The sequence below is a fragment of the Hymenobacter metallicola genome, assembly GCF_004745645.1.
Taxonomy (GTDB): Bacteria; Bacteroidota; Bacteroidia; order Cytophagales; family Hymenobacteraceae; genus Hymenobacter; species Hymenobacter metallicola.
On the sequence record NZ_SRMB01000003.1, the window covers coordinates 686,505 to 740,949 of the forward strand.

At 59.3% G+C, this 54,445-nt stretch carries 58 protein-coding genes (2 of these 58 only partly in view); 36 read left to right on the forward strand and 22 right to left on the reverse strand.

What is annotated here, in order from left to right; translation table 11 throughout:
• The 3 genes from E5K02_RS18125 to E5K02_RS18135 form a co-directional block, all read left to right on the forward strand.
• Window positions 1-413, forward strand: partial view of a hypothetical protein gene (locus E5K02_RS18125; protein WP_135396607.1) — the 3' portion only. Its footprint begins 136 nt before the window's first position; only the last 413 of its 549 coding nucleotides appear in the window; its start codon lies off the left edge, out of view; the stop codon is at window positions 411-413.
• Window positions 414-620: 207 nt separating this feature from the next.
• A complete protein-coding gene (locus E5K02_RS18130; protein WP_135396608.1) occupies window positions 621-1,238 on the forward strand; it encodes an RNA polymerase sigma factor in 618 nt (205 codons plus the stop codon).
• 19 nt (window positions 1,239-1,257) lie between these two features.
• Window positions 1,258-2,334 (forward strand): TonB family protein, encoded by a 1,077-nt coding sequence (locus E5K02_RS18135; RefSeq protein ID WP_167856481.1) that lies wholly within the window; start codon window positions 1,258-1,260, stop codon window positions 2,332-2,334.
• Between the two features lie 83 nt (window positions 2,335-2,417).
• Here E5K02_RS18135 and E5K02_RS18140 read toward each other — a convergent pair whose 3' ends face one another.
• Window positions 2,418-2,801, reverse strand: a complete 384-nt coding sequence (locus tag E5K02_RS18140) for a dodecin family protein (protein WP_135396610.1) — start codon at window positions 2,799-2,801, stop codon at window positions 2,418-2,420.
• A 350-nt stretch (window positions 2,802-3,151) separates the two neighbouring features.
• On the opposite strand from E5K02_RS18140, the gene E5K02_RS18145 reads away from it, so the two are divergent.
• The 8 genes from E5K02_RS18145 to E5K02_RS18175 all read left to right on the forward strand — a co-directional run bounded on the left by E5K02_RS18145 (window position 3,152) and on the right by E5K02_RS18175 (window position 9,088).
• Window positions 3,152-3,916: a porin family protein gene (locus tag E5K02_RS18145; RefSeq protein ID WP_135396611.1), complete on the forward strand. Its 765-nt coding sequence runs from the start codon at window positions 3,152-3,154 to the stop codon at window positions 3,914-3,916.
• A 243-nt stretch (window positions 3,917-4,159) separates the two neighbouring features.
• Window positions 4,160-5,563, forward strand: coding sequence for a class II fumarate hydratase (gene fumC, locus E5K02_RS18150; RefSeq protein ID WP_135396612.1), 1,404 nt, complete (start codon window positions 4,160-4,162; stop codon window positions 5,561-5,563).
• A gap of 152 nt (window positions 5,564-5,715) precedes the next feature.
• Complete coding sequence (locus tag E5K02_RS18155; protein WP_135396613.1) at window positions 5,716-6,312, forward strand: GNAT family N-acetyltransferase; 597 nt, start codon at window positions 5,716-5,718, stop codon at window positions 6,310-6,312.
• Window positions 6,290-6,685 carry a diacylglycerol kinase family protein gene (locus tag E5K02_RS18160; protein WP_240737351.1) on the forward strand — a complete coding sequence of 132 codons (396 nt, stop codon included), beginning with the start codon at window positions 6,290-6,292 and terminating at the stop codon, window positions 6,683-6,685. Before E5K02_RS18155 ends, E5K02_RS18160 begins: the two co-directional genes overlap by 23 nt.
• A 246-nt stretch (window positions 6,686-6,931) precedes the next feature.
• A complete protein-coding gene (locus E5K02_RS25620; RefSeq protein WP_167856482.1) occupies window positions 6,932-7,072 on the forward strand; it encodes a hypothetical protein in 141 nt (46 codons plus the stop codon).
• A 293-nt stretch (window positions 7,073-7,365) separates the two neighbouring features.
• Entirely contained in the window at window positions 7,366-7,833 is a 468-nt protein-coding gene (locus E5K02_RS18165) for a DUF6970 domain-containing protein (protein ID WP_240737352.1), read from the forward strand.
• A gap of 59 nt (window positions 7,834-7,892) precedes the next feature.
• Window positions 7,893-8,390 (forward strand): DinB family protein, encoded by a 498-nt coding sequence (locus tag E5K02_RS18170; RefSeq protein ID WP_135396614.1) that lies wholly within the window; start codon window positions 7,893-7,895, stop codon window positions 8,388-8,390.
• Between the two features lie 89 nt (window positions 8,391-8,479).
• Window positions 8,480-9,088: a thioredoxin family protein gene (locus E5K02_RS18175; protein ID WP_135396615.1), complete on the forward strand. Its 609-nt coding sequence runs from the start codon at window positions 8,480-8,482 to the stop codon at window positions 9,086-9,088.
• 108 nt (window positions 9,089-9,196) lie between these two features.
• On the opposite strand, the gene E5K02_RS18180 is transcribed toward E5K02_RS18175, so the two are convergent.
• The 3 genes from E5K02_RS18180 to E5K02_RS18190 form a co-directional block, all read right to left on the reverse strand.
• Window positions 9,197-9,799: a DUF4382 domain-containing protein gene (locus tag E5K02_RS18180; RefSeq protein WP_135396616.1), complete on the reverse strand. Its 603-nt coding sequence runs from the start codon at window positions 9,797-9,799 to the stop codon at window positions 9,197-9,199.
• A 288-nt stretch (window positions 9,800-10,087) separates the two neighbouring features.
• Window positions 10,088-10,930, reverse strand: a complete 843-nt coding sequence (locus tag E5K02_RS18185) for a DUF4382 domain-containing protein (RefSeq protein WP_135396617.1) — start codon at window positions 10,928-10,930, stop codon at window positions 10,088-10,090.
• A gap of 116 nt (window positions 10,931-11,046) precedes the next feature.
• Window positions 11,047-14,124 carry an AsmA family protein gene (locus tag E5K02_RS18190; RefSeq protein ID WP_135396618.1) on the reverse strand — a complete coding sequence of 1,026 codons (3,078 nt, stop codon included), beginning with the start codon at window positions 14,122-14,124 and terminating at the stop codon, window positions 11,047-11,049.
• A gap of 254 nt (window positions 14,125-14,378) precedes the next feature.
• Here E5K02_RS18190 and E5K02_RS18195 point away from each other — a divergent pair, with 254 nt between their 5' ends.
• Together E5K02_RS18195 and E5K02_RS18200 are read left to right on the forward strand one after the other, a co-directional pair.
• Window positions 14,379-15,452, forward strand: coding sequence for a PorP/SprF family type IX secretion system membrane protein (locus E5K02_RS18195; RefSeq protein ID WP_262709863.1), 1,074 nt, complete (start codon window positions 14,379-14,381; stop codon window positions 15,450-15,452).
• Between the two features lie 68 nt (window positions 15,453-15,520).
• Entirely contained in the window at window positions 15,521-16,786 is a 1,266-nt protein-coding gene (locus E5K02_RS18200; protein WP_206025982.1) for an SUMF1/EgtB/PvdO family nonheme iron enzyme, read from the forward strand.
• A gap of 86 nt (window positions 16,787-16,872) precedes the next feature.
• Here E5K02_RS18200 and E5K02_RS18205 read toward each other — a convergent pair whose 3' ends face one another.
• Window positions 16,873-17,574, reverse strand: coding sequence for a ComF family protein (locus E5K02_RS18205; RefSeq protein ID WP_135396620.1), 702 nt, complete (start codon window positions 17,572-17,574; stop codon window positions 16,873-16,875).
• Window positions 17,575-17,758: 184 nt separating this feature from the next.
• On the opposite strand from E5K02_RS18205, the gene E5K02_RS18210 reads away from it, so the two are divergent.
• From E5K02_RS18210 to E5K02_RS18220, 3 genes are all read left to right on the forward strand, one after another.
• Entirely contained in the window at window positions 17,759-18,136 is a 378-nt protein-coding gene (locus E5K02_RS18210) for a carboxymuconolactone decarboxylase family protein (protein ID WP_135396621.1), read from the forward strand.
• 2 nt (window positions 18,137-18,138) lie between these two features.
• On the forward strand, window positions 18,139-18,501 hold the full coding sequence (locus E5K02_RS18215; RefSeq protein WP_135396622.1) for a hypothetical protein: 363 nt from the start codon (window positions 18,139-18,141) through the stop codon (window positions 18,499-18,501).
• A gap of 120 nt (window positions 18,502-18,621) precedes the next feature.
• Window positions 18,622-19,386, forward strand: coding sequence for an exodeoxyribonuclease III (locus tag E5K02_RS18220; protein ID WP_135396623.1), 765 nt, complete (start codon window positions 18,622-18,624; stop codon window positions 19,384-19,386).
• 73 nt (window positions 19,387-19,459) lie between these two features.
• On the opposite strand, the gene E5K02_RS18225 is transcribed toward E5K02_RS18220, so the two are convergent.
• The 5 genes from E5K02_RS18225 to thrA all read right to left on the reverse strand — a co-directional run bounded on the left by E5K02_RS18225 (window position 19,460) and on the right by thrA (window position 26,489).
• Window positions 19,460-20,719 carry an NAD(P)/FAD-dependent oxidoreductase gene (locus E5K02_RS18225; protein WP_135396624.1) on the reverse strand — a complete coding sequence of 420 codons (1,260 nt, stop codon included), beginning with the start codon at window positions 20,717-20,719 and terminating at the stop codon, window positions 19,460-19,462.
• 98 nt (window positions 20,720-20,817) lie between these two features.
• Complete coding sequence (locus tag E5K02_RS18230) at window positions 20,818-21,504, reverse strand: c-type heme family protein (RefSeq protein ID WP_135396625.1); 687 nt, start codon at window positions 21,502-21,504, stop codon at window positions 20,818-20,820.
• Window positions 21,505-21,581: 77 nt separating this feature from the next.
• Window positions 21,582-22,877, reverse strand: a complete 1,296-nt coding sequence (thrC, locus tag E5K02_RS18235) for a threonine synthase (protein WP_135396626.1) — start codon at window positions 22,875-22,877, stop codon at window positions 21,582-21,584.
• Entirely contained in the window at window positions 22,864-23,820 is a 957-nt protein-coding gene (locus E5K02_RS18240) for a homoserine kinase (protein ID WP_135396627.1), read from the reverse strand. Before E5K02_RS18240 ends, thrC begins: the two co-directional genes overlap by 14 nt.
• A 224-nt stretch (window positions 23,821-24,044) precedes the next feature.
• Window positions 24,045-26,489 (reverse strand): bifunctional aspartate kinase/homoserine dehydrogenase I, encoded by a 2,445-nt coding sequence (gene thrA / locus E5K02_RS18245; RefSeq protein WP_135396628.1) that lies wholly within the window; start codon window positions 26,487-26,489, stop codon window positions 24,045-24,047.
• 424 nt (window positions 26,490-26,913) lie between these two features.
• Between thrA and prfA the strand changes: the two genes are divergently transcribed.
• The 4 genes from prfA (at window position 26,914) to E5K02_RS18265 (ending at window position 30,711) form a co-directional block, all read left to right on the forward strand.
• Window positions 26,914-27,984 (forward strand): peptide chain release factor 1, encoded by a 1,071-nt coding sequence (gene prfA / locus E5K02_RS18250; RefSeq protein ID WP_135396629.1) that lies wholly within the window; start codon window positions 26,914-26,916, stop codon window positions 27,982-27,984.
• 130 nt (window positions 27,985-28,114) lie between these two features.
• Window positions 28,115-29,608, forward strand: coding sequence for a hypothetical protein (locus E5K02_RS18255; protein ID WP_135396630.1), 1,494 nt, complete (start codon window positions 28,115-28,117; stop codon window positions 29,606-29,608).
• Window positions 29,609-29,618: 10 nt separating this feature from the next.
• Window positions 29,619-30,047 carry a secondary thiamine-phosphate synthase enzyme YjbQ gene (locus E5K02_RS18260; protein ID WP_206025983.1) on the forward strand — a complete coding sequence of 143 codons (429 nt, stop codon included), beginning with the start codon at window positions 29,619-29,621 and terminating at the stop codon, window positions 30,045-30,047.
• 79 nt (window positions 30,048-30,126) lie between these two features.
• Window positions 30,127-30,711 (forward strand): hypothetical protein, encoded by a 585-nt coding sequence (locus E5K02_RS18265; RefSeq protein ID WP_135396631.1) that lies wholly within the window; start codon window positions 30,127-30,129, stop codon window positions 30,709-30,711.
• A gap of 11 nt (window positions 30,712-30,722) precedes the next feature.
• Here E5K02_RS18265 and E5K02_RS18270 read toward each other — a convergent pair whose 3' ends face one another.
• Both E5K02_RS18270 and gpmI read right to left on the reverse strand, forming a co-directional pair.
• Window positions 30,723-31,304: a hypothetical protein gene (locus E5K02_RS18270; RefSeq protein WP_135396632.1), complete on the reverse strand. Its 582-nt coding sequence runs from the start codon at window positions 31,302-31,304 to the stop codon at window positions 30,723-30,725.
• Window positions 31,297-32,844, reverse strand: a complete 1,548-nt coding sequence (gene gpmI, locus E5K02_RS18275; protein ID WP_135396633.1) for a 2,3-bisphosphoglycerate-independent phosphoglycerate mutase — start codon at window positions 32,842-32,844, stop codon at window positions 31,297-31,299. The genes E5K02_RS18270 and gpmI overlap by 8 nt, the downstream gene beginning before the upstream one ends.
• A 151-nt stretch (window positions 32,845-32,995) precedes the next feature.
• Between gpmI and E5K02_RS18280 the strand changes: the two genes are divergently transcribed.
• The 6 genes from E5K02_RS18280 (at window position 32,996) to E5K02_RS18305 (ending at window position 37,391) form a co-directional block, all read left to right on the forward strand.
• On the forward strand, window positions 32,996-33,394 hold the full coding sequence (locus tag E5K02_RS18280; protein WP_135396634.1) for a DUF4783 domain-containing protein: 399 nt from the start codon (window positions 32,996-32,998) through the stop codon (window positions 33,392-33,394).
• Window positions 33,395-33,537: 143 nt separating this feature from the next.
• Window positions 33,538-34,398, forward strand: coding sequence for a carboxylating nicotinate-nucleotide diphosphorylase (nadC, locus tag E5K02_RS18285; protein WP_135396635.1), 861 nt, complete (start codon window positions 33,538-33,540; stop codon window positions 34,396-34,398).
• A gap of 116 nt (window positions 34,399-34,514) precedes the next feature.
• Window positions 34,515-35,150 carry a hypothetical protein gene (locus tag E5K02_RS18290; protein ID WP_135396636.1) on the forward strand — a complete coding sequence of 212 codons (636 nt, stop codon included), beginning with the start codon at window positions 34,515-34,517 and terminating at the stop codon, window positions 35,148-35,150.
• Window positions 35,151-35,268: 118 nt separating this feature from the next.
• Window positions 35,269-35,640 (forward strand): hypothetical protein, encoded by a 372-nt coding sequence (locus E5K02_RS18295; RefSeq protein WP_135396637.1) that lies wholly within the window; start codon window positions 35,269-35,271, stop codon window positions 35,638-35,640.
• A gap of 223 nt (window positions 35,641-35,863) precedes the next feature.
• Window positions 35,864-36,604 (forward strand): SAM-dependent methyltransferase, encoded by a 741-nt coding sequence (locus tag E5K02_RS18300; RefSeq protein ID WP_135396638.1) that lies wholly within the window; start codon window positions 35,864-35,866, stop codon window positions 36,602-36,604.
• Between the two features lie 49 nt (window positions 36,605-36,653).
• The gene (locus tag E5K02_RS18305) at window positions 36,654-37,391 is read left to right on the forward strand and encodes a ZIP family metal transporter (RefSeq protein ID WP_135396639.1); all 738 of its coding nucleotides are present in this window, start codon (window positions 36,654-36,656) and stop codon (window positions 37,389-37,391) included.
• Between the two features lie 16 nt (window positions 37,392-37,407).
• Here the strand turns inward: E5K02_RS18305 and E5K02_RS18310 are convergent, their stop codons facing one another.
• From E5K02_RS18310 to E5K02_RS18320, 3 genes are all read right to left on the reverse strand, one after another.
• Window positions 37,408-37,734: a chaperone modulator CbpM gene (locus tag E5K02_RS18310; protein ID WP_135396640.1), complete on the reverse strand. Its 327-nt coding sequence runs from the start codon at window positions 37,732-37,734 to the stop codon at window positions 37,408-37,410.
• A gap of 5 nt (window positions 37,735-37,739) precedes the next feature.
• Complete coding sequence (locus E5K02_RS18315; protein ID WP_135396641.1) at window positions 37,740-38,678, reverse strand: DnaJ C-terminal domain-containing protein; 939 nt, start codon at window positions 38,676-38,678, stop codon at window positions 37,740-37,742.
• An 81-nt stretch (window positions 38,679-38,759) separates the two neighbouring features.
• Window positions 38,760-39,101 carry a DUF3140 domain-containing protein gene (locus E5K02_RS18320; RefSeq protein ID WP_135396642.1) on the reverse strand — a complete coding sequence of 114 codons (342 nt, stop codon included), beginning with the start codon at window positions 39,099-39,101 and terminating at the stop codon, window positions 38,760-38,762.
• 175 nt (window positions 39,102-39,276) lie between these two features.
• Between E5K02_RS18320 and E5K02_RS18325 the strand changes: the two genes are divergently transcribed.
• Window positions 39,277-39,693, forward strand: coding sequence for a DUF6799 domain-containing protein (locus E5K02_RS18325; RefSeq protein ID WP_135396643.1), 417 nt, complete (start codon window positions 39,277-39,279; stop codon window positions 39,691-39,693).
• Between the two features lie 79 nt (window positions 39,694-39,772).
• Here E5K02_RS18325 and E5K02_RS18330 read toward each other — a convergent pair whose 3' ends face one another.
• Genes E5K02_RS18330 through E5K02_RS18340 form a run of 3 tightly spaced genes read right to left on the reverse strand, consistent with a single transcriptional unit; the run spans window position 39,773 to window position 41,239 of the window.
• Window positions 39,773-39,967: a hypothetical protein gene (locus E5K02_RS18330; protein ID WP_135396644.1), complete on the reverse strand. Its 195-nt coding sequence runs from the start codon at window positions 39,965-39,967 to the stop codon at window positions 39,773-39,775.
• 38 nt (window positions 39,968-40,005) lie between these two features.
• Complete coding sequence (locus E5K02_RS18335) at window positions 40,006-40,392, reverse strand: septal ring lytic transglycosylase RlpA family protein (protein WP_135396645.1); 387 nt, start codon at window positions 40,390-40,392, stop codon at window positions 40,006-40,008.
• A gap of 10 nt (window positions 40,393-40,402) precedes the next feature.
• Entirely contained in the window at window positions 40,403-41,239 is an 837-nt protein-coding gene (locus tag E5K02_RS18340; RefSeq protein ID WP_167856484.1) for a glycoside hydrolase family 25 protein, read from the reverse strand.
• Between the two features lie 148 nt (window positions 41,240-41,387).
• Here E5K02_RS18340 and E5K02_RS18345 point away from each other — a divergent pair, with 148 nt between their 5' ends.
• The 3 genes from E5K02_RS18345 (at window position 41,388) to E5K02_RS18355 (ending at window position 42,581) form a co-directional block, all read left to right on the forward strand.
• Window positions 41,388-41,663 (forward strand): VF530 family protein, encoded by a 276-nt coding sequence (locus E5K02_RS18345; protein ID WP_135396647.1) that lies wholly within the window; start codon window positions 41,388-41,390, stop codon window positions 41,661-41,663.
• A 104-nt stretch (window positions 41,664-41,767) separates the two neighbouring features.
• The gene (locus E5K02_RS18350) at window positions 41,768-42,178 is read left to right on the forward strand and encodes a hypothetical protein (protein WP_135396648.1); all 411 of its coding nucleotides are present in this window, start codon (window positions 41,768-41,770) and stop codon (window positions 42,176-42,178) included.
• Between the two features lie 79 nt (window positions 42,179-42,257).
• Window positions 42,258-42,581, forward strand: coding sequence for a hypothetical protein (locus E5K02_RS18355; RefSeq protein WP_135396649.1), 324 nt, complete (start codon window positions 42,258-42,260; stop codon window positions 42,579-42,581).
• 97 nt (window positions 42,582-42,678) lie between these two features.
• On the opposite strand, the gene E5K02_RS18360 is transcribed toward E5K02_RS18355, so the two are convergent.
• The gene (locus tag E5K02_RS18360) at window positions 42,679-43,062 is read right to left on the reverse strand and encodes an Hsp20/alpha crystallin family protein (RefSeq protein ID WP_135396650.1); all 384 of its coding nucleotides are present in this window, start codon (window positions 43,060-43,062) and stop codon (window positions 42,679-42,681) included.
• A 277-nt stretch (window positions 43,063-43,339) separates the two neighbouring features.
• Here E5K02_RS18360 and E5K02_RS18365 point away from each other — a divergent pair, with 277 nt between their 5' ends.
• A complete protein-coding gene (locus E5K02_RS18365) occupies window positions 43,340-44,116 on the forward strand; it encodes a PPK2 family polyphosphate kinase (RefSeq protein ID WP_135396651.1) in 777 nt (258 codons plus the stop codon).
• Here E5K02_RS18365 and E5K02_RS18370 read toward each other — a convergent pair.
• Window positions 44,113-45,147, reverse strand: coding sequence for a Gfo/Idh/MocA family oxidoreductase (locus E5K02_RS18370; RefSeq protein ID WP_135396652.1), 1,035 nt, complete (start codon window positions 45,145-45,147; stop codon window positions 44,113-44,115). The genes E5K02_RS18365 and E5K02_RS18370 overlap by 4 nt on opposite strands.
• 169 nt (window positions 45,148-45,316) lie before the next feature.
• Window positions 45,317-47,098 carry a serine hydrolase gene (locus tag E5K02_RS18375; protein WP_135396653.1) on the reverse strand — a complete coding sequence of 594 codons (1,782 nt, stop codon included), beginning with the start codon at window positions 47,096-47,098 and terminating at the stop codon, window positions 45,317-45,319.
• A 591-nt stretch (window positions 47,099-47,689) separates the two neighbouring features.
• Here E5K02_RS18375 and E5K02_RS18380 point away from each other — a divergent pair.
• The 3 genes from E5K02_RS18380 to namA all read left to right on the forward strand — a co-directional run bounded on the left by E5K02_RS18380 (window position 47,690) and on the right by namA (window position 49,980).
• Window positions 47,690-48,103 carry a hypothetical protein gene (locus tag E5K02_RS18380; RefSeq protein WP_135396654.1) on the forward strand — a complete coding sequence of 138 codons (414 nt, stop codon included), beginning with the start codon at window positions 47,690-47,692 and terminating at the stop codon, window positions 48,101-48,103.
• A gap of 72 nt (window positions 48,104-48,175) precedes the next feature.
• Complete coding sequence (locus E5K02_RS18385; protein WP_167856485.1) at window positions 48,176-48,784, forward strand: pentapeptide repeat-containing protein; 609 nt, start codon at window positions 48,176-48,178, stop codon at window positions 48,782-48,784.
• 122 nt (window positions 48,785-48,906) lie between these two features.
• A complete protein-coding gene (gene namA / locus E5K02_RS18390; protein WP_135396656.1) occupies window positions 48,907-49,980 on the forward strand; it encodes an NADPH dehydrogenase NamA in 1,074 nt (357 codons plus the stop codon).
• 38 nt (window positions 49,981-50,018) lie between these two features.
• Here namA and E5K02_RS18395 read toward each other — a convergent pair whose 3' ends face one another.
• Window positions 50,019-50,426: an NUDIX hydrolase gene (locus E5K02_RS18395; protein WP_135396657.1), complete on the reverse strand. Its 408-nt coding sequence runs from the start codon at window positions 50,424-50,426 to the stop codon at window positions 50,019-50,021.
• Between the two features lie 121 nt (window positions 50,427-50,547).
• Here E5K02_RS18395 and E5K02_RS18400 point away from each other — a divergent pair, with 121 nt between their 5' ends.
• Window positions 50,548-52,674, forward strand: coding sequence for a M13 family metallopeptidase (locus E5K02_RS18400; protein WP_135396658.1), 2,127 nt, complete (start codon window positions 50,548-50,550; stop codon window positions 52,672-52,674).
• A gap of 104 nt (window positions 52,675-52,778) precedes the next feature.
• Window positions 52,779-54,445, forward strand: partial view of a M13 family metallopeptidase gene (locus E5K02_RS18405; protein WP_135396659.1) — the 5' portion only. It continues 460 nt past the right edge of the window; the window shows 1,667 of its 2,127 coding nt (coding positions 1-1,667); its start codon is at window positions 52,779-52,781; its stop codon lies beyond the right edge, outside the window.

Consider the following 54,445-nt stretch of genomic DNA (forward strand, 5'->3'; position numbering starts at 1 on the left):
TGGTTAACGGGCAGCTTTACTTGCCCCAGGGCAATGTGGGCAGCCGCAATTTCAATGTGTCCTATGATCCTACCTTTAGGGGCGGCGCTGTTGTGATTGAAACATATAGGGTGGAGAATAATAGGACAAAATTTCTCAGCATTGATGCTGCGCCTATTACTGCTATTGGTTCCTATTCATTGGATCTACAGCAAGGAGTTGGTGAAGTTCTTTACACCGATACTGATGGGCAACTGTCTCCATGTAGTGCTATGTATGATAGTCGAGATGTGAGCTACAGAAAAGGCAGGATGAATATTACGCGCTTTGACCAACAGGCCCGCATCATTTCAGGCACCTTCGACGTGACTATCGGTCGTACGGGCTGCGATACGCTCAAAGTAACGCAAGGGCGGTTTGACGCCCGGTTTTAGGCGGTATTCTTTCCCTATTCCCTTTCCTATATGAACAAGCTTCCCCTCCTGCTCCTGGGCTGGTGGCTAGCCCTGGCTGTGCCCGGCTACGCCGTCTCGACCCCGCCCCGCAAATAAATTGCCTGGAGACGGGGCCGAGCCGCCGGGTCCAACAACGCCCCCGATGCCGTATCTTGGCCCGTGGCCCGCGCCGGCCATTCTGTTGCTATGTTTTTCAAACGCCGCCCCAAGTCGCCCACCGAGCTATCCGATGAGGAGCTGCTCGCCCGCTACCGCCTCGAAGGCGCCGTAGCCGACCTGGGCGTGCTCTACGAGCGGCACATGCCCCTGGTGTTTGCCGTGTGCCGCAAGTACCTGCGCCCCGACGAAGACGCCCAGGACGCGGTGATGCAGCTCTTCGAGAAACTCCTCGACACGCTGCGCCGCCACGAGGTCAGCAACTTCCCAGCCTGGCTGCAAACCACGGCCCGCAACCACTGCCTGATGATCCTGCGGGCCCGGCAGCGGGCCGGCCCCGACGGGGCCCTGGTGCTGCATTTTCCCGACGCGGCCGATATGGAATCGGCCGGCGTGCTGCATCAGGGAGGTGATGCGACCGAAGAACAAGAACTTACCGAAGCCCGCCTCCAGGCCCTGGAGCATGCCCTGGCCGATTTGCCTGCGGGCCAGCGCCGCTGCCTGGAGCTGTTCTACCTCGAAAAAAAGTGCTACCGCGCCATTGCCGACCTCACCGGCTTCGATCTGGGCCTGGTGAAAAGCCACCTCCAGAACGGCAAGCGCAACCTTAAACGTTACCTCGACTCTGCTCCCAATGCGGCCCGCTAATCAGCCTCCTGTTCCACCGTTGCTCCCAGCCCCTGATGCGGCCGGGCACCTGCCGCTGCCCTTGCTGCGGCAGTACGTGGCCGGAGCGTTGCCCGCCGCCGAGCAGCACCGCGTCGAGGCCCACACCCTGGACTGCCCCCGCTGCGCCGAGGTGCTCGAGGGCCTGGAGCTCACCGACGCCGCTTCCACCGATCAGGCCCTAATGGAGTTGCAGCAGCGCCTGCGCCAGCGCGTAGCCCAAGCAGAAGTGCCCCAGCGGGCATTTCGGGCGTGGCAGGCCGTGGCCGCCGTGCTGCTCTTGCTGCTGGCCAGCACGGCCGTGTGGTGGGGCCTGCGCCGCCCGGCCGCTCCCGTTGCTGAATCGGCCCCGGTGGCTATGCAGCTGCCCAAGGTAGCCGATAACGCGGCTACGGCCCCCGTCACGACCCCGCCGGAAGCCGAGACTGCGCCCGAAGCCCCGGCTGTAGCCTCGGCCCCCGTACTCACCGAGCCTGCCGCACCGGCTCCTGTTGCGCCGCGCCCGGAGCTGCCTCGTCGGGCGTCCCGGACGGCCCGTCGGGCTGCGGCTCCGGCGGTAGCCTCGGTTCCCGATTCCCCGGCAGAGGTCAGCGGTACAATGGCGGCAGCTGACCAAGCTCCCGCCGTCGCGCTACAAACGGCCCCAGCCAACGCGGCAGCCCCGGAGGCTGCTACGGAAAGTAAAGCTCTTGTCGATACGGTAGGGGCTCCGGCCGGGGCAATTGCCAAGAGCAAGCAAATCCTGACCGAGGAGCGCGTGGCCCGCAAATCGGCTCTGCCCCCGGTGCCCACGCTGAGCCCGCAACCGGCCGGGGGCTACGCCCGCCTGCGCGAATACCTGCGACGCGAAGGCATGTACCGGCCCGAACTTCCGGTGCAGCAGCTCTCGGGCACGGTACGGGTGAAATTCACGGTAACGGCCGCCGGCAAGCTCGAAAACTTCCAGATCGTGCGCAGCATGCGGGCCGACTACGACGCCGAGGCCATCCGCCTGCTCTGCGAAGGCCCCACCTGGCAGCCCGGCACGGCCAACGGCCGCCGCGCCGACCAAGTCGTTGAAATCAACATCAGCTTCTGATACCGGCTTCCTGTATAAAGACAAAGAAGCGGCCCTACACAGGGCCGCTTCTTTGTCTTTATACAGGAGTGATGTGGAGGTAGCTACCCGCTGTAGCCGCCGCCGCTTTCGGCTTCGGTGGCGCTGCCCCCGGGTTCTACGTCGCGGGGCAGGTCGGGCTGGGTTTTCACCTGTACCTGGCTGTAGTCGGGGCTGCCGTCGCCGGCCGGAGTGGGCGTGTCGATGGCCGCGGCGGGCTGGTGCTGGGCGCTGGGATCCCACTTGTGCATCACCTCAAAGCTGATTTTAGCCGTGATGCGGTACTCCACAATCTTGTTGTCGCGCACCCGGCAGCTCTGGTCCTTGATATAAATCGACTTAATGCCTTTCACAGTGGTGCTGGCTTCGGTCAGGGCACGTTGCAGGGCATCTTCAAAGCTTTTCTCGGAAGAAGCCAGAACCTCGATTACTTTTTTGATTGTGCTCATAGCGCAGAAAGGTGTTGGGGATGGTGCTTGGGAGAAAGTGTACGTAGCCGAGAGGTAAACAGCTGTCGGGGTTGGGCAAAAATGGCCTTTCGTGCGCCAGAATCAGGCACCGCAAGAACCTGCGGCCCTAAGCCTTTCGTCGGCGGTTTCGCAGATTTGGTCGATGTGGTGCAATGCTAAGTAGTTGGCTTTTAGCTGAAAGGCGAACCGGGTAGCGGCCCGTTTGGGCCCAGTGGCTCAACTGGCACGGTTTTGTAATGTAGACTCCTCAGAACGCCCGCTGTTGCAATGCGCGCCCCGCAGCAGCCCGCTTCCTTTCTGACATATCCCTCCTGATTTTCCTTTTTGCCATGAACTCCAAAAGCCTTGTCGGGCGCTTGGCTGTAGCCGCGCTTTTGCTTTCCTCTTCGTTTTCCGGGGCCCAGGCCCAGGTGCGCCGCTCTACCTATTCTACTGCCCCAGCCCGTCCGGTGTACTCTGCCCCGGTGCGCACCTCGCCCGCCACGCCCGGCGTCCAGTTTGGCCTGCGGGCCGGCGTCAACGTGTCGGATTGGTCGGGTGATGCCGTGCAGAGCGTGATGGACCTGGCCGGCTACGCCAACGGGGCCGTGACCAAGGAAATGAAGCCCGGTTTCCACGCTGGCGTCTACGCGACCATTCCGCTCGGTCCCGGCTTTGCCATCGAGCCCGGCGTGTCCTACTCCGAGAAGGGCGCCCGGCTGGTCGGTACCCTGCCCTGGGAGCAGTTCGACTTCCTCAACGCCCGCGTCACGGCCACCTCGCGCATGTCCTACATCGACGTGCCGGTGCTGTTCAAAGGCTACCTGACGCCGGGTTTCTACCTGTTTGCTGGTCCGCAGGCCTCGTTTTTGGTTAGCAACAAAGTGCGCGTAGAAGCCGGGGCCCTGGGCTTCAATGCCTTCTCCACCGACTTTGACGTGAAAAACCAGTTCCGCTCGGTCGACTTTGGGGCCGTCGGCGGCCTGGGCTACCAGTTCGACAACGGCCTGGGTCTGAGTGCCGGCTACGACTTTGGCCTCTCGTCCCTGGACAAGAACAACCGTTTCGATGCCCAGAACCGGGTAATTAAAGCCTCGGTGAATTATTCGTTCTAAGAATGCTCCCACTTCGGCAGTCAGCCTTCAGCTGGCGTCCGCAGAGCGAAAGACCTTATCCCGTCGCGCAGCTTGTTCTGGCGTGATAAGATCCTTCGCAAACTCAGGATGACAGAATAAACAACAGTATCAGCCGGCCTCGTTGCTTTTGCAGCGGGGCCGGCGTCTTTTTAGGCCTGAGTTCGGGTTGTTGCGTACTTTTACCGCTACCACGAAACGGATTCGTCACTTCATTCCCGCTACATGCAATTCCGCACCGAGAAAGACACCATGGGCACCGTGCAGGTGCCGGCCGACGCCTACTGGGGCGCCCAGACCCAGCGCTCTATCGAGAACTTCCAGATTGCGCAGGATATCAACCGCATGCCTAAGGAAATCATCCGGGCGTTTGCCATCCTGAAGAAGGCCGCGGCCCTCACCAACCGCGACGCCGGCGTATTGCCCGCCGAAAAAGCCGAGCTGATTGGGAAAGTGTGTGACGAAATCCTGGCCGGGCAGCTGGCCGATGCTTTCCCGCTGGTGGTGTGGCAAACCGGCTCGGGCACCCAGTCCAACATGAACATGAACGAGGTGATTGCCTACCGCGGCCACGTGCTGCAGGGCGGCAGCCTCGCCGACGAGAAGAAGGTGCTGGCCCCGAACGACGACGTGAACAAGTCGCAGTCGAGCAACGACACCTTTCCCACGGCCATGCACATTGCCGCCTACCAGACCCTGGTGGAGGTAACCATTCCGGGCATCACCAAGCTGCGCGACACGCTCAAGCGCAAGAGCGAGGAGTTCATGCACATCGTCAAGATTGGCCGGACCCACCTCATGGACGCCACCCCGCTGACCGTGGGCCAGGAGTTTTCGGGCTATGCTTCCCAGCTCGACCACGGCCTGCGCGCTATCAACAACACCCTGGCTCACCTCTCGGAGCTGGCCCTGGGCGGCACGGCCGTCGGCACGGGCATCAACACCCCGCCCGGCTACTCCGAGGCCGTAGCCAAGCACATTGCCGACCTGACCGGCCTGCCCTTCATCACGGCCGAAAACAAGTTTGAGGCTCTGGCTGCCCACGATGCCATTGTGGAAGCCCACGGTGCGCTGAAAACGGTAGCGGCTTCGCTGATGAAGATTGCCAACGACGTGCGCCTGCTGGCTTCGGGCCCCCGCGCGGGCATCGGCGAGCTGTTTATTCCCGACAACGAGCCCGGCTCCAGCATCATGCCCGGCAAGGTAAACCCCACCCAGAGCGAGGCTATGACCATGGTAGCGGCCCAGGTGATGGGCAACGACGTGGCCATCAACATCGGCGGCATGAACGGCCACTTCGAGCTGAACGTGTTCAAGCCCGTCATGATTTACAACTTCCTGCACTCGGCCCGCCTGATTGGCGACGTATGCGTGTCGTTCAACGACCGGTGCGCCGAGGGCATCCGCCCGCTGGAGGAGAACATCAAAAAGCACGTCGATTCGTCGTTGATGCTGGTCACGGCCCTGAACCCCCACATCGGGTACTACAAAGCCGCCGAAATTGCCCAGACGGCCCACAAAAACGGCTCGACGCTGAAGGAAACGGCCCTGCAGCTGGGCTACCTCACCGAGGAGCAGTTCAACGAGTGGCTCAAGCCCGAGGACATGGTGGGCGAGATTAAGAAATAATAGACCAACAGGAACGTCATGCTGAGCTTGCCGAAGCATCTCTACCGCAGTAGTAAAATTGATTTACTGTGGCGGTAGAGATGCTTCGGCAAGCTCAGCATGACGTTCTGATTTTACGGCTAAAGCCCACCCAAGAGCCTATTCCCACCCTCATGGACTGTTCCCGCTGTATCACGCTCGAAAACGCCCGCGTCCGGCTGCGGCCGTTGGAGTGCTCGGATTTTGAAGACCTGAAGGCTGTCATCTTCGACGACGACATCTGGCGCTTCACCACTACGCCCAACCCCGGCGACGCCGTGGGCCTGGCCGCCTACCTGACCCAGGCCGTGCAGGACCGGGAAAATCACCGCCGCTACCCCTTCGCCATCATCGACCGGCAGACGGGGCGAGTGGTAGGCAGCACCAGCTACGGCAGCTTTGCCTTACCGGAAAAGCGCCTGGAAATCGGCTGGACGTGGATTGGGCGGGACTACCAGCGTACTGGCCTGAACCGAGCGGCCAAGCACCTGCTGCTTAAGTATGCCTTCGGGGAACTGGGCTGCGAGCGGGTGGAACTCAAAACCGACGCCCGCAACTGGAAGTCGCGGGAGGCCATGCGCCGCATGGGGGCCACGGAGGAAGGCGTCTTGCGCAGCCACATGTTTACCCAGGGCGGGCTGCGCCGCGACTCCGTGTATTTCAGCATTCTGAAACCCGAGTGGGACCAGCTGCGCCTCACCGTGTTTCGTGAATTCGACGCCCGTGGCTGAGCCTACCGACAGCCTGCTGCGGCGCCGCATTGCCAGCTTTGGGCACGCTTTTCGGGGGGTGGCTGCGGCCCTGCGCTCCGAAGTGCACATGCAGTTTCACGCCGTGGCTACGGCCGTGGTCATCGGGCTGGGTTTCTACTTCGGCATTTCCCGGCTCGAATGGGCGCTGGTGTCCCTGGCCATCGGGACGGTCTGGACGGCTGAGCTGCTGAACACAGCTATTGAGGTCGTCGTCAACCTGGTGTCGCCGGGGTACCATCCGCTGGCGGGCAAAGCCAAAGATATTGCCTCGGGTGCCGTGCTGATGGCCGGTTTTGGGGCGCTGGGCGTGGGGCTGCTCATATTCGGGCCCCGGGTATGGGCCTTGCTCTAAAAGCAAATCTACCTTTGCAGACTGCTGACGCCTACACGCCTGGGGGCTGTTGGGGCTAAGAATAGGAGGACACTAGCCGGGCTGCGTTGAAGCTGAGGAAAAAAGCGCAGGGAAAGCCTTTATATAGGATAAAGTTTATATTTGGGCTTCTGGCCCGGAGTGAGTGGGTTGTCAGCTCTCATTGGTAAGGCAGCATGCGCTGTACCGCGCCCGACTTTGAGTTTGACAGTTGGGTAAACACGGTATATGAACAAGCTCTTCCTGCTGGTTTTCTTGCCTACGGGCCACGCCCCGCTGGGCCTAGCCGTGAGTGGTGCCTTGGGCTACGTTGTTAGTGAAACCGGCAACCTACTGCTGTTGGCCGTGCCGATATCTGCCGTCCGCTAATCGTTTTTGCTGCTGATAGTGAGTAGTGGTATGGCTACTACTGGGCTTGCCAGTAGTACAAGAGTCAAGCGGCAGTCTGCCAGGGCGGGCTTGGGGTCAATACGAGGACAGAAGTGCTGACTAGCCGCGCCGGCCGTAGCTCCGGTTTACCTAGCTCAGCGCCTGCTCCTGAGCTTGTAAGAGCTGCATTGGCCTTAAACAATGGGCCGCCAACTGCGTAACCCAAGTTTATCTGCATCTTTGCCGCCTCATTGCAACCAGCAGGAGCGGAGTATTGCTAACTGCTCAATCGTATGCGTCTTTCTGTGCTTCTGGCCACTTCCCTGGCCGCTTCGCTAATTTCCCTAGCCTGCACCCGCGGCGTGTCGGTGAATACCCCCACCGATCCGCCGGTCAGTGGTAGCGTGAACGGCAACGATACGCCCAACCCGACCAGTGCCAACACTACAGACTTGCGCCCGACCCAAACGACGGCCTTCGATACCACCTCGCGCCCGCGCTGGCTCGAAGACCGAATTCAGCGCCACTTGGCCGAGCCCAAGCAGAACCCCATTGTTCAGATTTCGCGCTACACCTACAAAGGCCAGGTGGTGTACTACGAAACCTTGGGCTGCTGCGACCAGTTCTCCAACCTGTATAACACCAAAGGAAACCTGATTTGCCATCCTGAAGGAGGCCTTACCGGGCGTGGCGACGGGCAGTGCCCCGACTTTGAAAAAAACAGAACCGGCGAACGGCTGGTTTGGCGAGACCCGAGGTAGACCGGCTTTGTCTGCCCTAGTCCCGCTTTCTTTCGCCTTTGCATTCACTTTTTACTACTATGATTAACACCAACGAAAAGCTGGGGGCCTACAACGTGTGGGCTAACGAAACCCTGCTGCGCCACCTCGACGGCCTAGTAGCTGCGGGTCAGGAAATTCCGGCCGTGTGCCTGCGCTTGTTCAGCCACGTTCTCAATGCCCAGGCCATCTGGATTGCTCGCCTGTCGGACACCAAGAGCCCGGTGAAAGTGTGGCAGGAGCACGACTTGGCCGGCTTGCACCAATTGCACGAGCAAACTTCCGAGCACCTGCACCACCTCATCCGCAGCGCCGATGACGCTGAGCTGAACCGTATGATTTCCTACACCAACTCGGTGGGAGATGCCTACACCAGCCAGGTATCGGATATCTTCACCCACGTGCCTGTGCATGCCAACTACCACCGCGCCCAGGTAGCCACTCGCCTGCGGGAAAATGGCCTGGAGCCCATCAATACCGACTTCATTACCTACTGCCGGGAACTCTCGGCGTCCGGCAAGGAGCAGGTAAGCTTATAAAGCCCCGCCCCGGCTGGCTCAGCCCTTTGGTTTCTGAACCGAAGGGCTTTTTGCTGGTTATAGAGCATTCTTCGTCTTCTCTTTCGAATATGGCTACTCCAGTTCTGAGTGCTGAGCGCCTTGCCGCCAGCTATTCCTATGCCGCTTACCGTCAGCTGATTGATGTGCTGCAGGCGGATGGTAAAACCACCGGCCCTCAGCAGTCGGAACTGCTCACCAACTACACCCGCCTGAATGTGCAGCGGATGAGCCGCCTCGACAAAACCGTGCACTTGCTGCCCGAGCTAAGCGAGGCCTTGGCCGCTCTGACCAAACCCTACATCTGGCTCATCATTACGGAAGGCTGGTGCGGCGACGCTGCGCAGATTGTGCCCGTTCTGGAAGCCACGGCCCAGGCCTCCGCCGGAAAAATAACTACGCACTACCTGCTGCGGGATGAAAACCTGGACCTGATGGATCAGTACCTGACCAACGGCGGCCGCTCCATTCCGAAGCTGGTGGTGCTCGATGCGGCAACCCTGACGGAAGTGGGGCAGTGGGGACCCCGGCCCCATACGGCTCAGCAGATGTTTCTGGAGTTGAAAAGCCAAAACCTGCCGTTTGAGGAATTTAGCACCCAGCTGCACGGGTGGTATGCCAAAGATAAAACCCAAAGCACCCAAGCGGAGCTACTAACACTGCTCCGAAGCCTGCAGTAAGTAGGTCCTGCTGCATAAAAAAGCCCTGTCCATTGCGGAACAGGGCTTTTTTTACGCGGTGTGCTCTGTAGAAAGGTCCGCAGAGCAACGTTGAACTACAGCACTGGCTTAGCGCTGCTCCGACTGATTGCTGAGGGACGCCCGCAGCTCCGATTCGCTGCCGTTGCTGCCCTGCACGATATTGCCGTCTAGTACAGGCTTCAGGTTGTAGCGGCCGTTACCCCGGGCTACTACCTGCTTGTTGGGGTTGATAATAGCCAGAACGGCATATTTTACCCCAGCCGTTACCGTGGCATTTACTTTCAGTTTCAACCCCGACGTTTGGCCGCTGGGAGTTTCCAGGGGTACAGTGGTGCCATTGGCCAGGCGGATCGTGCTGTTTTCACCCAGAATGAGGCGTAGCTGCTTGATTGTGCCGCCTTCAAAGGCTGCGCTGGTAAACAAAGGTGAAGCAGAGCTGGTCGTGGTCAGCAGGTTGCGCAGCCCGGGCTGCACCCCAGGCAACGTGCTCCAGCTGCTGGTGTTTTCGTCCGTGTCCTGGCTTACTTCTACGGCCACCAAATCGATGTTTACCGCTTGGTAGGCATTAGGATCTTGCTTAGCCGCAGTAGTGGAGGCCTGTGGCTGAACGGCCGCGTCCTGCATAGCATCCTCGCAGCCGGTTAATAAAACGGCTGCGAGCAGCCCAGTGCAGAGTAGGTGAGTTTTCATACAAACGGTGGCGGAATGAAGTAGGTAAAAGTTTAGCGGTTCAAACCTAGAAAATTACCAGCGGATTATCCGTATAGTGACACGGAAATATTTTTGTATTGTACTGTTTCTTAATGATATAACAATAGCCTGTTCCCCTTGATAGAAATTCCCTTTTTGGGAAAGGGTACCTTTGCTATGGCTTGCAGAGAGGCAAAGGCCGAATGCCGCCCCGATTCCGGCCAACATGTATAAAGCAAAAGCCCCGACGGTCGACCGTCGGGGCTTTTTGTTAGATGAACAGGCAGCTTAATTAAGCTTGACCTGTCCTAGATTGGTGGCTTGGTTGTTTACCACGATAACTCCGGTTTGGGTAACAGCGCGGTAAGCGGGCTGGTTGGCCGGGGCGGTAGCGGTAGGGTAAAACTCGACCCGGTAAGTACCCGAGGGCAGAGCCAAAAAGCGGAAAGCCCCGGTTGCATCAGCGGCGGTGCTGAAGGTATCAGCAGGGGTGAGCGACGAGCGGATAGCCAGCACTTGGGGCAAGGCCGCCGCGGGCGTAATCTGCCCGTAAATGCTACCGGCTACCTCCTGGGCCAGTAGCCGCACCACGGGCTTCAGCAGGTAGCGCTCCTTCTTATCGTTGCCGGGCTTCCAGTTGCCCCGCTCCACAATGGATTTAGCCACGTCAAAGTCGAGTAGCAGCTGGAACGACTCCCCCTGGCGGAGCGTAACTTTGTCGAGCTTCAGTTTCACGCCCGAGGTCTGGCCGCTGGGCGTTTTGAGGGTGTATACTTCCCCGTTGGTAGTCGTCACCGTATTGTTGGGGCCCAAAATCAGCCGGATTTCCTTAAGGTCGCCGGGGGCAAAGTCAGTGCTGACCAGCAACGCCGAGCGGCCATTTACATACTCCAGCACATTGATGGCCTGCGGGGTGAACGGCAACACTTCCCAGCCGGCCGGGTCACTTTCGTCGCGCAGGTGAACTTCAATTTTCTGCACGTCCAGATTAACACGGCTAAAGTCGCCAGGGGCATCAGTGAGCCGCACTTCCAGTTTCGCCGAGTTTTGCGCAGAGTCGTTGTCTTTCGAGCAGCCGGTCAGGGCCAGGCCAGCCAACACGGCCAGAGAGAGGAGTGGTTGGAATTTCATGCGGGAAAAAGAGAGTGTGGAAAAAAGAGCGGTGGTGGGTCGTTTGTACAACTACCCTGGTTCTTCGTTTCAGACAATAATCAGTCCAATAGACTACCGCTCTCCTTCTCAAACTCCTATTCCCCTGATTTTGTACTATCTCCCGGGGCTGGGTCTGGTGCCTTCGTGGCTGGTTTCTTAGGCTTGCCAAACAGGTTGCCCAGCGACTGGGCCGCTTGGTTTTTCAGCTTGGCCTGAGCTTCCAGGCGTTTCTTTTCCAGTTCCTGACGAGCTTTGTCTTCCAGCTCCAGGCGCTTGCGGTCCAGTTCCTTCCGGGCGCTATCCTGGGCTACCTGAGTACGAGCCGCCAACTTAAGCTTGGCATCATCCACCTTGCTTTGCACCACACTCTGGACGAGGCTTTTGGCTACGTCCTTGGCTTGGGTTTTTACGCTGCCCGTAGTTAGAGCCACTTGGGGAGCGGCTACCGTCCCCCCGATTTTCAGGCCCAGCGTCACGCGCTCCGTCCCTTTGATGTCTTGTACGCCGGTCAGCTGGGTGAGCTTGGCATTCAGGGCGTTGCCCACTTTGCCAGTCGGCACGTCGAGGGCCATGACGTATTCCAGGGCTCCGCCGATGTTAGAAGAACCGCCCAAAGTGCTCTTGATCTGGCCCACGGTAAAGTCAAAGGGCTTCACGATAAAGTTGCCGTTGATCAGCTCGGCCGCCACGTCCTTGTTGTTGACGGCAAAGCTCTTGAGCTCCTGCAGCTGGGTCAGGGAGCTGATTTTGCTCAGCACCGGCGAGGCCCCCACGGCGGCCCGAACTACTTCAAACAGGCCCTTGCCCGTGAGTGTGCTGTACACGGGCATCATATCCTGGCCCATTTCCCCGCTGACGTTGAAGTTGGTGGAGAAGATACCTTCTACCTGAGAGGCCAGGGGCACGAGCTTTTTCACCGAGTTGAAGGCCGTAAAGGCGTTCTGGAAATCCAGGTTCTTGATGTTGAGGCCCAGGTTGAACTTGGGGTGGGCCAGGTCCTTGCTGGTATAGCTGCCGGTAGTGGCAAAGTTGCCGCCCAGCGTAGTAAAGGTCAGGCCATTGAGGTTGACGGCCTGGTCGCGCACGGCCAGGGCGCCCTTCATATTGTCGAGCTTGAGGTTGTCGTATACTACTTGGCCCACATTGGCGTTCAGGGTCAGGTCGAAGAATTTGGGAATCTCCAGTATGCCATCGGCCTGAGTTGGGGTGGCTGGTGCCTTGGCGGCCGTGGTAGCGCCGGCGCTGGGCTGCCCACTCACGTTGTCGACCATCCACTCGTTTACGTTGAAGCGGCGCGAGTCCACGTTGAGGGTGCCCCGCAGGCTCTGGCCGGGCGTAAACAGATAACCCATGTAGTTGGAAATCGTGCCCGAGGCGGCAATATCCGACGAGCCCACAAAGCCCGTCATGTCGCGCAGCACAATCTGGTCGTTGTTGAACGTGGCCGTGGCTTTGGTCACCTTCACGCCCTGGGGTAGGTCCTTGCTCTTGTAAGTCACGTTCTGAGCATTCACCGTGCCCGAGGCTACCACGCTCTGGTACCGGCCGGCTTCGATATCAGCCATCTTGCCTTTAGCCGCTACGTTGCCGTTCAAGCGCCCCGTTACGGTCATGCCTTCCAGGGGGAAAATCTTGGTCAGCTTGGTTAAGTCTACGATGCCTTTGATATCGGCATCGAAGATGGGCTTGTCGATATTCTGAGCGGCGACGCGACCTTCCAGCGGTTCGCCGTCGAGCAGCATCCGAAACTGCGGAATGTCGATGCGGGTGTCGTTCACCTGGCCCGTAGCATTCATCACCGTGCCGTTCAAGGTCAGGTTTTCGATAGGAGCCGGAAACTGCTTGCTCTTTACATACCCGTTGGTCAGGTTCATCTTGGCATTTACCACCGGCATCTGGGTCTTAGAATAGGTGCCCTTGCCGGTAGCATCCACGAAGAGCTGCCCGCGCAGGGTCATGTCCGGCACGGGGTACACTTTCATCATTTCGGCCAGGTCGACGTTGGCTTTCACGCGGCCGTCAATTTTCATTGGCTCCAGTCCGTCCACAATGACATTGCCATCCACCGGGTTTTTGCCCAGGTCGAGGTGGAACTGCTTCACGTTCACTTTCACGTTGTTGGTGAAGCCGGAAGGGTTATCCACGTTCATGTCCACGTTGATGTTGCGGGCCGCCTGGGGCAGCTGCGGGTAGTGAAACATGCCGTTTTTGATTTGCAGGTTCACGCCGTAGCCCGGCATCTTCACTTCGTTCTGCACCCCTTTGAAGTAGCCGTCGAAAGCTACTTTGCCGCCGGCCTCGACGTTCTTAAACTGCTCGGTATACACCCCCGGCACCAGACTCAGAATATTTTTGAAGTCGGTTTCCAAGGCCTTGAAGGTCAGGTCGTAGGTAATATCGGTGGCGTTAGGCAGGCCGATGCTGCCCTGAAAAGAAGCCGGAAAATCGTTGAGCTGCACCTTGTTGTCCTTGAAGGTGAACAGCATCTTGCCCAGGTCCATGGCCATGGTCACGTCGGCCGTCAGCTTCTTCTTCGAAATGTATTCGGTGCCGGCATAGGTCATCGACAACTGGTCGGCTGTCGTTTGGCTTACCATGTCGAAAATATTGCTGGCAAAGTCGCCCGAGCCGGTATGGTTCAGGCCCCGCATCTCCATGCTGAATGGGATGGTGCGGTCCTCGTAGCGCAGGTGCCCGTCGTTCACCTGCCAGCCCTGGATGGCCAGGCGTACCTGCGTCGTATCCTGACCCTGGGCTGCTGCCGCCGAGTCCGAAATCATGATATCCCAGTTGGCCCGGCCACTTTTCAGTACTTTGGCGCTGATAGCGGGCTGGTCGAGTTCAATCGATTTGATCTTGATCTGGCTGCCCCGCACCACGCTCATCAGGTCCATGCCCAGCCGGAAGGAGGGCAGGTAGGCCAGCGTGTCGCGGGCAAACGAGTCTTTGCCAATCACCCGCAGCTGGTCGATACTCAGGGCTAGGTCCGGAAACGTGCTCAGCAAGCTCAGGCTAACGTTGCCCGGGTCATATTCCACTTTGGCATGTACCCGCTGGGCCAGCTGCTTGTCGAGGGCCTGCTTGATTTTATCTTTAAATAAGATAGGCGTCAGGGCTACTGCTGCTACCAGCACGACCAGAAAGATCAGTAAGCCTAAAAAGAATTTGCGCATACGAGTCAGAGAAAAACCAGATTGTAGTCGAAGCGAAGCCGCAGTATACTCAGCTATTGACAAAAGTAGTGCAGAACTTTCCGGAAGCCCGATCCTGTGGCCGCTAGATGTAGTATAAAGTGCATTCCGGGCCGGCAGCAGCTTCGGGAGGTAGTAGCCCCCGCTAAAAAATGGATGATTTTTGCATTTTAGTTCCGCATTGCAAAGCAGGGCACGTACGAAAACAGGTACGAAACGCGTTGGAGAAATTGCTTATGGGTACCGGTCGTGTTTCTTCTGCTCGGGTTGCGTGCTGCCAGCGGCGGTGGCAGTTGCTGGCTGCCCGGTCGGTGCTGACGGCTGGCGTGAGTATAGCTAGCTGTAGCATGGTCCAGAGTCAGGATTTATATTTTGCCCAGCCCTATGCAACCCGAATGCATACCAATCCGGCGTTTACCGGGCTACTCGACGACTACAGCATCACGCTTAGCTACCGCAACCAGTTCCCAACATTGGCCGGTACTTTTCAAACCAGCCAGTTGGCGGCCGACTACCGCTTCACCAGTCAGACCAGCGCCGTTGGGGTGCTGCTGAACGTCGACCGGACCGGCCAGATTGGCTACACCCGCCTTGAAGCCGGCGGTACGTATGCCTACCACGCCCGCCTCACGCCCCAGCTGAGCTTCAGCGGCGGGGCTCAGGTCAGTTATGGCAACCAGCGTATCAGCTACGACAACCTCGTCTTCGGCGACCAGCTTGACGCGACTGGCAATGTGCAGGGCGGCACCCGCGAAACGCTCGACTATAACCCAGTCAGCTACCTCACCCTGGGCACCGGACTCTTATTGTACTCTGACCGGTTTTGGCTGGGAGTGGCAGGGCATCATCTCAACCAGCCCGACCTCGGGTTTCAACGCCAAACAAAACTGCCCCTACGATTGAACTTAAACGGGGGGTACAAACATTTCTTCGTGCGCAGCACTGCCAAGCAGCAGTACCGCGAAATAAGTTTGGCCCCTACCGTGAGCTATACCCGTCAGGGCGGTAGCCAGCGGGCCGAGGCTGGGCTATACGCCGTCGTGACGCCCATTACGCTGGGATTGGTGTATCGGGGCATTGCTATGCCGGGCTCAGCCAGCCCCCAGCAGATCCTGACGGCTATTGCCGGCCTGAGCGTAGGGGCATTTCGGCTCGGTTATAGCTACGACGCGAGCTTGAGTTCCTTGAGTGCCGACTTGGGTGGAGCACACGAGCTTTCCCTGAGTCTGCGAAATTTCGATTCGCTGGAAGCGGCTTGGCGCCGGTTGAAACGGCGTAATTACCCGTCAATTCCTTGCCCAGCGTTCTAAAATTTCGTATTATTGCATCCGAATTGCCTTTCCTAAATCATTTTCTCTCAGGTAGTTTCAACTTGATCATGAATTTTTCCAAGTACCTGCGTTTTGCGGTCGTAGGAGCCTGCGCGCTGGCTTCCTGTAAGGGTGGGCCGCCCACAGCTACCAAACCCGGTAAGTACAGCTCGACGACGGGCATTGAGTACAATACCGAGGAAGGCATGAAAGTAGCCGACTATCAGGGCATTCCTGAGGGTCCGGGTTTGGTGTTTATCGAAGGTGGCCGTACTGTACTGGGTACCCAGGAAGAGGACGTAACCATGTCGCACGACAACATCGAGCGGACTGTCACGATTGCCTCTTTCTACATGGACGAAGCCGAAGTGGCCAACATCCACTGGTTGGAGTATCTGCACTTCGTGCGCAAGGACTCGTCGGAGGAAATTTATCAGCGTGCACTGCCCGACACAACGGTGTGGGCCCGGGAGCTGTCGTTCAACGACCCTTACGTAGACTATTACCTGCGTTACCCCGGCTTCCGATATTTCCCGGTGGTAGGTGTAAGCTGGCTGCAGGCCAACGACTACTGCACCTGGCGTACAGCTAAGGTAAACGAGCGTCTGGCCATGGACGCAGGTGAGGGCAGCGAAGAAGCTCCTAAAAAGAAAGGTGGCCTGTTTGGTCGTAAAAACAAAGATGCCGGCGGTGATGCTGCTGAAGGCACGGACACTGGTGGAGGTGGCGTAAAAATATCCATCGAGAACGGCAATACCTTGCCCAACTACCGTCTGCCCACCGAAGCCGAGTGGGAGTACGCCGCTCAGGCTCTGATCGGTACCCAGGAAGTAGGCAATGAAAACCAGGAGAACAAGCGTATCTATCCTTGGGATGGTCGTCAAGTGCGGAACCCCTATGGCAAGAGCATGGGCTCGTTCCTGGCCAACTTCAAGCGCGGCCGTGGTGACTACGCCGGTATTGCTGGTAGCCTGAACGACGGTGCCATGATTACTGAGTATGTGTATGCCTACCCACCAAACGATTACGGCCTGTACAACATGTCGGGCAACGTAAACGAATGGGTACAGGACATCTACCGTCCGCTCTCTTTCGAGGATGTGGAGGATCTGAACCCCTTCCGTCGTAACGGCTTCCTGGACCCCTCCGAGAAGTACGACAAGAAGAACTACCAGTCGCTGATCGACGACCACGTACGGGTCTACAAAGGCGGTTCGTGGAAAGACGTCGCCTACTGGCTGTCGCCCGGTACGCGTCGCTTCATGGCCGAAGACTCTGCGACGGCTGCTATCGGTTTCCGCTGCGCCATGATCAACGCTGGCTCGAACAAGTAAGCTGATCCACTTTACTGAACATACAGGCCCCAGTCTTCCCGAAGACTGGGGCCTGTATGTTTTATAGACTTCTTGAGCTAGGCCAGCTATTGCTCGGCGCAGGCAATGGTGGCAATACTCACGTGTTGGCAGCCGGCAGCAAGCAATACAAGGGCACATGCCTCCAAAGTTGCGCCAGTCGTTAGCACATCGTCTACCACCAGAATTCGCTTACCAGCCACGGTGGCTGGATGGGCTACTTCGAATACCGTAGCGACGTTTTGCCAGCGCTGCGTACGGTTCTTTTTGGTTTGGGAATCGGTGTGCTCGTTGCGGCGCAGAATGCTGGGGTCCCAGGGTAAGTTCAGGCCTTGGGCCAAGCCTTCGGCAAAGCAATCCGACTGGTTGAAGCCGCGTTTGGCGAGCTTGCGCGGATGCAGGGGTACTGGTGCAATGAGGTCGAAATCGTTTTGAAGCCCTTGCTGAGACAGTTCCAGGCCATACCAGTGGCCGAGCACCTGGCCTACTTCACGTTGGCCTTGATACTTGAGCTGGTGGAGCAAGTGCTGTACCCGACCGTGGCGCAGAAAGCGCAGATAACTTAAGGTGTGCTGTACTGGCACCTTGCCCCAGAAGCGGCGAGCCAGCGGGTTCTCTTTTTCAGCCAGCTTGTGGTAATCGGTATACGGAAGCTGGGCCCGGCAAGCAGTGCAGATATGCTCTTCGCCCCGGGCCAGCGAGTCGGCGCAGGCCAAACAGGTTTGCGGGAAAATAAGGCCGACAAAGTCGGTGATGAAAGCGGGTAACATAGAGCGGATAAGACGTAGTGACAGAGCAAGCTATAGCGCCCGGAAAATACAAATTTCGGTTAGTATCGCTTCTACAAAAACCACGAAGTGAAAACGATACGTCGGCAGAGAGAGAACTGCCACGCAGGAAGGTGACTTTTGTGCCTACTTTCGTGTTTAGAGTCCGAACTACACCTCTGCTACCATGAGCCAAGTCTCTGAGTTTAATGAATACCGCCAGCGCATGAATGAAAAGATCATGGCGGCTGACAACAAAGTCATCAAGCGCTTTTTCAACCTCGACACCAACACCTACCAGGCCGGCGCGCTGGACGTGAAAACCAAGGAAATGCTGGGCCTGGCCTGCTCTATGGTACTGCGCTGCGACGACTGCATCAAGTACCATTTGGGCAAGTGCCACGAGGAAGGCCTTTCTGACGAGGAAATCTACGAGGTGTTTGCTATTGCCAACCTCATCGGGGGCAGCATCGTGATTCCGCACTTCCGCCGGGCTGTCGAGTACTGGGAAATTCTGAAAGAAGAAGCTACTCCCGTAGCCCCGCCTCACCACCACGACGCGTAGCCATGCCCCTGCACGTCGACGAAACGGAAGCGCAGTTTGAGGCCCGTTGGTGGGAACTGATGAATGAGATGCGCGCCCGGTTTGGCAAAAAGCCTGACCTGAACGCGCTGCTGCTGCTGATTGGAGTGCAGGAACTGGGCCAGGGCGCCGGGCCGTTTACCAAAGAGCAGAAACAAGACCTGATGCACATTGCTACCTGCCGGCTGTTTAGCCTGTCGGGGCACTATGCGCTAGACCATGTGGATGAGGAGGGCTGGCCCCATTATACCCTCGTAAAGCCCGTGCCGTTTGCCAATCTGAAAGAGCAGGAGCGCATGCTGAAGTGGCACATTTTGGAATACTTTGAGGCGTTCATGAAGGAGTAAACCGGCGCGGCTTTGTCTGCAAGACCAAGTACGCATGACTCAACTAACAAGTCGGCACCTTCTTTCTTCAGCAGCCCGGGGTCGGAATATCGGTCCCGCTGCCTTACTGTTTTCAGCACTGTGAAAATCATAACCTACAACGTGAATGGCTACCGCTCCGCGTTGAGCAAAGGGTTGCTCGACTGGGTAAAGCAAGCCGACCCGGATGTGCTGTGCCTCCAGGAAATCAAGGCCGGAACGGCACCGTTGGATGTATCCGGGTTTGAGGACCTGGGCTACAAGGCTTACCTGTATCCAGCTCAGAAACCGGGCTACAGTGGGGTGGCTACCTTCACGAAGGTTCCGCCCCTGCACGTGGAATACGGCTGCGGGCAGGAGTGCTACGACTTGGAGGGACGGGTGCTACGCCTGGATTTTGCCGACTGCTCGGTCCTGAACGTGTATATGCCTTCGGGCACCAGCAGCGAGGAACGCCAAGCCTTCAAAGTTGAATGGCTGCACTTCTTCCGCCGCTACGTGCAGGAAATCAAAGGGCAGGTGCCGCCCTTGGTCATTGGGGGCGACTACAACTGCTGCCAGACGGATATTGACCTGCACAACCCAAAGGCCAATCAGAAAAGCCCGGGCTTCACGCCCGAAGAGCGGGCCTGGTTTGCCGATTTCCTGGCCGACGGGTTTACGGATTCATTTCGCCACCACCACGGTCCGGCGACGGGTCACTACTCTTGGTGGACTTTCCGGGCCGGGGCTCGGGCCCGCAACGTGGGCTGGCGCCTCGACCACCTGCTCGTCGACCAAGCGTTGCAGCCCCGCATTGCCGACGCTGGCTTGCTGCCCGACGTGGTGCACTCCGACCATTGCCCCGCCGTGTTAGAGCTGAGCTAAGAAGCTGGGTTATACCTAAAATACCCGCCCCGCTAGGTTTCCAGCGGGGCGGGTATTTTTATGTTCCGAGAAATTAAGCCAGCAGCGCCTCGGCTACTTCCCGCCCGGTGGCCATAGCCGCATTCAGCGACGGATAGGCTGTGTAGTCGCCGCAGCGGTACAGGCGGTCGGCCACTTGCAAGGGCTGGTGCGGCGGCTGACCGGCTGAGTACACCGGCAAGGCCTGGGGCAAGTGGTAGCTACGCAGGTGCTGCCACCGTTGCGCTTCGGGACCAAACCAGGCTGCTAGCTCCTCACGCAACCGGGCGGTAAGGTCCGCTTCGGGCAGAATTGGGCTTCCGTGCGTGCTGACTGACACCAGAATGCGGCCGGTGGGCGCGTACTCGGGGGCCACGTCGCTGGTGAAGGCCACGTTATGAGCCAGCGAATCGGGAGCGGCATTCAGGCGAAGCAACTGGTCAGCTTTAACCGGCGGGGTGTCGGCGGCGAAGTAGGTACAAGTAGTGCGGCGCCAGGCGGTAGGGAACGACAGGCGGCTGGTGGGTAACAGGCGAGCCGCAGCTTCTCCATCGACGGCCACTACTACGGCTTGGGCTGCTAGAATCTCGCCACTGGTCAGTCGCACCTGGGTGCCTTCTGTGGCCTCAACCTTAGTATTGAGCCGCACACTGCCAGCGGGCAGCCGGGTAGCCAGCTGCTCGGGAATCTGCTGCATGCCCAGGGCCGGCACGGCCGCGTCGCCTTCCACAAACTGCTTGAAAACAAACTCGAAAAAGTTGCTGGCCGTGCTCAGGCTGCGGTCCAGGTATACGCCGCCAAAAAAGGGGCGGAAGAACGAATCGATGATTTGCTCACTCCAACCGTTCTGCCGCAGATACGTCAGGGTGTCTGAGGAAGGAAAGTCGAGCAGCTCCTGATTACCGCTGTTTTTCACCCGCTGCGCCAGGGCCGCAATCCGCAGCTTATCGGCTAGAGTACCAATGGGCGAAGTAAGCGCAGAAAAGGCCGCCAGGGGCTGGTCTAATGGGTTAACAAGGGTGGTTTGCCGGCCGTTGGCCAGCCGGATAACGGCTCCGGAACGGAAAGCCCGCAGCTGCAGGGCGCCGTAGTCGAGCATGCGCTGCACTTCCGGGTAGCGCGTTTGGAGTACCTGAAAGCCCCGGTCGAGGCGGAAGCCCTCGGGCGTAACGTCGGTGCGTACCCGGCCCCCAACGGCGTCAGCGGCTTCAAGAACCAACACAGACCGACCTGCGCGGTGCAGGTAGTTGGCGCAGGTAAGGCCCGCCATACCGGCCCCAATGATGATGATGGGAGTAGCTGTAGAGTCGCTCATACGTTGCTGAACTGCCAGAGCCGGCGGAAGGTTAGGCCGAGTCCTGGCGAGAATTGCCAAGGTGGAAAGTATCCAGTGATAATTAAGCTGGTAGCAGCTTAAAACAATGGCTTACGGGTCTTCATTACCTTGCGGGTCTTCATGGTGTAGAAGTCGGCCACGCCATTGCGGGTAAATGTGACGCGCCATACGCCCATCGGGTCGCCGAGTTTATAGCCGGTGGCCTGGTCCTGCGGGTATTGCTTCTTGATTAAGGCGTAGTCGGCCGCCGAAATGTCCTTGCCAACTTCCCCGTGGCAGCGCAGGCACTGCGCATCGGCCAGCAGAATGGGCCGCTGGTACACAAACAAGTCGGCGGTGGGGCGCTGAATCAGCCGTGCCGTGTCGGGGTGTAGGGCGGTGCCGGGCAGGGGCGCATGATTGTGCACGTTGCGCGGCCGACCCGATAAGCGGCGGGCAGTGGCTTGCAGCACGTGAGCCAAAGAGTCGGTGGAAGCATAGGCTTCGGGGCGGCAGAAGGGCAGGGCCGCCGCTACCCCGCCAGTACGCAGCTGTTGGGCCAGCAGGCGGCGCAGCTCCCGGTCGGCCTGGCCCGTGAGCGAGTCGCCGGCCCAGCGGGTGGCGTGCAGAAAATCAGCGGGCAGGATGCGCTTCACGGCCATCTTTTCCAGGGTGGTGGCAATCTGCTTCCCGTTTTCAATGTGTTCAATCTGGTCGGGCCGGCAGCTTGCCAGCAGATTCAGCGCCAGAAAGCCCCCGGCCAGGAAAGAGTAGGTGAAGCGCATAGCAACAAAGACAACAGCAGCCCCGGCAGCCGCCGGAGTCGGTAGTGCAAACAACGTAAACGAACGGAAGTTGGCCGCTAGCTCGACAGTAAATATTCGCGTAAGGCTTCGTAGCGCGGCTTCAGCAGGGTACTGCGCTTGGGCTGCTGCATCAGGGCGTGCACCGAGTCGGGCAAGGCAATAGCCTGCCCAATCAGCGGCTCGACTACCTCGGGAAATTTCACCGGGTGAGCCGTTTCCAGAAACAGCCCGTGCTGCTCGGGCCGGGTTTGCAGGAACTCACTTAGGGCCTGGAAAGCCACGGCCCCGTGCGGGTCGAGCAGATAACCGGTTTGCTGGTACACCTGCTCAATGGTGGCGCTGGTCGTCTGGTCGCTCACCGAGCAGCCGTGAATGAGCTGGCTAATGGTGGTGTGGTTTTGGGCAAACAGCTCCAGAATGCGGGTGAAATTGCTGGGGTTACCTACGTCCATGGCGTTGGAGAGAGTAGCAACGGCGGCTCTGGCGGTAAAGTCGCCGGTACGCAGGTAGGTGGCTACCGCGTCGTTGGCGTTGCAGGCCGCTACAAAGTGCCGTACTGGCAGCCCCGACACGTAGGCCAACAACCCCGCGCAGAGGTTGCCGAAGTTGCCGCTGGGCACGGCGACTACCGGCGGCTCCGGGTGCTGCCACTGCTGCCAGGCGTAGAGGTAATAAAGTTGCTGGGGCAGCCAACGGGCCACGTTGATGGAGTTGGCCGACGTCAGGGTCAGGTGGCTGGTAACGGCCGAATCGGTAAAGGCCTGCTTGACAAGCTGCTGGCAGTCGTCGAAGTCGCCCTGTACTTCCAGGGCCCGGATGTTCTGGCCCAGGGCCGTGAGCTGCCGCTCCTGCACCGGACTCACTTTGCCCGACGGGTAGAGAATCACTACCTCCACGCCTTCCACGCCCAAAAAGCCGTTGGCTACCGCCCCGCCGGTGTCGCCCGAAGTGGCCACCAGCACGGTTACCCTCCGGGTTTGGTGGCGCGAAAAGTAGCCCAGGCAGCGGCTCATAAATCGAGCCCCGACATCTTTGAAAGCCAAGGTGGGGCCGTGAAATAGCTCCAGGGCCGCAATCTGCTCCGTAACGGGCACCACCGGAAACGGGAAGTCCACGGTTTCGGCGCAGATGCGGGCCAGCTCGGCGGTGGGAATCGTGTCGCCCACGTAGGGCTGCATCACCTGCAGGGCTAGTTCGGCTTTGGGCAGGGTTTTGAGGGTACGGAGCAGCTCGGGTGAGAACTTCGGAATGGATTCGGGAAAGTACAAGCCGCCGTCGGGGGCCTGGCCGGCAATGGTGGCGGCCCGGAAGTCGACGCTGGGGGCCTGGTGCTTAAGGCTATAATACTGCATGGGCGTGAAGCTGCTCAGTGGGCACTACGCGCACCCCGCCGGGGCTGATGCGGGTAACGTAGGTATGAAAGTCGATGCCCAGATCCTGGTAAATCTGCTGCATGGCCCGGGCCACGGCCTGGGCCGTTTCCTCGGTGCGGCTCAGCATAAAAATGGACGGGCCCGAGCCGGAAATACCGCCGCCCAGGGCCCCGGCCAGTCGGCTCTGCTCTTTCACCGCTGCAAAGCCCGGAATCAGAATGCTGCGCACGGGCTCGATGATGACGTCTTCCAGGGAGCGGCCAATCAGGTCGTAGTCGCTCTTGAGCAGGCCCGCCACCAGCCCGCCCACGTTGCCCCACTGCCGAATGGCGTCCTTGAGCAGGACCTCTTTTTTGAGAATCTGGCGGGCATCGGAGGTTTTGATTTCAATCTGGGGATGCACCACCGTCACGTGGAGCTCGGGGGCGGGCAGGGGCACGATGTCGAGCCTGGGCTCGGTAGCCCGAATCAGCGTAACGCCCCCGTAAATGGCCGGCGCAATGTTGTCGGCGTGCTGCACGCCCGAGGCCACTTCTTCCCCGAACATGGCAAAGCGCACGAGGTCTTCCTGGCTGAATGGGTTGCCCAGCAATTCGTTAGCGCCCACTACGGCCCCGGCGGCACTGGCGGCACTGCTGCCGATGCCACTGCCGGGCTTGATGTTTTTCTGAATCCGGACCTCGATGCCCGTGCCCGCCGGGGCTTCGCGCAGTAAGGCCAGCAATGCCGCCCCGGCCACGTTGCGGGTGGGCTCGGTGGGCAGGTTGTAGTCGTCCTCGTTGATGATGGAGACGCCGGGCGTGTCGGTCAGGCGCAGGTGCATGGTATCGGTGGGCGTGGCCAGGGCAAAGCCCAGCACGTCGAAGCCGCAGACGACATTGGCCACGGTGGCCGGGGCCAGTACGGTGATGGAACGTGACATAGTATGAGGTTTATTTTTTTGAAGATCAGAACGTCATTCCGAGCGAAGCCCAAGAATCTCGCGTGCTGATGTTGTTTTCTCTGTCATCCTGAACGCAGTGAAGGGCCTTATCACGTCGAAACAAGTCGTTGTCACGCCAGTCGTTCGTATCCCCTAAGGTCCTTCACTGCGTTCAGGATGACACAGACAGAAGAAGATGACGGACGAAGAAAACCCGTCCCTCTCTACCCCCGGGCCGTGCGGATGATGTCGGCAAAGACGCCCGAGGCCGTTACCTCGGCCCCGGCCCCGGCGCCCTTGATGACCATGGGCTGCTCGGGGTAGCGGTTGGTGTAGAACAGTACCGCGTTGTCTTTACCGTGCAGGGCGTAGAAGTCGTGGCCGGGGGCAATGGACTGCAAGCCTACGCTGGCTTTGCCATCGGCGTAGCGGGCCACGAACTTGAGCTTCTTCCCTTGGGCTGCCGCCGCTTCGTAGAGGCTGCGGAAATGGTCTTCGTGCACGGCCAGCTGCCCGTAGAATTCTTCTACGTCGCCTTCCATACACGATTCAGGCAAAAACGACACATTCTGAATCTGCTCCATTTCCAGGGTTTCGCCCGACTCGCGGGCCAGAATCAGGATTTTGCGGGCTACGTCGGTGCCGCTCAAATCCAGGCGGGGGTCGGGCTCGGTGTAGCCTTCCTTCTGGGCCTGGCGCACTACTTCGGCAAAGGGGCGTTTGCCGTCGTAATGGTTAAACACGAAGTTGAGCGTGCCCGACAATACGGCCTCAATCCGGTTCACTACGTCGCCGCTGCGCAGTAAGTCGTTTAGCGTCCCGATGATGGGCAGGCCGGCGCCCACGTTGGTTTCGAACAGGAAGTCGGTGTTGAACTCCTGGGCCAAGGACTTCAGGCGGGCATAGTTCACGTACTCCGAGGCGCAGGCAATCTTGTTGCACGCCACCACCGCCACGCTTTTTTCCAGCAGAGCCCCGTACACCTGGGCCACGTCGGCGCTGGCCGTCACGTCCACAAACACGGCATTGCGCAGGTTGCGGGCGTGGATGGCCTCGACCAGCGTGGGCAGGTGCAGGGGCTCACCCTCGGCCAGGGCCTGTTTCCACTCGCCCGGCTCCAGTCCCTGCTCGTGCAAGGCAAACGTGCGGCTGTTGGCCACGCCCACCACTCGCACGTTCAGCTTGAGCTTCTCCTGCAAATAGGCCTGCTGGCGGTCCAGCTGCTCCAGAAGCTTGCCGCCCACGTTGCCCACGCCCACCACGAATAGGTTGACCTGCTTGCTGGTGGCCTCGAAGAACGACTCGTGCAGCACGTTAATGGCCTTTTTCACGTCCTGGGCCCGAATAACGGTCGAAATGTTCTTCTCCGACGAGCCCTGGGCAATGGCCCGGATATTCACCCCGTTGGTGCCCAAAGCCCCAAACAGGCGGCCGCTGATGCCGGTGTGGTTTTTCATATTCTCACCTACCAAGGCCACAATGGCCAAATCGGTTTCCAGGTGCAGCGGATCTACCTTACCGACGGCTATTTCGTAGGCAAACTCCTGGTCTACGGAACGTTGGGCCGCGGCGGCATCCCGGGCGTTGATGGCCACGCTGATGGAGTGCTCCGAAGAGCTTTGGGTGATGAGAATCACGTTGATTTTCTCCCGGGCCAGGGCCTCAAACAGCCGCTTCGAGAAACCGGGAATGCCCACCATGCCACTGCCTTCGAGGCTGAGCAAGGCCAGCTGCCCGATGCTCGACAGCCCGCGCACAATGTGGTTGCTAGCCGGCGGGTTTACTTCGACCAGGGTGCCGTGGTCGGTAGGGGCGAAGGTGTTCTTGATCCAGAGCGGAATGCCCTGGCTCATGACCGGCTGAATGGTGGGCGGGTAGAGCACCTTGGCCCCGAAGTGCGACAGTTCCATGGCTTCCTGGTAGGAAATGCGCGGAATGGGCCGGGCGTGCGGTACCAGGCGCGGGTCGGCCGTCATCATGCCGCTCACGTCGGTCCAGATTTCCAGGCGGCTGGCACCCAGCGCGCCGGCGAAAATAGCGGCGGTGTAGTCGGAGCCGCCCCGGCCCAGCGTGGTGGTAGCACCCTGGGCATCGGCGGCAATAAAGCCCGGCACGATGTAGAGTGATTCGGGCTGCCCGCTCACAAAGTCGTTAATAAGCTGAGTGGTAACGCCGAAGTCGACGGTGGCAAAGCCGTACTGCGAATCGGTGCGGATAAGCGGGCGGCTGTCTTGCCACTGGTGGACTACCTGTCGGGCTTTCAAGCTGGCTGCTACCAGCTGCGACGACAGCAGCTCGCCGAAACTCATCACCCGGTCGAGGGTGCGCACGCTCAGCTCACCGAGCAGGAAGACCCCGTCGCAGATGCTTTCCAGCTCGTTGCAGTGCTTCTTCACCAGGCTTAGCACGCTGCTCTGGCTCACGACGGGCACCAGCTCCCGGGCGGCTTCCATGTGGCGGCTTTCGAGGGTGCGCAGGCGCTCCTTGTAGTCTTCGTTGCCGGCAGCAGCCAAGCGGCCGGCCTCAATCAGCGCGTCGGTGGTGCCGCCCAGGGCCGACACCACCACGAGGGTGGTTTCCTGCTGGGCTGCCGCTGTTACGATATCAATAACCTTGGTGATGTTGGCCGCATTGGCCACCGACGTACCCCCGAATTTTAGAACCTGCATACCGAGTAGCTTGAAAAGAATACACACGAAAAAGCCCGGGCGAAGAGGAATCCTGCGGGATTTCCTCGGCTCGGGCTGCGACTCAAAAAGAAACTAGAGAGAAAGAGGTAGGTGCAGCCCGGTTACCGGGTTGTTGTGACCATACCTGTACCTATGGGAATCACGGGCAGGGCGCAAGAGAAAACAGCTGTAGCGAAGTGCTGAAGCATAAGGCGCGTTGAATATTGAGCCCAAAGTAGTGAATTATCTGACCCGCCCAACTTTACCGGCAGAATTTTACTGAACTCACCATCCGGCAACCAGCAGGAGACAAGGTCATGTCGCGTCCGCACTATAATCTATTGGCTACACGGAACGCGGGGCCGGGTTCATCGTGTTTGTTTCCTTACCTTTGCAAAAGCAAATACAATTTCCTGAAGGCAAGATGCTAGATAAACTGGAGGCCATTCGCCAGCGCTACGAAGACGTAAACGAGCAGCTGATGCAGCCCGAGGCCATGAGCGACATGAAGCGCTACAAGACCTTGAATAAAGAATTTAAGGACCTCGGCAAAATCGTGGCCGAATACAAGAATTATCAGCAGGTGCTCTCCAATATCGAGGGTGCCCGTGAAGTTATTGCCACCGAGAAAGACGAAGACTTCCGCCAGATGGCCAAAGACGAGCTCGAAACCCTGCTGCCCGAGCAGGAGCGCCTCGAAGCCGTTATCAAAGACCTGCTGATTCCCAAAGACCCCAACGACAGCAAGGACATCATCATGGAAATCCGGGCCGGGGCCGGCGGCGACGAAGCGGCCATCTTCGCCGGCGACCTGCAGCGCATGTACATGCGCTTTGCCGAACGCCAGGGCTGGAAGATGGAACTCGTGGACGCCACCGAAGGCACTTCGGGCGGGTACAAGGAAATTATCCTGGCCGTGAAGGGCGAGGACGTGTACGGCAAGCTCAAGTTCGAATCGGGGGTGCACCGCGTGCAGCGGGTGCCGGCCACCGAAACCCAGGGCCGCATTCACACCTCGGTGGCTTCCATCGTGGTAATGCCCGAAGCCGAGGAGCTCGACGTGCAGATCGACATGAACGACGTGCGCAAGGACTTGTTTATGTCGTCGGGCCCCGGTGGGCAGTCCGTAAACACGACCTACTCGGCCGTGCGCCTCACCCACTTGCCTACGGGCCTCGTGGCCCAGTGCCAGGACCAGAAGTCTCAGCTTAAGAACTTCGACAAGGCCTTGCAGGTGCTTCGCTCCCGCCTCTACGAAATCGAGCTGGCCAAGAAGAACGAAGCCGAAGGCGCCCAGCGCAAGAGCATGATTGGCGGCGGCGACCGGTCGGATAAAATCCGTACCTACAACTACCCCCAGGGCCGCGTCACCGACCACCGCATCGGCTACACGGTCTATAACCTGGCCAGCGTGATGGAAGGCAACATCGACGACTTCGTGGAGCAGCTGCGTATCGCCGAAAGCGCGGAGCGTCTGCAGGAAGGCGTCGCGTAAGCCCAACGCACTAAGCGGCTTTGTCATCCGTTTGTCATCCTGAGCCCGCCAAGGACCTTACCCGCGCTAGAACAAGTCGGTAGGTACTTGGGCGGGCTCAGGATGAATGCTTTATAACCGATACGTTTCTATGCGCTTTCTGCTACCCTGTCTGCTTGTCTTGTCGTGCCTGCTTACCGGGCTGCCGGGCTGCGAGCCGAAGGAAGACCTGTTTACCACCGACCCCAGCGCTAAGCTCGACTTCTCGACCGATACGGTGATGTTCGATACGGTTTTTGCCCAGGTCGGAACGGTTACCAAGCGCCTGTGGGTGTATAACCGCAACAGCCGGGCCGTGAAGGTAGAGCAGATCAGCGTGCTGAATCCAGGCGTGTCGGAATACTCCATCATTGTGAATGGCGACGCGGGGCCACTAGCCAACAACGTCGAAATCAGGGGCAAAGACAGTCTGCTGGTGCTGGTGCGGGCCAAGCTCGGGCCCGGCACGGCCCAGCCCGAGGGCAAGCCTTTCCTCAATACCGACCAGCTGCAGTTCAAAACCAACGGCAATAACCAGCAGGTCGAGCTGGTAGCCTACGGGCAGAATGCTTTTTTCCACCGCGGCGTGCTGGCCTGCAACGAAGTGTGGCGCGCCGACAAGCCCCACGTGCTGCCAGGCTCCGTGCTGGTGCCCACTGGCTGCACGCTAACGATTGAGGCCGGGGCCCGCGTGTATGTGCACGCCGGGGCGGGCATTGTGGTGAAGGGTACGTTGCGGGTCAACCCCGACTTTGTACCGACCGGCGAGCTGAAACCCAACGACCGGAATATCGTGCGCTTCTCCGGCGACCGGCTGGAGCCGTTCTACAACGACATCCCCGGGCAGTGGGCCGGCATTCAGTTCGACTCGGTAAGCAGCCGCAACAACATCGTCCGCTACGCCGAAATCAAAAACGCAAGCTTTGGCTTGCTGGTGTACAACCCTGGCAACTACCAGCCCCGCCCCCGGGTAACGGTCGAAAATGCAGTATTCCGGAATATTTCCGCGGCGGGCCTCTCCTTCGCCAATGCTGGGCAGGCGTACGAAGGAGCTGGAGTGTTCAGCTTCGGCGGTGAGTTTAATCTTACCAATTGCCTGTTTACCAACTGCGGGGAGTATGCAGTCCGGGGCCTGGCCGGCGGGGCCTTCAACCTCAACTTCTGCACCATTGCCAACTACACTCCCCAGTTCCGCCGCGAAACTGAGTCGTTGGAGTTTGATAATCGCACGCTCCTGAAGCGGGTGCCCGGGCCGCTACCCATGCGCGTGGCCATTCGCAACTCCATTATCTGGGGCTCTATTCCGGATGAGCTGCTGCTGATTGGGAGCAATGACTACAGTGAGCTGGTTATTCAGAACAACGTAATCCGTACCCAGCGCTACAAAACGGACTTGGCGGGCAGCGCCTTAGGCAACCTTATCAATGTGGACCCGAAGTTCAAGCGCCCCGCCAGCCAGTTCACCGACCGGATTGATTATAACCTCGATACACTTTCCGCAGTGAGCAATACGGCCAAGCCCTTCGGCGTCGCCACCGACCTGCTCAACCGCCCCCGCGACCCGGCCACGCCCGACCCGGGCGCCTACGAGCGGAAAAACCGTTAGTCCCGCCCTTATGATCTGGATTCAGAAACGCCTGCGCCTGCCCGCCGTGCGCCGGGGCTTCCACCTCATCACCGATGTGCTGGTCGCGGAACTGCCCGAGTTGGAGCGTATCCATATCGGGACGGTCCACTTCTTCATCCAGCACACCTCGGCCAGCCTGAGCATCAACGAAAACGCGGACCCCACCGTCCGGCACGACTTCGAGCAGTATTTCAACCGGGCCGTGCCCGAAAATGCGCCCTACTTCCAGCATACCCAGGAAGGCCCCGACGATATGCCCGCCCATCTGAAAGCCGCCATGCTGGGCACTTCGGTCACCATTCCAATTACCAACGGAGAGCTAGCCCTGGGCACCTGGCAGGGCGTATACCTGGGGGAGCACCGCAACCACGGTGGCCGCCGCTGGATAGTTGCAACCCTGATGGGTATCGAGAAATAAGCGGCACAAATAAATCTGGTAAGGCGAAGGCCGGAGCCTAAACATTTGCGTAAGAGGCTGAAAAGGCCCTTGTCGCGCTATGGTTTCTGCTGTCCTGCTTTCTGCCGCCAAACTCGTTCCTGCCCTGGCAGTGTACGTTGCTATTGGCCTGGGCGCATGTTCCGGCGACAAACCTCCGGTGGTCACGGCCCGTGCCCAGGCGGCCCCGCCCACTTCGCCCAAGCGCCGGGTGGCCCCCAAGCCCGTCGCCGTGCGGCAAGCGACCTGCGTGATGACCAATGATACGCTGGCCGGGCAGCCTTTCGGTACGGAGCCCACCGTGGCCGAGCTGTTAGGTGCTGGAGCCAAAGTCATGTCGCGTAAGCCCTTTCCTAACCTGCACGAAAAAGGCCAGACCGACACCATTCTCACCTTGCAGCACCAGGGCAACCAGTTCGAGTTTTACTGCATGCCCGAGCAGCGCCTGCTGCGGCGGGCAGTCATCACCAACTTTCGACCGGCCTATGGCCAGCGCCTACGCCTGACCTTGGACGCCTCGACCCGGCAGAACGGCGGTTCCTGTGCCAAAGTGCACATCCGCGACACGGAACGGGCCAACAACGTTTCGGCTACCTTCTCCGAGGGCAAACCGGCCGTGGCCCGCGTCGAGCCCTACCTGGACTAACTCGGCCGCTGCTACGGCAGTACCTTGACGGTAGCCGAGTACCGCAGCGTATCAAACATGACCAGCTTCTGCACCCCCTGCACCTGATAGGAGGTCAGCAGGCCATTCTGGTGATTCAGAATCAGGGTCTTACGGGAAAAGAACAGTGGGTTGTCCTGAGTCAGTACGGCCTCGATAGTGCCACCCCGCGTATCCGTTTGCGCCACCCGCAGCTGGTCCACGATATTCTCTATGCCCGCTTTGCGGCGGTATACCTGCCCGGTGGTAAGGGTGTTGGTTGCGGGCCCAGCCTGAACTTCGTAAGCACCGCGCAGAGCGGGCTTGTTGATATCGGCCTGGTAGAAAACCTGTAGCTCCTTGCTCCAGTCGACTTGGGCCACGCGGGTGGTTTCAATATCTCCATCCCGTAGCATCACCCGCTTTTCGACGGCCGGCTTCCGCTGATTGAGCAACGCCGCTTGCGCATCTAGAAAGCTCTTCACGTCGAAATACAGCGGCTTGCGGGCCGGCTGGCCAGCGCGGGCAGCATCCTGCTCCTGACCACAAGCCGTCGTCAGGAGCAGGCAGGCGGCGGCCCATAGTGCTCTACCCATTCGTAGAAGCAACAGCGGATTGGAGCAATGATACGCCGGTCATGTCGGCGGGCTGCGAAAGGCCCATCAGCGCCAGTACCGTTGGGGCAATGTCGCCCAGCTTACCGTCGGCCAGCGTGCCCTGGTAAGTGGTATCCGCCAGGATGCAGGGCACGAGGTTGGTGGTATGGGCTGTGTTGGGGCTGCCATCCGGATTGATCATCATGTCGGCGTTGCCGTGGTCGGCAATGATGATGCAGGCATAACCACTATCCAGAGCAGCCGTCACCACGTCGCGGGTGCAGGTATCCACGGTTTCCACGGCTTTCACGGCGGCTTCAAATACACCAGTATGGCCTACCATGTCGGGGTTCGCAAAGTTGAGCACCACAAAGTCAGCCGACTTGGCCCGGAGCTCCGGCACCAGCGCGTCGCGCAGCTCATAAGCACTCATTTCCGGCTGCAAGTCGTAGGTGGCTACTTTCGGCGAGGCCCGCATGAGGCGGGTTTCGCCCGTGAATTCCACCTCGCGCCCCCCTGAGAAGAAGAAGGTTACGTGCGGGTACTTTTCGGTTTCGGCAATGCGAATCTGCTTTTTACCGTTAGCTTCCAAGACTGCGCCCAAGGTATTTTCGAGGTTGTCTTTCTCGAAAATTGGAGTGACGCCCACAAACGTGGCGTCGTAGTTGGTCATTGTCAGGTAGTGCAGGTTCAGCCGGTGCATGTTGAAGGCGTGAAAATCCTGCTGGGTCAGGGCCTGCGTGATTTCCCGGCCCCGGTCGGTGCGGAAGTTAAAGCAGATAACCACGTCGCCTTCCTGAATGGTAGCCAGCGGCTGCCCATCGGCACCAACCTTGACAATGGGCTTCAGGAACTCATCTGTCACGCCTTCCTTATAGGAATCCAGCATGCTCTGAATCAGGTTCTGGGAAGGTGCCCCCTTGCCGTTCACCATCAGGTCGTAGGCTACTTTCACCCGTTCCCAGCGGTTGTCGCGGTCCATGGCGTAGTAGCGGCCCACGACGGAGGCAATTTTGGCTCCGCTGCGGGCCAGGCTCTGCTCCAGGTCGTTCACGTAATTTACGCCACCCTTAGGGTCCGTGTCCCGGCCATCAGTAAAGGCATGAATAAACACCTTGTGCACGTCGGCATCGTGGGCCAGGGTGCACAGCGCTTTTAGGTGCTCAATGTGGGAGTGCACCCCCCCATCCGACAGTAGCCCGATGTAGTGCAGGTTGCGGCCCGTGGTGCGGGCATATTCGAAGGCTTTTTCCAAAGCGGGCATCGAGCCCAGCTTCCGCTCCCGAATGGCTTTGTTGATGCGCACCAGATCCTGGTACACCACCCGGCCGGCCCCAATATTCATATGGCCTACCTCGGAATTACCCATCTGCCCGTCGGGCAAACCAACTGCTTCGCCGGAAGCCTGCAGCTTACTGTGTGGAAAACGTTGAAACAGGGAGTCCACAAACGGAGTATTGGCTTTGTCAATAGCCGATACTTCCTTATTCTGAGCTAGACCCCACCCATCCAAAATTACCAGCAATACCTGTTTATTCATAAGCGCAAAGATAGGGGCACCAACGCTAACGTGTGCATTTTGTTGGATTAGGTTAACTTGGGGCCGTGGCGAACGGCTGTAGGGACATTTTATAAACCATGCCTAGTTGGCATAGTTTTCGCGAACCGCATGATACATTCCCTACTATAGTATGAAACGCAACATATTTCAGGTTATTACCGTCGTGTGGTTTCTGTTGCTCTCCGTAACGGTACTGGCACAAGGTGAGGCCTTCACTCCAGTGCGAAACGCCATCCGGAGTGGCTCGTCCCGGGAGTTGTCCCAATACTTTGGCTCTACGGTAGAGTTAAGCTTTGACGGTGATAAGCAAAGCTATAGCTCCACGCAGGCCGAATTCGTAATGAAGGACTTCTTTGCCAAGAACTCCCCCGCCGGGTTCGACTTCGTGCATTACGGGGGTAGTAACGAAGGAACGCCCTACGCGGTTGGCAAGTATGTCAGCAAAACCGGGGCTTACCGGATGTTCGTTAAGATGAAGTCGGCCCAGGGTAGCCTGGTTATCGATACTATCGATTTTACGAAAGAATAACCTGGGTGCTGGGGTCGAAGAGCTAAGAATTTGAAAAAAAGCTACTTATTCTAACTCAGCCGTCGCGCATTCGTCGCCAACTGTTTTTGAGGATTCTAAGCAAGGCCCCGGCGCAAGTCAGGGCCTTTTTCTATTTTTGCACCGTGCAAAACCCTCCCTACCTGACCTCCGAAGCCCTCACTACCTTTATTCGCACGGCCCTGGCCGAGGATATTGGCGACGGCGACCATTCCTCCCTGGCAGCTATTCCGGCCGACGCCCGCAACCGGGCCCATTTGCTGGTTAAAAGCGAAGGTATCTTGGCTGGCGTTGAGCTGGCTCACCTTATCTTCCGGGAAGTGGATGCTGATCTGCAAGTAGAGCAACGCCTGGCCGACGGGACCCACGTAAAGCACGGCGACATTGCTTTTATTGTGGAAGGTCGCTCCCAGAGCATCTTGACGGCCGAGCGGCTGGTGCTCAACTGCATGCAGCGCATGAGCGCCATTGCCACGCATACGGCCTACCTGACCAGCCTGATGGCCGGCACCAAGGCCAAGCTGCTCGATACGCGCAAAACCACGCCCAATTTTCGCCTCTGCGAAAAATGGGCCGTGCTCATCGGTGGTGGCGTCAACCACCGCTACGGCCTCTTCGATGGTATTATTTTGAAGGACAACCACGTGGACTACGCCGGTGGAATACGTCCGGCCATTGAGGCCACGAAAGCCTATTTGGAGCGCACGGGCCGCAACTTGCCCATCGTGGTGGAAACCCGCACGCTGGCCGAGGTAGAACAAGTCCTCGAAGTGGGCGGCATTGAGCGAATCATGCTCGATAACATGGCGCCGGCCCGCCTGCGCGAAGCCGTAACCCTGATTGCCGGACGTTTTCCCACGGAGGCATCCGGAGGCATCACCGAGCAAACCATTACGGAGGTAGCTCAAACCGGCGTCGACTTCATCTCAGTGGGCGCCCTGACGCACTCCGTTAAGAGCCTCGACCTGAGCCTAAAAGCTTTTTAAATGTGTTGCTGTATCTGAATGTGTTGTGAGGCTAATGTGTTATCAATCATTGGCTTCCTTCATCTTCTTTACGCTTCTCACATTTCTCATAGTAGCATATTAGCACATTACCCCCAATGCAACAGCCCAATCAACGCGGTGGCTACCGGCAAGCCCAGGGCCCCGCGCCCATGGCCATCCGTACCAAAAAGTACCAGCTCGATACCGATACCTACACGCGCATGGCCATGGCGCAGGTGTGGCGGAAAGAATGGTGGTATGCTCTTATTCCCTTAGCTATTGGTCTGCTGCCCGCCGTTATCTGGCCCTCGTGGTGGTGGGTGCTCGTGGCCGTGCTGCTCACGTTACTGTACGTGCTGCTGCGCTCGGCCCAAATTACGGGCGTGGCCCAGATGGAGCAAAGCAAGGCCCTATTTGAGCGGATGAACTTTGAAATCGACAATCGCCAGATCATCCTGCGTCAAAGTGAAACCAAGGGGATGGGCCTGAACTGGGACATGATTGGGCAGGCCCGCCGCGACGCGGATGCCTACTGGCTGTGGCTACAGCCCCCCACGGAAGCCAATGAGCTGAAGGGCTTCAAGGGCTGGATGGCCCGCACGTTCAACGTGCCGATTTTCCTGCATCTGCCGCTGCGCATCTTCAACTCGCCCAACGATATCAAGCTGTTTGACTCGATGCTGCGGCGCAAAAACCTGCTGCCGGCTCAATCTCCGGCTGCCGCTGCGCCTACGAGCCCAACTTCCGCGTAACTTTGAGCCGGCCACGCCGGTACAGTACTCTGGTACTAAGCGGGTGGGGCAACAGGTCATTCGCCGTCCTTCCGGCTGGTTGCCTGCCATAGCTTAGCCTTTTCAACCTCTTACGAACATGACTAAAAATCTTCTGTTCTGCGCCGTGGCCGTAGCCACTCTGGCCCTGAACGCCTGCAGCAGCGAACCTTCCGACCTGCGTCCGGAAGCCAAAGTGTCCTTGGATCAGGTAGCGCCCGGCTCCCGCTCCAGCGACAATTTCGACCAAGGAACGGTAGAGGAAGCCCACCAGGCCAAAGGTGGTGCCATTGCGGAACCCATCAGCTCGAACGTAGAATTTGAAAAGGACCGCCACCCGAAAGCGGAAGAAGCCCGCTCGGCCAATGGCGAAGCGGAAGACCGGACCAAATCGGAAGCGGCGGCTCCCGGTGCTGCCAACACCCAGCACGACGAAAATGAAAAGCCAGCTGAACAGCTGAAGGAAGAATAGTATCCTCCGCTTATTACTTCGTTTGGCCCCAGTGCTGGTTCTCCTCAACCCGTTGGAGAAGGTAGCACTGGGGCCAACTTGCTGTATGCGCACGGCGGCTTACCGGCCGTCGGCCCAGAATGTCGGCGGCTTTTTGTAACATTGTTGCAAAATAAAGCGTCTGGCATGGTCGACCAGGCTCACCGGCCGCTTTCCTTTGTGCTCCTGCTCCAATTCTCTCTGAATGCCACACTCCGACGCTGAGTGGTTTAGTACCTGGTTCGATTCGTCTTACTACCACCTGCTCTACCGGGACCGAAACCACGCGGAAGCGCGGTTTTTTATTGATGAACTGCTACTGCATCTGCACCCCAAGCCCACCACGCGGTTGCTGGACTTAGCCTGCGGCAAAGGCCGGCACGCCATTTACCTGAGCGAAAAAGGCTACGATGTAACCGGGGTCGACTTGTCGCCGGAGAGCATTGCCTTTGCCCAGCAGTTTGCCCACGAGCACCTGCACTTTCACGTGCACGACATGCGCAATCCGCTGCCCTACGGCCCGTTCGACTTTATCTTCAACCTGTTCACTAGTTTCGGCTACTTCGCCAACGAAACGGAAAACGTGGTGGCCCTGCGCTCGGCAGCGGCGGCCTTGCGGCCCGGCGGCAAGATGGTCATCGACTTTATGAACACCGAGCGCACGGTGCGGGAACTGGTAGCGCGGGAAGAGAAAATGGTGGAAGGCACGACGTTTCGTCTGCGCCGCCACCTCGACAACGACTTCGTGGTGAAGGAAATTAGCTTCACGGACAAGCAAGGCCAGGAGCGCATGTACGAAGAACGAGTACGGGCCCTGAGCCGGGAACGGTTTGAAGAGTACTTCCAGATGGCCGGGTTGCGGCTGGCCGAGGTGCTGGGCGACTACCAACTGGGCCCCTACGACGAGCAGACCAGCCCCCGAATGATCTTCGTCCTAAAGAAATAAGAGTTGCCTGCGGGCTATTATCCAGCTGTTCTATTCTTGCGTAGCCTTCATGTGGTTTGCCGTTTTCCTGCTATTTCTGACCGTGATGGGAGCGGGCTGGCTCACCAGGCTGGTGCCCACCGCGCGCACTGCCTGGATGAAGCCCCTGCTAGCTTTCAGTGGCGCTTATCTGTTTACGCTGACCATTATGCACTTGCTGCCCGAGGCCCTGAGTGCGAACCCCAGCATTAGTCACCGCATTGGCTATTTCGTGCTGGCCGGCTTTTTTGGGCAACTGCTGCTGGAAGTATTCTCCCAGGGTGTGGAGCATGGCCACGTGCATTACCACACCTCCCACGCGGGGCGTGTGCCGTTTCTGCTGCTGTTTTCATTGGTGCTGCACTCGTTTCTGGAGGGCAGTATTTTAGTCAAGTCGCCGGAAGCGGCTGGCGTGGGGCAAAGCTTCTACGCTATTCTGGCTGGCATTGCCCTGCACCATATTCCGGCAGCCTTCGCCCTGATGGCCGCTTTATTATTGCGCCTGAACAGCTTTCAGCGGGCCTTTCCGTATCTGGTACTGTTTGCCTTGGCAGGGCCAGCCGGTATTGTTGTCAGCAACTACGTGGTGCTGGAAGACCTGCTGCAGGGCGGTTGGTACGCGGCCTTGCTAGGGCTGGTGGCCGGTAACTTTCTGCACGTTTCCACCACTATCCTGTTCGAAACCAGCCCCGAACACCACCTGAATCTGCCCAAGCTGGCCGCTACCGTAGCCGGCTGCGCCCTGGCCTTGGCCGTCGACCTGGTGTAATACGGCGGGTCGGCTGCTACAAATCGGTGTCGATAACCGGGCCCGAGCCGCGTAGGAACCGCTCTAGTTGCGTGGTTCGGGCGGTTTGCTGCGCCAGAGCTTCCTGCAGGGCCACCAGGCGCCGCCGCATGGCCACAATAATGTCGATGGCCTCTTTGCTCATGCCCAAATCGTGGTGCAGGCGGGCCAGGCGGGCTACGTGGTCGGCCTCGCCCTGGATGGCGCCGGGCGTAGTGGACTCATCCAACAGGCCCAGATCAACAAATTCGCGGACGTCAGCCTCACTGAGTCCGTACCGGGCCGAGCATTCGTGCAGCGTGATGGTGATGAAGTGCGTTTCCATACCGGTTAAGCTTCATTGCGGAGGTGGGCCAATTGCTGAATCAGGCCTTTTTCTTGGTCAGTCAGGTTCTGGGGCAAGGTCAGGGTGAGCCGCAGATACAGGTCGCCAAACTGCCCAGTCTGCTTATACACCGGGAAGCCCTTGCCGCGCAGCCGCAGCCGGGTGCCGTTCTGCGTCTCGGGCTGGATCTTGATTTTAACCGGCCCGGAAAAAGTATCCACTACCTGCTCGCCCCCGAGCAAGGCTTTATAGATGCTGACGGGCACATCCATGGTTAGGTCGTTGCCGGTGCGGGTGTAGCGGGCATCGGGCTGCAGGCGAATGGTGATGTAGAGCGAGCCGCTGGGCCCACCGTTGCGGCCGGGGGCGCCCTGGTCGCGCAAGCGGATGGTCTGGCCGTCTTCCACGCCGGGCTGAATGGTAATCCGCAGCTTCTTGCCGTTCACCGTCAGGGTGCGGGGGCCGCCTTCGTAGGCATCCTGCAAGGTCAGTTCCAGCTCGGCTTGGTAATCCTGCCCGGCGGCGGGGCGGGGGTTGCCGGTAGCGCGCCCACCGGAGCCGCCGAAAATGGAGCTGAAAAAGTCGGAGAAGTCGGCGCTGCCGAAGGGGTCGGAACTGCCGCCACTACCGAAGCCCTCGAACCCACCGCCCTGCGCGTACTGCGACCAGTCGAAGCCGCCGGCACCCGCGCCACCGCGGCCCGCCCCGGCTTGCTGATAGCGCTGCCAATCGGCACCGAGCTGGTCGTACTTGCGGCGCTTGTCCTCGTCGCTGAGCACTTCATTAGCTTCGTTCACCTCCTTGAAGCGTCGCTCGGCGTCGGGGTTGTTCGGGTTTACATCGGGGTGGTATTGCCGGGCAAGCTTGCGGTAGGCTTTCTTGATTTGGTCGGTGGTAGCGTTTTTCTCAACGCCCAGAATCTTATAGTAGTCCTTGTAGTCCACGGAGATGAAATTTTTGCTGCGCCCAGGTAAGCGGAAAGCTAGTGTCCGATAGGCTTACCTAACGCAGACAAGGTGTTGCATTTAACTTTTCTTGAGCGGATCGTGGCCCCAGTTCATCAGTGAGTAGCGCCAGCGGGAGTGCTCCTTATCCGTGGCTGGGCCCTGGGCCAGGTGCCGGCTGATGTAAGCGTGCACCTTGTGCATGTGGGCTTCGTCGGCACTGGTCAGCTCGGATTTCTTCTTGGCCAGAATCTGCAGGATGTGCTTGCCCGACTTGTGGCCCACGCTTTCCCCGTCGCCATCGTCTTGCCCTACCGACTTGGATTCTTCCGTGCTCAGCCACTGCTTGAGTTCGGCAGCCGTCATATTCACTTGGCGCTGAAATTCAGCGTAGATATCGGACGAGGATTGGGTAGTGCTCATAATTGCAGAGTTGGGAGTTGCTATAAAGAAGGTTACGGTCGAGCCGCTGTCTCTTTTTAACGCCATACCTACTTTTAGAGTTGCTACAACCGCGCCGGGAACTTTGCCGGGTCTTTTGTATTTTACATCACTTGAAATATTAGTCTTCTCTCTCACTCTCCCAACTTATTATCGCATGAAACTTCGTTTCTCACTCGTACTAACGGCAGTGCTGACCCTGGCAGGGGTAGCGGCTCAAGCTCAAACCAAGGTTGCCCCGCGCCGGGCCGTAGCGCCCAAGGAAAAAGTAGTCGTCCGCGAAGGCGTCACGATGAAGGACGGAGTTGTTATGCGGGAAGGCAAAGTGCTGGTAACTCGCCAAGGCCTGACGGCTCCCCTTACCGAGCCCACCACGCTCACCAACGGCACTAAAATCATGGCCGATGGCAGCGTGACCATGGCCGATGGTAGCACCGTGGTGCTGAAAGAGGGCGACATGCTCTCCTTAAGTGGCCGCCTGACGACTATGGCTATGAAAGCGGAGCAAGACAGCCTGATGGCCGCCGCTAAGAACGGCGGGAAAGGTAAAATGAAAATGAAGCGCAAAAACTAGGTTGTAACTACCTTACATAGAAAAGCACCGCAGCCAGGAGCCGCGGCGCTTTTCTATGTAAGGTAGAACAGGGGAGGAGCTACCGGTGGGTGTAGTCCTGAAATATTTCCCTGACCTCGGCATCGTCACGCGCTTCCACGATTTCGTTGATGACGAATTGGATTTCTGCTTCCGTCCAGCCCTGGGCTTCGGCTGCTTTGACAAAGGCACTAAGGGCCGTAAACCGATCGGCTTCGGCGGGAAAAAGCCAGGTTACTTTTTTGCGAATGCGCATCGGGTAGCAGTGCAGGTACGGTACAAAAGGATTGGTAATCAGCGTTTGGCGGCGCGCACTACTTTGAGCTGCACGGGGGCTACGCCCGCGTCCACGATGTCGATTTTGCGGGCCGCCTTGCGCGAGAGGTCAATAACGCGCCCTTTCGCGTGCGGGCCCCGGTCGGTGACGGTAACTTTGACGGTGCGTTTGTTCCGCGGGTTAGTCACTTTTACCACCGTACCGAAAGGCAGCGTATTGTGGGCGGCCGTCAGCTTGTTGGGGCGGTAGGTGGTACCGCTGGCTGTCTTGCGGCCGTTGAACTTGTCGGCGTAGTACGAAGCGCCCCCGCTCTGGGTAAAAGCACTTTTACTGCCTCCGCAGCTGCTAAGCAAGCCGCTGGCAGCCAGTAGGCTAAGAAGGGTCAGACGGAAGATAGAACTCATCAGGACGGGTTTAGTTGGTGCGGCCGGCTTTCGGCCCGGAAGCGGGAATGCGCAGCGCCAGCAGGCTTTCGAAGTTACCCTGAAAAACGTTGAAGTCGACGGTGCCGCGGATGCCTGGCACGTAGGCTTCGTCGCTGTGCTGCCAGATAATCCACTTGTCGCGGGGCAATACGGGGCTTTCCACCTCGTAATGCGCCAGCCAAAGGGGGTATTCATCGAAATGGCCGGCCAGGTGACGCTTGTAGAAGCTGTAGTTGGAATACAGGATGGGCCGCACGCCGTAGTGCCGCTCTACCAGGCGCAGCCAGGTGCCCACGCCCCGCCGCATCACGGCTACATCATGAAACTCGGGCGCTTCCACATCCAGCACCGGCGGCAGGTCGCCGGGGGAGAGCGGTACGGTGCGCGTAAACAGATTGGCCTGTTCGGCCCCGTCGTAATTGGGTTGGAAGTAATGGTAAGCGCCCCGGTAGACGCCCGCCTTTCGGGCCTCGCTCCAGTTGCGGCGGAAGCGGGCGTCGCGCAGGGTCACACCCTCACTGGCTTTGATGAAGGCAAAGCGCACGTTGTGCTCCGCCACGGTTTTCCAGTCGATCTTGCCTTGGTAGGCGGATACATCGATACCGTGTACGGAATAGCCGGCCAGCAGCGGAGTTTTTTCCCGGCCCGTGAGGCTGCCTAGGGTAAAGCTGGCGTAGGCGCGGCGGGCGTAGCGGTGAATCTGCCGTTGGTAGCGAATATATACAACCAGGCTCAGCGCCGCCAGCGCCAGTACGGCCAGGCCCAGGTAGCGGCGCCAGGCAGAGGCCCGGCGGCGGGAAGTAGGTCGGGAGGAGCGTCGGTTCATGAGGGTTGGCATGCCAAAGGTAACGAACAACCCGGCGCCAGTAATGCCCGGGAGAAGGCAAAAAGTGCGGGCTGGTTCCCAAAGAAAAGGCGTAGCCCGTATATACACCGGCTTTTTACCACCTTTGCACGATTTTTCCCTCCTCGCTATGGCTCAGCCCGACCTCCACGACGTCCGCGACGAATCCGGCCGCCTCATCCGTGAATTGCACGGCATTACCCTGGCTCAGATTCTGGAGTATCTGGTAGCGCACTATGGTTGGCCAGGCCTGGATGAGCGGATTCGCATCAACTGCTTTTCCGTGAACCCCAGTATCAAATCGAGCCTGACGTTTCTGCGCCGCACTCCCTGGGCCCGGGCCAAAGTAGAAGACTTGTACGTACGGGCCCGGAGTGCCGAAGTAGCAGGCAAGAAAAAGCCCTAGGCGGCCCAGCCACAGAATAGGAGGGATGCAAGCTGTTTTTTGGTACAGTTCTTGGCTTGTATTGTACAACAGCCTGAATTTTACTTTTTAACTCTCCTTTTTCCATGAAAAACACCCTTCGTACCGCCGCCGCTTCTGTTCTGTTTGCCAGCTTCCTGGCCTTTGGCTCTTCGGCCCAGGCCCAGGAGTTCAAAACGCAAGGCAAGGGCAAAGGCGCACTGGTGTATAAGTCGCAATACAAGGAGTGCATCACAGGCGACCTGACCGGCCTAGCTCAGTGCGTAAACATGACTCAGGAGACCTACGTGGTAACGCCCTCCGGCAACGAAACCTCGGTGTGGAAAGGCACGGCCCCGGTCGAGCTGCGCCCCAAGACTACCCTGGTGAAGGATGCCACCTGGCAAGAAGCTGGTAAGACCTACACTTCCCGCAGCACCACCACACCCAGCGGGGAAGTAACCGTAACGCTGCACTACAAAGGCAATGGCAACGGTAAGGGCAAAGCCAAAGGCTAAGTGCTAAGCTGCTTATAAGTTGACAATCGGCCAGCGGATATCTTCGCTGGCCGACTTGTTTTTGTAGCTTGGGGTTGAAATGGCTGAAATCACCGAAAAATCTGGGCCGCTGGCGCGCTTAGTGGGCTTTGTCTTGTTTGTGGCGTTTGAAACGGCCGCTTATTACCTGCTGCGCTGGCTTACGTCGGGGCTGGGCATGGCCGACCAGTTCCAGCCCGAAAACACGATTGTCAGCAACTGGGTCAAAACGGTCGTCTTTCTGCTCTTGCACCTGGCCCTGGTGGTGCTGGCCGTGCTGATGCTCAGCAACCGGCTCCCGCGGCGCTACCGGGGGCAGGTAATGGGCTGGTTTTACTTGTCGCTGCTGCTGGGCTTTGTGCTGCTCCTCCCGCTGTTCAGCTAAGCGGGGCAATAAAAAAGCCACTGCGAGGGCAGTGGCCAGGTGGAACAATGGTGTCGGTCGGCCCCGACGGTATAAAAAGGGCAGCAGGAGCAGATTCCTAGCGCTGCTTGATTTCGATTTCCCGCTTCTGGGCGGCCGCGTCCTTAAACGGAATCCGAACCTGCAACTCGTGGCCTTTGTGCACCGCATCGATGCGGCTCAGGTCGAGGTTGGCGGGCAGGTCCAGGGTCTGGGCAAACAGCGGGGCTGCTAGCTGATCTTCCGGATTATGACGGTACTCACAATACACCGTGAGCTTGGTGTTGTCGAGGATGACGTGGAAGTTTTCGGGACGCACGGCCGGAATAGCCACCCGAATCACCACGCCCTGCTCACGCTTATCTACGCGCACTACCGCCTGGGCCGTGCCGCCACCCAACGTGTTGAGCAGGTCGAGCTGAGGGGCGATGTTACGAATAAACTCTTTGCTAATCAGATTCATGGCTGTGTTTCCTTGCTTGGTTGACAGTCTAAATACAAACCTTGTACCAGTCCGGAATGTGGGCCGGTTAAGTTAGTTTACAGCCACAATGGCCGAACAAAGCCTCTGCTAAAGATGGTTTCCGGTCATTATGGCGTATTAGAAGCGTGGGCATTGCCGGAAAACTGCCAACTGGACCGCCCAGGCGCGACCAAGCAGAAGCCGCTAATAGCAGGATGCCTTTTCAGATCTAAGGGCCGTATACTCGGGTTTCGGGTTCTGTTATCTTAAGCTGCCGATGGCCTCTTCCACTACCTATAATTTGCAGCAACTCCCCAGCCGCGCGCCAGAGGGCTTACATAAGGCGGAGGCAGAGCGTGATTTAAAACGAATCCGTCAGGATCTGGTGGAGCTGCAGGACAGCCTGTATGCCGAGAACCGCCGCAGCGTGCTGGTGATTCTGCAAGGCATGGACGCCAGCGGCAAAGATGGCCTGATTCGTAAGGTGTTCAGCGGCTTAAACCCCCAGGGCGTGCGGGTACATTCCTTCAAAGAACCTACTACGGAGGAGCTGGCCCACGACTTTCTGTGGCGCGTGCACCTGCAGGCACCCCGGCACGGCATGATTCAGGTATTCAACCGCTCCCACTACGAGGATGTGCTTATTACGCGGGTCGAGCAGCTGATAACCACGGAAGAAGCCCGGCGGCGCTTCACGGCCATCAATGCCTTCGAAAAGCTCCTGCAGCAGGCCGGCACCACGGTGCTCAAATTCTACCTGCACGTATCGGAAGACGAGCAGCGCCAGCGCCTGCAAGAGCGCATCAGCGACCCGACCAAACAGTGGAAATACGAAGCCGGGGACGAGGCCAAGGCCAAAAAGTGGCCGCTCTACCGCAAGGTCTACGAGGACGTATTCCGGCACTGCAACCCCGCTAGCTGCCCCTGGCACGTGGTGCCCGCCGACCAAAACTGGTACAAAGCGTACCAGGTAGCTAAAACCCTGCGCGATGCGCTGCAGGAAATGAACCCTCAATACCCGGCCAGCAAGCTGGAGCGCCCCAAGCAGACTTAGTACAACGTCCAGACCTTGTCGTCGGCCTGGGCCAGAATTTCGTTCTGCCACAAGAGCTGCTCTTCCCGGATAGGGTAAGGCACGTTATTGCGAATGGTCTGGTACACTGCCTCAAACAAGCCCGTGTAATCCCCTTTGGCCGTGGGAAGCACCGTGGTGGTTTTCACGTCGTTGCCGCCGGCCACGGTAAGCACGCCAGCCTGGTCAGCTGGTTCCAGGCCGTACTCGGGGGCTAAGGGAGAAAGGCCACTGATGAGCTGCGCCTCCTGCACGTCGCCGCGGGTTTTGCGGAAGCTGCCCTGGGTGCCGTGCAGCACGAAGGCCGGCAGCGGGTCGGCAATCAGCAGGCCCGAGGCTACGGTCACCGTAAAGTTTGGGTACAGCAGTTGAATCGAGAAGTAGTCGTCGACCCGGGTGCCTGCCCGGAAGCGGCCAGCGGTTTTGCGCGACTGTAGGGGCTGGCCAAACAGGCTGATGGCTTGGTCAAGTAAGTGGGGGCCCAGGTCGTAGGGCAGGCCGCTACCGGGCAGGGGCGTTTCCTTGAACGGCTTGGGATTCAGCGTCGTCTTGAACCGGTCGTAGCGGAACGTAACCTCGATAAGCTGCCCCAGCTGTCCGCTTTCCACCACGTGCTTCACCAGCTGAAAGTCGCTGTCCCAGCGGCGGTTCTGGTAGGCCAGCAGGTGCTTGCCCTGCTGCCGGGCCAGGCCCCACAGGTCGCGTACTTCGTCGGGCGAGGTGGCCACGGGCTTTTCCAGCAACACGTGCTTGCCGGCCAGCAGGGCCTGGCGCGTGAAGTCGGCGTGGGTGTTGCTGGGCGTGTTCACCACAATCAGCTCCAGACTATCGTCGGCCAGCAGGGCTTCCACGCTGTCGTAGCTGACCACGGCGGGGTACTGGCGCTGGGCCTCCTTGCGGCTTCGTTCGGTTACGGCGGTTAGCTCAAAGCCGGGGTGCGTGGCCACGAAGGGCGCATGAAATACCTTGCCCGACATGCCGTAGGCCAGCAGGCCCGTGCGAATCTTTGTCATAGTCAGTAGCCGAAAAGCGGGGTAACGCCCGTTGCGAGAAAGTGGTTTGGCCCGGCAAGATGACGCCAGAAAGCCATTCCCGCAACGCCTATCCGCCGGGCCGCCTTACGCGCGGCCTGGACCCCGCGTTGACTTGCCGCCCGGGGCCCACTCTGCTACGAGCAAATTCTTAGGCTTTGGCAAACCACTTCAGCAGTTCCCGGCTCCGGCTGCGCAGCCTGTCCAGATACGATTGGGAAGAGCCGGTGGGCGTCGTAGCGGGCTTGGCCGCTGGGGCCACCTTTTTAACGGGAGCCTTGCTTACGCTCACGCTTTTGCCCGTGCGCTGAGTAGTGGCCGCGGGCTTTTTAGGAGCGGTTCGGCTGAGCTTGGCTAGTAGAGAGGGCGCCGCCGGAGTGTGAAACTGCCACGTGGGGTTGCCATCCAGGGCGTACATAGCCTGCTGGCCGGTCGCCTCGTTCTGAAAGTATTCTACCACGCGGGCGTAGTAGGTCTTGTTCGGGGCCAGGTTTCGAATCGTGACGGTACTGTCGGGGCCGGCCGCTACTACGTAGGTGCCTTTGCCCAGCGCCGAGCCGTGGCCAAACGCAGTATTAGGCGCGTAGCTGGTGCCATCTTCGGGAAAGGTTTCTACCGGGCTGCCTTCCTTCAGAATCACCAGCCGCCGGCTGCCGTTGCCGTTGGTCCAGCGCAGAGAAGCCGTGCCGGCAGCGGCGGCGGCGCCTTTCAGGTTGGCGGCATTCCGGTTGGGCGGAAAAAAGTCCTGGGTAGGCCAGGTCGTAGCCCCTTCCACGCAGTCCCAGCCGAGCTTCTCGAGGTCGTTCCAGAAGCGGTTAGGGTTGGCGCGGCCATTAAGCAGAATAGCCCAGGTGTAGCCGTCGGCCGTCTGGGCCACGCAGCTGGCCGTACCATCGAGGCTGCCGGTGTGCCAGTTCACTTTCTTGCTCACCATCCAGCCTTTGCTGTAGTGACGGTTGTTGTCCGAGGGCTCCATCATTTGGCTGATGGTGGCCGGGCTGAGTACATCGGGGTGGAGCGAGTCGCCGTCGGTGGCCAGCATAAAACGCACCAAGTCGCGGGCCGTAAACAGCCAGCCGCCGTGGGCATTCATGGCCTCCAGGTTCCAGCTGCCGTAGGCGGCGGGCACGGTTTTGCCGGTGCCGTAGCAAGACGAGCGGTGGTCTTTGCTGAAGTATTCGGCCTCCCGCTCGGTTTTTTCGGCCAGCAGGTTGTGGCCTAGGTGGGCTTCGTAGATGCCGGCCGGCTGCAGGATATGCCCCTGCACCCAGGCTTCGTAGGGCTGGCCGGTCACTTTCTCTAGGATCTTGCCCAGCACGAGGTAGCCCACGTTGGAATACGCAAAGCGCGCCCCGGGCTTAAAATCCAGGCCTTTGGTGAGCAGGAAGCGCACCATGGTTGAGTCGCCGACGGGGTTGGGCGCGCTCAGCACGTCGGCTACGTGCAGGGGGAAGTCGATGGGGTCGGAGCTGCTGAAGCCGTCGGTGCCGTTGTTGCGGTTCCAGCCGGCGCTGTGTTCTAGCAGCTGCTGCACCGTGATATCGTAAATCCGCTCGTCGCGAATTGCGCTGGTATAGTAGGCCGACTGCAAGTAGCCTTCCGGGCCGAAGGCCTTGTGGTGGAGCTCGATCTGCCCGGCTTCAACCAGCTTCATAATAGCCGTGGCCGTCACGGGCTTCGACACGCTGGCTACCCGCAGCAGGTGAGAAGGCCGCATAGGCACGGTCCGGTTGAGGTCGGCGTAGCCGAAGGCGCGGGAATACACCAGCTTGCCGTGCCGGCTGATAGCCACAGAGGCACCCGGAATCTTCCAACGGTGCATAAACTGCTGGATGACCGCGTCGCAATGCGCCAGCTGGGGAGTAGAAGCGCCCGTTTGCGCCAGGGCCGGTACGGTAAGCAGCCCCAGGAACAGGGCCAGTAATTTCTTCACAAATCCAACTTGGCAAGTAAGGAGCTACACCATGCTTTTCAGAACGGGACAGTCTTCCGACTGAATTACAAGTTTATTGGATTATTCCGAATAAATGCTAAGCACTTTATAAGAATAATTTGTGCTTTTTAAAGTAGATTGTCTGTCTAGTTGGTTGATGGCTAGTATGTAGCAGAATTGGTCTGCCATCCTATAGCCTTGCTTGAATTTCAAGTAATAGAATTATGGCGTGTTGTGATAAACGGAGCCGCTGACCGGTAGGGGATGATACTAGGGGCACAAATGGCAAGAATCGTCAGGCAAGCAAAATACTCAGAAGTGGTGTGTGGAAGCTTGCCAGGAAGGAATACTGACTCCGTAGAGGCCCAAGTCAGTGAACAGCAGCCGAGCCCTGGCCGAAAGACCGAGCCGGGACCAGGTAATACGGCGTTACATCCGGGCAAGTAGCAGCTGGGGCCCTTGGGAACTCACTCCTTAATTTACAGGGGGCGTTGGCTCGAGCCTGTTTTTGTGTCTGAGGCTAATCATTTGTGGGCAGAAGTGCTGGTTTGTGCAGCTGAACTGTAGCTTTGTAGGCCTGTTGCCGTGCTTATGACTTTGCCTGCTCCGCCCGATTTTCTGACCATCAGCTTTCGTCCCGACCTGAACATCCTGGTTGTGCGCTGGCAGCGGCTCATTTCGCTGGCGGAGATGCAGCAGGGCTACCTGCACTTACTTGAACATGCAGCTTACCACAACTGCCGCCACTGGTTGCTCGACGGGCGCCGCCGCTTCAACACCGACCGGGAAGGCGCCCAGTGGATGGTTTCTACCTTTCTGCCCTTGCTGCACCCCCGCCTGGGCCAGCGCACGTATCTGGCGTATCTGCTGGCCCCGGTGACGCTGCGCGAACAGGATGCCGATGCGGCCTTCCCGCCGCCGGCCTACTTTCTGGACAAGCCTTTTCTGGGGGAGCGGTTTGTGGAAGAAGGCGAGGCTATCAGCTGGCTGCAGCACCAGCCCTAGGCAACTAATTCCGATGTACCAGGCTTGTCAGGCCCGGTCAGGATGTTTTCCTTCTTGCTTTCTGCTACCTCTATGAAACAACGTCGTGGTGCCCAACCCGCCCGCCGGCCCAGCGTTTTTGCCGCCGAAAACCGGTTTGAGCGCTGGGATGCCCACACCCTGGCGGCTCATCCGGAAACCGAGTTCGAGCAGTGCCATTTTGTAGGCTGCGACTTTTCCGGGGCCAGCCTGGGCCACTTCCGGTTTACGGACTGCCTGTTTGAGCGGTGCAATCTGGCCTCGGCCAAGCTCTCGGGCGCCGGCCTGCAAAACGTCGCCTTCACCGACTGCAAACTCTCGGGGGTGCAGTTTGCGGCCTGCCGCGACTTTCTGTTTGAAGTGCACTTCGAGGGCTGCCAACTGCACTACGCATCCTTTTTTGGCAAGAAGCTGCGGGCCACCAAGTTTGTGCGCTGCTCCCTGACCGACGCCGATTTTACCAGCGCCGACCTAACGGAGGCCGTCTTTCAGGACTGCACCCTCAGCAACGCCGTGTTCCGCAATACCCTGCTCACCGGCGCCGACTTCACCACCGCCTCGCAGTTCAGCATCGACCCCGAGGGCAACACGCTCACCAAGGCCCGCTTTACGCTGCCGGGCCTGCTGGGCCTGGTCAGCAAGTACGGGGTGATTGTGGAGTGAGTCTGCCGGCAAGGCAATCAGCCGCAGGCCGGGTTGCTGGGCCACTTATGGCTGAGCAGTAAAAACCCGCGCTTGGCAAATCCGGTTTAGGCTACTTATTCGCACGCCTAATCTTATTCGGTATGTCTGCCAGCTTGTTTACCCCGCTCACCATTCGCGGCCTGACCTTAAAAAACCGCATCACCGTTTCGCCCATGTGCATGTACAGCAGCGAAGATGGATTTGCCAACGACTTTCACTTAGTGCACCTGGGCAGCCGGGCCGTGGGTGGGGCCGGCCTTATTATCGTGGAAGCTACGGCCGTGGCCCCCGAAGGCCGCATCACGCCCGACGACCTGGGCATTTGGAAAGAGGAGCACCTGCCGGGCCTACAGCGCATTACCACTTTCCTAAAGCAGTATGGCGCTGCGGCCGGGATTCAGCTGGCCCATGCCGGGCGCAAGGCCAGCACCAACAGCCCCTGGAAACCTACCGGGGTGGTGCCGGCCCACGAAGGCGGCTGGCAGACGGTGGCTCCCAGCGCCGTACCGTTTCATGCCGGGCAGCCCGCGCCCACGGAGCTCGACCAGGCCGGTATCGACAAAGTTATTGCTGATTTTCGGGCGGCGACGCGCCGGGCTCTGGCGGCTGGCTTTCAGGTTATTGAGGTACATGCGGCCCACGGCTACCTGCTGCACGAGTTTCTCTCGCCCCTGAGCAACGCCCGCACCGATGCCTACGGCGGCTCCTTCGAAAACCGCATCCGGCTGTTGCTGCAGGTCGTGGATGCTACCCGCGCCGAGTGGCCCGCCGACTACCCGCTGCTGGTGCGCATCTCGGCCACCGACTGGACTGAGGGCGGCTGGACGGTGGAAGAATCCGTAGCGCTGGCCCGTGCTTTACAAGAAAAAGGCGTCGACTTAATCGACTGCTCCACCGGCGGCAACGTGCCCACGGCCCAGATTCCGGTGGGGCCCGGCTACCAGGTGGAGTTTGCCGAGCGAGTTAAAAAGGAAGCCGGCATTCTGACCGGGGCCGTGGGCATTATTACCAATGCTGCCCAAGCTGAAGCTATTATTGCCAGCGGCCAGGCCGACCTGGTACTGCTGGCCCGCGAGATGCTGCGCGACCCGCATTTTCCTCTGCACGCTGCCCAGGAGCTGGGCGTCGACGTAGCCTGGCCCGATCAGTACGCCCGCGCCAAGCGGCATAAGTAACTGGCCCCGGCACAGATGCAGCCAGCCGGCGTGGCTGGCTACATCTGTTTGTCCAGCTGCCCTTGCTCGACCAGCCAGTCAAAAATGAGCTGGTCGACGGGCGAAACCCGGGGCCGGTCGTGGTAGGTGAGCCAGGCCACTTCTTCGATTTCGGCGGCCGGCTGCAAGGTGCCTTCGTACTCGGCCGCGTAGCAGATCATGCGTACTAGAACGCCTTCGGCGTGGCCGTGGGCCTGGGCCTCGAAGGTACCGATGTAGCGCAGGCTGCCGGGCCGCAGCTCCACGGTCAGTTCTTCCCGGATTTCCCGGATCAGGGTCTGCGCGTCGGTTTCGCCCGGTTCCCGCTTGCCGCCGGGAAAGTAGTACCGGTCTTTGCCCCGGCTGCGGGTGCTCAGCAAACGGCCTTCGTGCAGATATAGCCAGGCTACTTTGTCGATAACGGGCATACGGCCAACAGAAATTGGGGGAGTCCTATATAGAAGTGTAGGGCGAAGATAAATTGAGGCAATGCAGCTTCCATCACCAACATAGGTCTTTACAAGACCTTTCCAATTTGTATGTTGCTGCATGATTAAATCTACTACCCTGCAGGCCTGTCTGGCAGTAGCGGGCCTAAGCCTGGCTGGTTGTGCCACCAGCAGCCAAACTCCGCAAACGGCCGCCACCCCACCCGCTACGCTTACGGCCTCTACCGCCGCCACTTCTACTACGACTGCCGCCCCTCAGCAAGGCGTGGGCATCAACGTAGCGGACCTGGACCGGTCGGTGTCGCCCTGCGAGGACTTCTTTCAGTTTTCGGGTGGTACCTGGTTGAAAAACAACCCTATACCTTCTTATGCGTCCAGCTGGGGCCCGCGCAACCTGCTCAACGACCGTACCCAGCTGCTGCTGCGTCAGTTGCTGGAAGAAGCTGCCGCCAACCGCTCGGCGGCGAAGGGCTCGAATACCCAAAAGGTAGGCGACTTCTACGCCGCTGCCATGGATACGGTCGCCATTGAAAAGGCGGGCATCACGCCGTTGAAACCCGAGCTGGACCGCATTGCCGCTATCAAAGACCTGAAGGGCGTGCAGGATGAAATTGCCCGCCAGCGCCTGTTGCAGACCGGCGCTTTCTTCGGAGCGGGTGTGGAAGTAGACGAGAAAAACTCAACCCAGTACACCATCGGCTTCAGCCAGGGCGGCCTCACCTTGCCCGACCGGGATTATTACTTCAAGCAGGATGCCCGCACCGAAGCCATCCGGACGGCCTACCGCAAGTACCTGACGAATATGTTTGCCCTGCTGGGCGACGACCAGGCCACCGCCCAGAAAAACGCGGGTACCGTCGAGCGGATTGAAACCCGCCTGGCCAAGGCTTCCCGCACCCGCGTGGAACTGCGCGACCCGCAGAGCAACTACAACAAGCTCACGGTAGCCGAGCTCCAGAAGCGCTATCCCACGCTGAACCCCCAGCGCCTGCTCCAGCAGCTGGGCCTGGGCGCGGCTAAGGAGGTCGTAGTGGGCCAGCCGGCTTTCCTGACCGAAGTAGATAACGTGTTGAAAACCGAGCCCGTGGGCGACTTGAAAACCTACCTGCGCTGGTTTACGGTCCGCTCGGTAGCCTCGGGCCTGCCCAAGGCTTTCGTGGATGAGAACTTCCGCTTCAACCAAGCTCTGACCGGCGCCAAGCAACCTCTCACGCGCTGGAAGCGCATGCTGGCCGCTACCGATGGCACCCTGGGCGAAGCCTTCGGTCAGCTCTACGTCGACAAGGCTTTTTCGCCGGCGGCCAAGCAAAAGGCCCTCGACATGCTGGCCAACATCAAGGCCTCCATGGCCGAGCATATCCAGACCAACACCTGGATGAGTGAGCCGACCAAGGCCGAGGCCCTGAAAAAGCTGAATGCTCTGCGGGTAAAAATCGGCTACCCCGACAAGTGGAAAGACTACTCGGAGTTGAAAATCAGCCGGGAGTCGTTTGTGCGCAACGTGCTGGCCGCCCGGGAGTGGGATTACCGCCAGGATGTGAAAAAATACGGCGGCCCCATCGACCGGAATGAGTGGGGCATGACCCCACCCACCATCAATGCCTATTACAACCCGCCGATGAACGAAATCGTGTTTCCGGCGGGCTACCTGCAGCCGCCTTTCTTTGACCCCAACGCCGACGATGCGGTGAACTACGGGGCCATTGGCGGGGTAATGGGCCACGAAATGACCCACGGCTTCGACGACCAGGGCCGGCAGTATGATGCCGCCGGCAACTTACGTGACTGGTGGACGCCCGCCGATGCGGCTGAATTCACGAAGCGCGCCGCCGTAGTGGGCCGGCAGTACGACGCCTTTTCGCCGCTCGACTCGGTGCACGTGAATGGCAAGCTGACCATGGGCGAAAACCTGGCTGACTTTGCCGGCCTCACCATCGTCTACAAGGCCCTGCAAAAGCAGCTCGACAAGCAGTACGGCGTGGGCAAGCGCCCCCTGATTGACGGTTTCACGCCCGAGCAGCGCTTCTTCCTGTCGTGGGCCCAGCTGCGGCGCACCAACATCCGGCCCGAGGCCCTGCGCCAGCAGATTCTGACCGATCCCCACTCGCCCGGCCAGTACCGCACCATCGGGCCCCTGATGAACATGCCCCAGTTCTACGAAGCCTTTGGATGCCAGCCCGGCCAGAAAATGGTGCGGGCCGAAGGTGACCGGGCCAAAATCTGGTAACGCACCAAACGTAACACTCTTTTTCCCAGACGGAACCAGACCGCGCCCCCGCTTGTCGGAGAGCTTTAGCCGTTCCTTTTTCTGCTCCCACTTTTAACCGCGTAATGACCAACAAAACCCAATTCCTGCTCGCCCTGGGTACAGCCGCGGGCCTCGCTCTGGCCGGCTGCGCTGCCAGCAGCACTGCTACCACCACCACGGCCCCGACGGCTACGGCCGAAACGACGGCCACGGCTTCCGCTGCGCCAGCCACTCAGCCCTCCCAACCCGGCGTGGGCCTCGATGTCAACAACATCGACAAGTCGGTGTCGCCCTGCGACAATTTCTTCCAGTACGCCTCGGGCACCTGGCTGAAAAACAACCCGATTCCGGCCGCCGAGTCGCGCTGGAGCTCCTGGAACACGCTCATCAACCAGAACGAGGCCGTGATGCGCCAGATTCTGGACGAGGCGGCCGCCAACAAGACCGCTGCTAAAGGCAGCAACCTGCAAAAGGTGGGCGACTTCTACGCCTCGGCTATGGACTCCATGGCCATTGAAAAAGCCGGCCTTAAGTACCTCAAGCCCGAGCTGGACCGCGTAGCGGCTATCAAAGACCTGAAAGGCCTGCAGGCGGCCCTGGCCCGCCAGCAAATGCTGCAGACCCGCTCGGTACTGGGGGTAGGCGTCGCGCAGGACCGCAAGAAAAGCACCGAGTATGCTGTCTACATGATGCAAGGCGGCCTCACCTTGCCCGACCGGGACTACTACCTCAAGGAAGACGGCCGCTCCAAGCAGATCCGGACGGCTTACACGACCTACCTGACCAACATGTTCAAGCAGCTCGGCGACAACGAGGCCACTGCTGCCAAGAACGCCGCCACGGTGATGCGCCTGGAAACCCGGTTGGCCAAAGCTTCCAAGGACCGCGTAGCCCTGCGTGACCCGTATGCCAACTACAACAAAATGACGGTGGCCCAGGCCAACCAGCAATTCCCCAACCTGGGCGTAACGAGCCTGCTCCAGCAGCTGGGCCTGGGGGCCGCCAAGGAAGTAATCGTGGGCCAGCCCGACTTCCTGAAGGAGGCCAGCACCGCTCTGAAGTCGGAGCCCGTGGCCGACTGGAAAACCTACCTGCGCTGGCACCTGGTCAACTCCACCGCCTCGGCTCTGCCCAAGGCCTACGTAGAAGAATCGTTCCGCTTCAACCAGGTGCTGACCGGCGCCAAGCAGCAGCAGCCCCGCTGGAAGCGCATGCTGCGGGCCACCGACGGCTCGTTGGGGGAAGCCTTCGGTCAGCTCTACGTGGATAAGGCCTTCACGCCCGAAACCAAGCAGAAGGCCATGGAGATGGTGAACAACATCAAGGCTTCCATGGCCGAGCACATCCAGCAGCTCGACTGGATGAGCAGCGCCACCAAAACCGAAGCCCTGAAAAAGCTGAACTCCTTCACCGTCAAAATCGGCTACCCCGACAAGTGGAAGGACTACTCGGCCCTGAACATGTCGCGCGAGTCGTACCTGCAAAATATGCTGGCGGCCCGCATGTGGGAGTACAAGGACGACGCGAAGAAATTCGGTAAGCCGATTGACCGCGGCGAGTGGGGCATGACCCCGCCCACGGTGAATGCCTACTACAATTCGTCGCTCAACGAAATTGTGTTCCCCGCTGGCATTATGCAGCCCCCCTTCTTCGACCCCAAGGCCGATGACGCTGTGAACTACGGCGGAATGGGCGCCGTAATCGGCCACGAAATCACCCACGGCTTCGATGACAAAGGCCGGCAGTCGGA

Excerpts from the sequence above, each read along its gene's own strand:
- E5K02_RS18310 (WP_135396640.1), bottom strand. The coding sequence starts at position 37,734 with ATGGAAACGCACTTCATCACCATCACGCTGCACGAATGCTCGGCCCGG.
- E5K02_RS18305 (WP_135396639.1), top strand. The coding sequence starts at position 36,654 with ATGTGGTTTGCCGTTTTCCTGCTATTTCTGACCGTGATGGGAGCGGGC.
- E5K02_RS18225 (WP_135396624.1), bottom strand. The coding sequence starts at position 20,719 with ATGAGCGACTCTACAGCTACTCCCATCATCATCATTGGGGCCGGTATG.
- E5K02_RS18360 (WP_135396650.1), bottom strand. The coding sequence starts at position 43,062 with ATGAATCTGATTAGCAAAGAGTTTATTCGTAACATCGCCCCTCAGCTC.
- E5K02_RS18210 (WP_135396621.1), top strand. The coding sequence starts at position 17,759 with ATGAGCCAAGTCTCTGAGTTTAATGAATACCGCCAGCGCATGAATGAA.
- E5K02_RS18290 (WP_135396636.1), top strand. The coding sequence starts at position 34,515 with ATGCAACAGCCCAATCAACGCGGTGGCTACCGGCAAGCCCAGGGCCCC.
- E5K02_RS18180 (WP_135396616.1), bottom strand. The coding sequence starts at position 9,799 with ATGAAAACTCACCTACTCTGCACTGGGCTGCTCGCAGCCGTTTTATTA.
- gpmI (WP_135396633.1), bottom strand. The coding sequence starts at position 32,844 with ATGAATAAACAGGTATTGCTGGTAATTTTGGATGGGTGGGGTCTAGCT.
- E5K02_RS18295 (WP_135396637.1), top strand. The coding sequence starts at position 35,269 with ATGACTAAAAATCTTCTGTTCTGCGCCGTGGCCGTAGCCACTCTGGCC.
- E5K02_RS18130 (WP_135396608.1), top strand. The coding sequence starts at position 621 with ATGTTTTTCAAACGCCGCCCCAAGTCGCCCACCGAGCTATCCGATGAG.
- E5K02_RS18380 (WP_135396654.1), top strand. The coding sequence starts at position 47,690 with ATGACTTTGCCTGCTCCGCCCGATTTTCTGACCATCAGCTTTCGTCCC.
- E5K02_RS18205 (WP_135396620.1), bottom strand. The coding sequence starts at position 17,574 with ATGTTACCCGCTTTCATCACCGACTTTGTCGGCCTTATTTTCCCGCAA.
- E5K02_RS18170 (WP_135396614.1), top strand. The coding sequence starts at position 7,893 with ATGATTAACACCAACGAAAAGCTGGGGGCCTACAACGTGTGGGCTAAC.
- E5K02_RS18200 (WP_206025982.1), top strand. The coding sequence starts at position 15,521 with ATGAATTTTTCCAAGTACCTGCGTTTTGCGGTCGTAGGAGCCTGCGCG.
- thrA (WP_135396628.1), bottom strand. The coding sequence starts at position 26,489 with ATGCAGGTTCTAAAATTCGGGGGTACGTCGGTGGCCAATGCGGCCAAC.
- E5K02_RS18265 (WP_135396631.1), top strand. The coding sequence starts at position 30,127 with ATGGTTTCTGCTGTCCTGCTTTCTGCCGCCAAACTCGTTCCTGCCCTG.
- E5K02_RS18155 (WP_135396613.1), top strand. The coding sequence starts at position 5,716 with ATGGACTGTTCCCGCTGTATCACGCTCGAAAACGCCCGCGTCCGGCTG.
- E5K02_RS18385 (WP_167856485.1), top strand. The coding sequence starts at position 48,176 with ATGAAACAACGTCGTGGTGCCCAACCCGCCCGCCGGCCCAGCGTTTTT.
- E5K02_RS18335 (WP_135396645.1), bottom strand. The coding sequence starts at position 40,392 with ATGAGTTCTATCTTCCGTCTGACCCTTCTTAGCCTACTGGCTGCCAGC.
- prfA (WP_135396629.1), top strand. The coding sequence starts at position 26,914 with ATGCTAGATAAACTGGAGGCCATTCGCCAGCGCTACGAAGACGTAAAC.
- E5K02_RS18195 (WP_262709863.1), top strand. The coding sequence starts at position 14,379 with ATGGGTACCGGTCGTGTTTCTTCTGCTCGGGTTGCGTGCTGCCAGCGG.
- E5K02_RS18300 (WP_135396638.1), top strand. The coding sequence starts at position 35,864 with ATGCCACACTCCGACGCTGAGTGGTTTAGTACCTGGTTCGATTCGTCT.
- E5K02_RS18400 (WP_135396658.1), top strand. The coding sequence starts at position 50,548 with ATGATTAAATCTACTACCCTGCAGGCCTGTCTGGCAGTAGCGGGCCTA.
- E5K02_RS18355 (WP_135396649.1), top strand. The coding sequence starts at position 42,258 with ATGGCTGAAATCACCGAAAAATCTGGGCCGCTGGCGCGCTTAGTGGGC.
- E5K02_RS18320 (WP_135396642.1), bottom strand. The coding sequence starts at position 39,101 with ATGAGCACTACCCAATCCTCGTCCGATATCTACGCTGAATTTCAGCGC.
- E5K02_RS18255 (WP_135396630.1), top strand. The coding sequence starts at position 28,115 with ATGCGCTTTCTGCTACCCTGTCTGCTTGTCTTGTCGTGCCTGCTTACC.
- E5K02_RS18145 (WP_135396611.1), top strand. The coding sequence starts at position 3,152 with ATGAACTCCAAAAGCCTTGTCGGGCGCTTGGCTGTAGCCGCGCTTTTG.
- E5K02_RS18325 (WP_135396643.1), top strand. The coding sequence starts at position 39,277 with ATGAAACTTCGTTTCTCACTCGTACTAACGGCAGTGCTGACCCTGGCA.
- thrC (WP_135396626.1), bottom strand. The coding sequence starts at position 22,877 with ATGCAGTATTATAGCCTTAAGCACCAGGCCCCCAGCGTCGACTTCCGG.
- E5K02_RS18165 (WP_240737352.1), top strand. The coding sequence starts at position 7,366 with ATGCGTCTTTCTGTGCTTCTGGCCACTTCCCTGGCCGCTTCGCTAATT.
- E5K02_RS18370 (WP_135396652.1), bottom strand. The coding sequence starts at position 45,147 with ATGACAAAGATTCGCACGGGCCTGCTGGCCTACGGCATGTCGGGCAAG.
- E5K02_RS18215 (WP_135396622.1), top strand. The coding sequence starts at position 18,139 with ATGCCCCTGCACGTCGACGAAACGGAAGCGCAGTTTGAGGCCCGTTGG.
- namA (WP_135396656.1), top strand. The coding sequence starts at position 48,907 with ATGTCTGCCAGCTTGTTTACCCCGCTCACCATTCGCGGCCTGACCTTA.
- E5K02_RS18330 (WP_135396644.1), bottom strand. The coding sequence starts at position 39,967 with ATGCGCATTCGCAAAAAAGTAACCTGGCTTTTTCCCGCCGAAGCCGAT.
- E5K02_RS18240 (WP_135396627.1), bottom strand. The coding sequence starts at position 23,820 with ATGTCACGTTCCATCACCGTACTGGCCCCGGCCACCGTGGCCAATGTC.
- E5K02_RS25620 (WP_167856482.1), top strand. The coding sequence starts at position 6,932 with ATGAACAAGCTCTTCCTGCTGGTTTTCTTGCCTACGGGCCACGCCCCG.
- E5K02_RS18190 (WP_135396618.1), bottom strand. The coding sequence starts at position 14,124 with ATGCGCAAATTCTTTTTAGGCTTACTGATCTTTCTGGTCGTGCTGGTA.
- E5K02_RS18280 (WP_135396634.1), top strand. The coding sequence starts at position 32,996 with ATGAAACGCAACATATTTCAGGTTATTACCGTCGTGTGGTTTCTGTTG.
- E5K02_RS18350 (WP_135396648.1), top strand. The coding sequence starts at position 41,768 with ATGAAAAACACCCTTCGTACCGCCGCCGCTTCTGTTCTGTTTGCCAGC.
- E5K02_RS18175 (WP_135396615.1), top strand. The coding sequence starts at position 8,480 with ATGGCTACTCCAGTTCTGAGTGCTGAGCGCCTTGCCGCCAGCTATTCC.
- E5K02_RS18185 (WP_135396617.1), bottom strand. The coding sequence starts at position 10,930 with ATGAAATTCCAACCACTCCTCTCTCTGGCCGTGTTGGCTGGCCTGGCC.
- E5K02_RS18395 (WP_135396657.1), bottom strand. The coding sequence starts at position 50,426 with ATGCCCGTTATCGACAAAGTAGCCTGGCTATATCTGCACGAAGGCCGT.
- E5K02_RS18140 (WP_135396610.1), bottom strand. The coding sequence starts at position 2,801 with ATGAGCACAATCAAAAAAGTAATCGAGGTTCTGGCTTCTTCCGAGAAA.
- E5K02_RS18340 (WP_167856484.1), bottom strand. The coding sequence starts at position 41,239 with ATGAACCGACGCTCCTCCCGACCTACTTCCCGCCGCCGGGCCTCTGCC.
- E5K02_RS18365 (WP_135396651.1), top strand. The coding sequence starts at position 43,340 with ATGGCCTCTTCCACTACCTATAATTTGCAGCAACTCCCCAGCCGCGCG.
- E5K02_RS18345 (WP_135396647.1), top strand. The coding sequence starts at position 41,388 with ATGGCTCAGCCCGACCTCCACGACGTCCGCGACGAATCCGGCCGCCTC.
- E5K02_RS18270 (WP_135396632.1), bottom strand. The coding sequence starts at position 31,304 with ATGGGTAGAGCACTATGGGCCGCCGCCTGCCTGCTCCTGACGACGGCT.
- fumC (WP_135396612.1), top strand. The coding sequence starts at position 4,160 with ATGCAATTCCGCACCGAGAAAGACACCATGGGCACCGTGCAGGTGCCG.
- E5K02_RS18230 (WP_135396625.1), bottom strand. The coding sequence starts at position 21,504 with ATGCGCTTCACCTACTCTTTCCTGGCCGGGGGCTTTCTGGCGCTGAAT.
- E5K02_RS18260 (WP_206025983.1), top strand. The coding sequence starts at position 29,619 with ATGATCTGGATTCAGAAACGCCTGCGCCTGCCCGCCGTGCGCCGGGGC.